Here is a 56,575-nt window from a genome sequence, read left to right on the forward strand (position 1 = left end):
GGCATGCACCGTGTCCCGCCGACCAGCGGGACACGGTGCATGCCCGTAGTCGACACTCAGCCGGCTCGTACGCCGACGTCGTCAAGGCTCTCCTCGTCGCCGGACGAGGGGCCTGGGACGGTGGTTTTGGTAGTCAGGACGTGCTTCCTCGGTCGCCCCTTGGGGCGGCGCGCCGGCGTCTCCGCGCCCAGCCTCGCAAGTTCCTCCGAGCTCCACCCTGCCGTCTCTGCGGCCGCATACGCCCTCCCGTACGGAACCTCGGTTTCGGCCAGCTGATCCTTGAGGGCCTTCCGCTCCGCCATGATGGCCGCGAGCGGCACGATGGCCTTCTCCCGATCGTCCTGGATCTCCCGCATTCGCCTCAGAAACTCGTCTTCCCTCGTCATGCCGCGGATCGTAGAGCCACCGCTCCCAGAGGGTTCGGACCCACTCACGAGAATCCCCCGTGTCGGTGATTTCCTACTGCCGATCCGGCGTATCCACCAGCGGATAATTCGAAACCAAAGCACGGTGGCCCAGTGGGGATTCGCGGCCGGGGACACCTTCGCCCCGTCCGCCCGAACGCCCGGCGGAACCGAGGAGGATCGACGGTGAGTGCCACGGAGGGTACACGGCGACGGGAGCGGCAGATGCAGTCGCCGCGGTCGAACCGCGTGAATCTCGCGTACAACGACGCCGAGCTGACGATCGTGCAGGAGGCCGCGAAACGCGACGGCACGGCGGTGTCCGCATGGGTGGCCCGTAAGGCACTGGCGGTGGCCAAGGACCAGCTCGTGCCGGTGTCCGCGGACGCCCGAGAAGTCCTGGTGGAGCTCATCAGGTCGCGCGGGGAGCTGGTGCGCATCGGCGAGTCGGTGGGGTCGATCAGCACCTGCGGTGCCGAGCCCGGCACGCGTCTCGTCGAGGAAGCCGTCCAGCGAGTCGATCGCGCGACGCTGCAGCTGATGCGGGAGCGGGCGTCGCGCTGGTGATCCCCAAGAGAGCGAAGGGCGGGACCGACACCGCCGGACTGCTGTTCTACCTGTACAGCCCCGGAAAGCGGGACGAGCACGAGGACCCGCACATGGTCGCCGCCCGGGCGCCGTGGGTGCCCGACCCGGCGCGATCGGCACAAACGACGGTCGGGGAACTGGCACTGCTCCTGGACGCTCCGGTGCACGCTTCCCGGGGCGCCGTCCCGGCCGAGACCGTCTACCACGTCGCGGTGCGTGCGGCGCAGCCCGACGCGTCCGCCCGCTTGGAGGAAGCCGGGCGGCGAACCTCCCATGCGATGTGGGCGGACGGGTGCTGGGCCGAGTTGTGCGGCGAGGACCGGGCCATCGTCCGGGCTCGCTCAGTCGTGGATCTCCCAGGCTCTGCCCGGTAGCCGGTGGGAGAGGTCGTCGAGTGCCTCGGTGAGGAAGAACACCGGTCGGGTGAGGAGGCGGTCGCCTTCCCGTTGAACGTTGATCACCATGCCCAGGGAGGTCGAGCAGGGCACGCCCGCGCTCATGCAGGAGAGCTCGTCGGGGCGGGTCCCGGCGCGTTCCCGCATCCACTGCTCCAACGCGGAAGGCGCCCGGCCCACCAGGGCGGTGTCGTCCGCGGTGATCTGCGGTCCGCACAGGGCGTCAATTGCGATGCCGGACAGCCGCCCGTCCTGGTAGTAGAGGTGCAGGCCGAACTCCCGGTACCGGCCCTCCGCAACCCTCCAGGTGTTGTTGTTCCGCCCGCCGGCCCACGTACGGTGCTCGGTGTCCGTGGTGACCCCGGGCAGGGCGTCCGTCACCTCGTCCGCGCTCATGCCGAAGCGCAGCGGTCACACGGCCGCGAACGGCTCCAGCGTCCACCGCTGACGCTCCTCGTCCGGCCGGACGTGCCACCATCCCTTGAACATGATCACCACTCTGCCCGCCGCCACTGACACTCGCCGACGGGGGACGGGGCAAGGGGCCCGGTCCTGCTCCGCCTCGGGGGCGTGGACAGCGCCGGGAATCACCGGACGGTGGGCGCGCCCCGTGGCCGGAGGCACGTTGCGCTTCCCCGCAGAGCATCACCGGGCGGGGACCCGCTCCGCTGTCCTGGTCCTGGCGGCACGGTAGTGCTCTGACCGAGAACGTTCGCCGGTTGGGCCGGGGGTAGCCTGCGCCCGTGAAGGTCTATCCCCTCTGGCACATCAGCCACCAGAACGAAGCCGGGCCCAACGACGAGACGATTCACCTCGACGACGGGGATGTGTTCATCGACGGGCAGGACGGCGACGACGTCAAGCTGCTCGGCATCTACTCCTCCGAGGCCGTGGCCGAAGAGCGGATGCGCCGCGCGCGTCTTCTACCGGGCTTCGCCGACGAGCCGGACTGCTTCCAGATAGGAGAGTACGACATCGATGAGGACCACTGGACCGAGGGTTTCGTCCGCGTGCCGGTCTAGGTCTTCGGGTGAGCGGGCCTGCAGAGGCGGGCCCGCTCACGCCGCTTCGGTGAGCGTCCTTCCTCCCCGGCGAAGGCCCTTTTCGCTGCGGATGCGCGCGTTCCTTGCGCTGGGCGGCCAGGACGTCGGGGTGGCGGGCGTTCGCGTTGCGCCAGCGCGGGTAAGCGTGCAGAGCGCGGGTCTGGACCGTGTGGTTCGGATGGTTCGAGTTGGCGAGCGTGAACTGCCGCAGCGGTCCGAAATGCGCCTCGATCGGGTTCGCCCAGGACGCGTTGGTCGGGGTGAGGAACAGGTGGACGTTGTTGTCCTTTGCCCAGCGCAGGACCTTCTTGCCGTTGTGGGCGGAGAGATTGTCGAGGATCACGTGGACCGGGGCGCCGTCCGAGCGGGCGGCCGCGGATCGAACGGAGTGCGGCGAGGGTGTTCGCGGTGCCCTTGCGGCGGCGGTTGATGCCCCAGAGGGTGTCGTCGCCGACCGAGTAGCAGCCGTGGAAGTACGTCACGCCGTGGGTGCGCTTGTAGGTTGCCGGCAGCCGGTTCGCCCGGCCTCGCTCGGCCCAGCAGTTGCCGGCGGTGGGGCGGATGCCGAGCGGGCCGAACTCGTCGAAGGCGAAGGTGCGGTTCGGGAAGCGGTCCTGGACGTGCTCGATCCGGTCCAGTTTGGCGTCGTAGTCGGGGTCGGTGGACTCCTTCCAGGTCCTGGTGCGCTGGAAGGTGACGCCGCGTCGGGCGAGCAGGCAGCGCAGGACCTCGCGGCCGATCCGGGCCACCCGGCCGTGGACCTCGCGCAGGTAGGCGAGCAGTTTGCGGATGGACCAGCGGGTGAAGGGCTGCCCGAGCCTGGTCGGGCGGGTGGTGGCCGTCTGGACGACGAAGTCCTCGTCGTCAGGACTGAGCAGGCGGGGACGGCCTCCCGCCCACCGAGGGTCCAGGCAGGCCAGGCCGATCTCGTTGAACCGGTGAATCACGTCCCGCACCGTGTCCTCGTCGGCCTGCACCAGCTGGGCGATCACCGGCACCCGGTTCCCGCCGGCCGAGGCCAGCAGCATCATCGCCCGTCGGTAGCGCACCGTGTTGGTGCTGCCCCGGCGCACGATCCGTTGTAACTGCTGGCCCTCCTGGTCGGTCAGCCTCCTGACCTTGACCGGCTCCGCCACCACGCCCCCAACCCGTTGGATGTCCGTCTCATCCAACCGGTTCCGGCCCCACCGCCGGGAATCACCGGACGGTGGGGCGCGCCCCGTGGCCGGAGGCACGTTGCGCTTCCCCGCAGAGCATCACCGGGCGGGGGCCCGCTCCGCTGTCCTGGTCCTGGCGGCGCGGCTAGTTGTATTCGAACCAGGTCAGGATGGCCTTCACCCGGCGGTTGTCCTCGCCGGAGGGCATGCCGAGTTTCAGGAAGACGTTCCCCACGTGTTTGGCCACGGCGGCGCCCGAGAGGAACAGCTCTGTCGCGATCTCCGCGTTGGAGCGGCCTTCGGCCATGAGAGCGAGCACCTCCTGTTCGCGGGCCGTGAGCCGGGCGAGCGGGCCCCGCGGCGGGTCGGCGCGGGTGACGTGGCGGACCACCTCGGGGTCGATCACCACTCCGCCGCCGGAGACCGTCTCGACGGCCCGCAGGAAGTCCGCCACTCTGCCCACCTTCTCCTTGAGCAGGTAGCCGACGGCCCCGTCGGCGCCCGGGCCGTTCAGGAGTTCGCGCACGTACGGGCCCGTGACGTAGGCGGAGAGGACCAGTACCGGCAAGTCCCGGTGCCGCGACCGAATGTCGATCGCGGCCCGGAGTCCGTCGTCGGTGTTCCCGGGCGGCATGCGGACATCCGTGATCACCAGGTCAGGGGCGGCTCCGGCGGCGGTGAGGTCGTCGACGGCGGCGACCAGTTCGTCGGCGTCCTCGCATTCACGGATCACGTCGTGGGCACTGGAAACCAGGATCTCCCGGATTCCGGCGCGTATCAGCAGACTGTCGTCCGCCAGGATGATTCTCACAATCTATTTCCCATCGCTTTTCCCTGTCGAATTCCGTCACCACGGGGGTTGGGCCGGGGCGGATGCCACGACCTCCGTTCCGCCGCCCGGCGGGCTGATGATTTCGAGGTTCCCACCGACGCTTCGCATCCGCTCACGCAGCCCGGAGAGCCCGGATCCGGTGCTGATCCGCGCGCCGCCGGCGCCGTCGTCGCCCACCCGGACGCGGACGCCGCTCTCGGTGCACCGCATCTCGATCCGGGCGCTCCCGACGCCCGCGTGCTTGGCGATGTTCGTCAGGGCCTCGGAGACCGTGAAGTACACGGCCGTGGCGATCGGTGAGGAGAGCCAGGCGTCCGTACCGGTGCTGGTCAGTTCGACCTGCAACGGTGATCTGGCCACCAGTTCGCGGACGGCGGCGACGAGACCGAGATCGCTCAGTTCGCTGGGGTGGATGTCGCGCACCGTCTCCCTCAGCCGTTCGAGCGCGCGCTCCGCCTGGGACTGGGCCTGGCGGGCCAGCTGGACGATCCGTTCCTGGTCGGTGGCCGTCGCTGCGGCTTCCAGGATTCCCAGGCGCATGACGAGGGCGACGAGTTCCTGCTGGGCGCCGTCGTGCAGGTCACGCTCGATGCGCCGGCGCTCGTTCTCGAAGGCCGCCGTCAGTGAGGCCCGGCTGGCGCGGAGTTCCTCCAGTTTCGCGAGCAGGTCGGGGTTCCGGCTCCCCGAGAAGGCCCGCAGGAGCAGGTCGCGGAGCAGGGAGATGCCGGCCAGCGCGCCCACGGTGACCGCACCGAGGGCGATTCCCGCGGGCACTGCCACGAGGGTTTCCCAGAGGGCGGCCGGGGTGAACGGGCCGACTTTCGCGGCAATGCCGAAACCCCAGAAGACGGGGGAGAAAACCAGCGCCAGTGCGCCGACGAATCCGAAGAAGCCCACCAACAGCGAGAGCGCGGACAGGAGCGCGGCGGTGACGAACACGGGGAGGTCGGTCTTCCACACCGACCGTGCCCGCAGCCGACCGGCCACCCACTGCGGCCAGCTGCGGTCGACGGGTCGCAGCGGCATCGTCCGGACTCCGCACCACTGCGCCCTGGAGCGGTCCAGTTCGGCCACCACCGGAACCGAGACCGGCGCAGCGAGAACGGAAATCAGGAGAATCGGAAAGGCGGCCGCTGCGACGAATTCGGTCAGCAGCCTCCGGGCAACACGAATCTGCGCCATGATCAACATTTTCGCACAGTTCGGATCGGTCGGGCGGTAGATCCAAGTCTACCTCCAATAGCAGTGCAGGCACCCGTGCACTCCACTGCCCGGCCTTGCTTTCCTTGATTCATGCCATTCTCCACTACCGCTCCCGTGCCGTGCATTCGTTTGCGCGGCCTTCGGATGGAATTCCCCGTTCCCGGCCGCCGGGGCGAGACGACGCGCGTCCTGCACGACATCGACCTGGAGATTCCCGAAGGCCGGCTGACCGCCGTCGTCGGCCCCTCCGGTTCGGGCAAGTCGACGCTCCTGCTCTGCACGGCCGGGCTGGAGCGGGCGACCGCGGGGTCCGTCGAGATCTTCGGGACGGACGTCCGCTCACTCAGCCCCCGCAGGCAGGCCGCGTTCCGCAGCGAGAACATCGGCTTCGTCTTCCAGGAGTACAACCTCGTCAGCTCGCTGACGGTCGAGGACAACATCGCCCTGCCGGCGCGGCTCGCCGGCCGCCGGGTGCCCAGGGCGCGGGTCGAGGACGCCATGGCGCGGCTCGGCATCGCCAAGCACGCGCGGCGACGCCCCGACCGCCTCTCCGGTGGCGAGCGCCAGCGCGTCGCGGTGGCCCGGGTGGTGGCGAACCAGCCGCGGATCGTCTTCGCCGACGAGCCGACGGGTGCGCTCGACATCAAGTCGGGTCATGTGGTGCTCGACTGGCTGCAGGCGCTTCCCGCGCAGGGGAGCACGGTGCTCATGGTCACCCACGACCCTCATGCGGCCGCGCGGGCCGATCAGGTCGTGGTGATGGGGTCCGGGCGGGTACACGCCGTCATCCCCGGTGGCGACTCCCGCGCGGTGGGCGACGCCGTCCTCGCGGCGCAGTCGGCGGACGAGGCGGGCGGGGAGGAGTCGTGATCCGGCTCGTGCTGTCGGACATCCGCCTGCAGGCGTCGATGTGGTGGTGGACGCTCCTGTGCGCCACGGTCGGCGCGGCGTGCTCGGCGGGCTCGGCCATCGCGATGTTCACCGCCGTCTCGGCGGCGCGGGCGGCGGGTGACGCGCGGATGGTCTCCGCATCGATCGCCCTCGGCGGCAACATCGTCTTCTTCACCGTGCTCGCCGCCGTGGGCATCGTCGCCTCCGCGGTCGGTCTGACGCTGACGACCCAGCGGCGCGAGCACGCCCTGTGGGTGATCCTCGGGATTCCGCGCCACCGGGTCAGGATCATCCTGCGGACGGAGCTGGTGGTGCTGGGCGCGGTGGCCGGCGCGCTGGCCGCACCGCTCGCCCTGCTGGTCGCGGGTGTCACCCTCGCGCAGTGGAAGGGGACGGGTCTCGAACTGCACGGGGCCTCGGTCGGGTTCCGCTTCTGGTACGTCGGCGTGAGCGTGCTGTTCGGACTGGTTCCGTGCCTGCTCGGGGGCTGGGGCGTCACCCGGCGGGCCGCCAGGACGCCGGAGATGCGCGCCTTCCGGGACTTCTCCGATCCCCCGGCCCGGCCGGGCGTGGCCCGCGGTGGCCTCGCCCTGTGCCTGCTCGCCGGTGTGGTCGGGATGTGGGTCCCCGGCCTGGGCCTCGAACTCAAGGGCGGGCTCGCCCAGCGGACGGCCTTCGCGTTCGCCGGGAACCTCTTCCTCGTCTGCCTGCTGCTGCTGATGGGGCCGTGGGTGCTCACCCCGCTGATGAAGCTCTGGACGGCGCTGGTGCCCTCGCGCGGCGTCGCCTGGCACCTTGCCGTGCAGTCGTGCCGGGCCCGCGCGACGAGGAGCGTCACCACGGTGCTGCCCTTCGCGCTCTCCCTGTCGTTCGTCGGCCTCTTCATGGTGATGGGGAAGGTCATGCCCGGAGGCAGCGCCGGGCTGGACAACATCCTGGTCGTGCTGGGCTGGGTCTTCGTCGTGTCCTGGGTCGGGGGCCTCGCCGTGATCGCCCTCGTCGGACGGGAGCGCACCCGTGACTCCGCCGTCGTGACGGTGGCCGGTGCGCGGCCGGGCGTGGTCACCCGGTCGATGGTCTACGAGGGGGCGATCTACGCGGGGACGGCGATCGTCTTCGGCGCGCTGTTCGTCGCCGTGTCGAGTCTCACCATCGCCCTGGGAGCCCGGATCGACGTCGTCCGGGTCCTGGCGGGCCTCCCCTGGGCCACGCTCGGGGCGCTCGCCGCCGGGACGCTGGTCACCACCTGCCTCGCGCTGGTCCTGCAGGCGGCCCGGGTGTCGCGCACGGTCGCGGTCCGGGCGCTGCGCTCGTGAACCGGGGTTCGGGAATCCACACCACCATGTTCGTTGACGAAGGAAGAATTCGATGGAACTGACCACGCGCACGCTTCTCGCCTTCGGCGGAGCCGCACTCCTCGGCCTCGCCGCCACGGCCTGCACCACGGACGGCCCATCGGCCGACGCGACCGTGGAATCGAAGTCCTTCGACTTCGCCGGTGGCAGCCTGACCGTCAGGTCCGGTGCCGCCGACCTCGCGCTGGTGGCCGCCGACGTCGAGGGCGTTCAGGTGGAACGACGGGTCAGCGGCAGGAAGGTCGGCGGGGAGGTGGGGTCCGGCTGGCAGCTCGAAGGGGGGACGCTCACACTCTCGCTGGACTGCACGGGGATCTCGGTGGACTGCAGCGCGAAGTACACCGTGAAGGTGCCGCGCGCCGTCGCAGTCACCGCCGAGAGCGGCAAGGGGCGCATCGAGGCCACCGGCTTCACCGCGGACTTCTCGGCCAGGACCGCCGGCGGCGACGTCCGGTTGTCGGATCTCCACGGAGCCAAGCTGGCCCTGGAAGGCGGCGACGGAAGCATCGAGGGCGACGGGATCTCCGCCCGGTCCGTCAGCGTCACGTCGCGGAACGGCCACGTCGACCTGGGCCTGGCCGTCGTGCCCGACCTGGTCGACGTGCAGAGCAGGGACGGCGACGTCGTGCTGGGCCTGCCGGAATCGAAGTACGCGGTCCGCACGGCCGCGAAGAAGGGCGACGTCACCGTGAACGTCGCGAAGGACGACGCGAGCGGCCATTCCGTGGCCGTCCGGACCCGCAACGGCAGCATCGCCATCGGCACGGGCCGGAAGTCCTAGCCGCCGCGCAGCAGCCGGGCCGGAAGCGTTCGATCGAGCGCGAAAGTCGAACAGGAAAGAACGAATGTCAAGCAACTCCCTCTCCGGAATCAGGGCACCTCGGGTACGACGGCGTGCAGCCCTGGCGCTCGCCGCTTCGATGACGGCTGCCGTGGCGATGACGGCGTGCTCCCACAACTCCACGGACAACTCGGCCTCTCCGGCACCGGGTGCTGCACGGGTAAGCGCCGACCTGCAGAAGCTCATGAGTGCCGCGCCGTGGTCGTCGGGCCAGTGGGGCCTGCAGGTCGCCGATCTGCGGACGGGGAAGGTCGTCCAGTCCAAGGGCGCCGATTCCCAGTTCATGACCGGTTCGACGGCCAAGACCTTCGCGGTCAGTGCCGCGATCGATGTCCTGGGCGACGACCATCGCTTCCGTACGCCCGTGGTGCATTCGGGTACGGTCTCCGCGGACGGGCGGCTCTCGGGCGATCTCATCCTGGTCGGGAGCGGCGATCTGGCACTCGGTGGGCGGACCACCGCGTCAGGCGGACTGGACGTCCCCGACTTCGACCACTACGACGCCAACGCCGTACCCGGCATGGCGACCATCACCGAAGAGGATCCGCTGGCGGGTGTCAACGAGCTGGCTCGACAGGTTGCGGCCAGTGGAGTCCGCCATGTCGACGGCGACGTGGTGATCGACAACCGACTCTGGGATCCGGTGTCGATCGGCGGGGTGCCGGTCACTCCGACCATCGTCAACGACAACCTGATCGACGTGCTCATCACGCCGGGCGCACCCGGCGAGCCGGCCAAGGTCGACTGGCGCCCGAAGACGGCCGCCTTCGGCGTCGACGCGCAGGTGACGACCACGCCCGCCGGAAGCAAGCCGACGGTGACGACCGAAAGCGTGAGTCCTGGTCACATTCGGGTGCGAGGCTCCGTGCCCGCGGACGTGAAGGCTCCCTTCGTGACGACCTACCAGGTTCCCGACCCGGCGGCGTTCGCCCGCACCGTCCTCATCGAGGCACTCGCCAGAAACGGCGTCAGCGTATCCGCCCCCTCGCTGGGAGCGAACCCCGACAGCAAGCTTCCTCCGTCGGCGGAGGTGAGCTCGCTGCCCGTATCGGCGACCTGCACTTCTCCGCCCTTCAAGGAGTACGCAAAGCTGATCAACAAGGTCAGCCACAACCTCGGGGCGAACCTTCTGCCGCCGCTGATGGCAGCACACGAGGGGCAACGAACCTATGCGGACGGCATGAAGATCGAGAAGGAGTTCCTCGCTCGCGCAGGTGTGGATCCGAATTCGGTGAGCCTCGTCGATGCCCAGGGCCTCCCAGGCGACAAGGCGACGCCGACCGCCCAGGTGGCGCTGCTGCGGCACCTGGCACGACAGGACGACTTCGACGTCTTCTACGACTCCATGCCGAGCATGGGCGTCGACGGCTCGCTTGCCGACGTCATCGAGCACACCGATCCCGCCGCAGGACACATCCGTGCGAAGACCGGCACCCTGGTCAGTTCCTACCAGGGCAAGCTGGCTCTCGGCACGAAGGCACTCGCAGGCTATATCGATGCGAAGGACGGCCACCGCTACGCCTTCGCGATCTACGTGAACAACATTCCGGTGCCCAGTGACTCCGTGAGCGATGCCATCGACCTCGCGCTCAAGGCCAACAAGCAACTGGGAGCGATGGCCGCCACCATCTACAAGTCGCCCAAGGCGTGACGGGCAGCCCGAGCAGGTGATCGATTCAGCAGCCGGAGACGGACACTGAAGGCCGGCCGCTTCCATGCCACGCGGCTCGAATCAGGATCGGATGTGGGCCTCGACCGCGCATGACGGTCCGCTGTCGCAGGCGAATCCGAGGGATCGCCGCAACACGTGGTCAGCTGGTCAGGCCGCGCAGTGCAGCCAGGCGCTCGGCCGGGGTCTCCCGGCCGAGCGTCTTGCGTGGGGCGGCTGTTGAGTTCGGCGGCGACCTCGTCCGGCTGCTCGCGGGTGTGCCGGGACAGGTCGGTACCTTTGGGAAAGTACTGGCGGAGCGGGCCGTCGGTGTTCTCGTTGGGGCCTCGTTGCCGTGGGCTGGCCTGGTGGCGGAATAGACCGGGACGCCGGCCGCGGTGGATCTCGGTCGGGGTGGCGGGCATGGTGGTGCCTCCGGCGCGTCAGGTGCCGGCCCCCGGGGCCGCGCACGCCTCCGGGACCCGGCAGCCACTGTGGCCTCTCCCACCTGCGAATTCAACGAATTGTGACGCGAACACCTCCGCGCGCTGCGGGGGCGTTTCGTCTTCGTGTCCACATGCCCTGATCCCTGGTGCCACCTGTCGCTCGCACACAGACTGGCTTCTGCACGGTCGTGCAGCCAACCCTTGGATCGAGGAAGTTCCATCCGCATGCCCAGTTCCCCCAGACCCGGCGCTCCCCAGCCGCACCCGCCGCATCCGGTAGGGAGGTGCCGTCCGTGCTCCGGTACGTGACACGCAGGGCGGCGGGCTGGTTCCTGGTGATCGCCGTGGCCACCAACGCCACGTATTTCCTGGCCAGTTGGTTCCTCGACCCGCGCTCGAACTTCAAGGAGCTGCGCCCGGTCCGCACCGAGGAGCAGATCTCCCGGGCACTGGCCCCCTACAACCTCGACCCGCACGAGCCGCTGCTCCACCGCTGGTGGGACTGGCTGACCGGGGTGGTCCTGCGCTTCGACTGGGGCCGCTCCCCCGTCGGGGTCCGGGTGAACGGGGAGATCGGCTACCGCTCCCTGGTCAGCGCCGAACTGGTGATCGGCGCGACGGTCCTGTCCGTCGTCGTCGGTGTCGCACTCGCGGTCCACACCGCCTCGCGCCAGTACGGCTGGCGGGACCGGGCCGCCCAGGCCCTGTCCATGGCGCTCTTCAACGTCCCGGTGTCCATCGCCGCCCTCGCCCTGGTGCTGCTGACCATCCGGCTGAACGAACAGGCGGGTTGGCACTTCCTGTACGTCGCGGGGGAGAACTCGCCCGACGTGGAGGGGTTCTGGGCGACGATCGGCGACCGGCTGCTGCACCTGATCCTGCCGACGCTGACGCTCACCCTGACGGGGTACGTGGGCTACCACCTCACCCAGCGCTCCCTGCTGCTGGACGTCATCGGCTCCGACTTCGTGCGCACCGCCCGGGCCACCGGGCTCACCCGCGCCCAGGCGATCCGCCGGCACGCCCTGCGCACCGCTCTGATCCCCACCGCCCAGTCCGTGGCCTTCAGCATCCCGGCCGTCTTCACCGGCGCGGTCCTCACGGAGACGATCTTCGGCTGGAACGGCATGGGCCAGTACTTCATCCAGACCATCAGCAAGAACGACGTGCACGGCACCGTGGCGACCGCCGCCTTCGCCGCCGCCCTGACCGCGGTCGGCGCGATCCTCGCGGACATCGCCACCGTTCTTCTCGACCCGAGAGTGCGGGTGAGCTGAGATGGGCACCCCTGTGAGTCCCGACGCGACCGCCGAAGGCGTCCCGGCCACCGCACCCGGGCCGGCCACCGGTCCGCTGCTCACCGAGCAGGACGGGCGAGGCGTGCACGACGGGCGGGACCGGCACGATCGGCACGATCGGCACGACGGTCGCTATCTGGGCCGGCGCCGCCTCTACCTGCGGCGCTTCCTGCGCAACCGGACCGCCGTCGCCGGCGTGGTGATCTTCCTGCTGCTCGTGCTGTTCAGCGCACTCGGCGACCTGTTCACCCCGTACGGCTACGCGGACACCGACTTCTCGGCCCTGACCCAGTCCCCCGGCGCCGAGCACTGGTTCGGCACCAACCAGGGCGGCAACGACGTCTACGCCGCCGCCGTGCACGGCCTCCAGCGCTCGCTGGTGATCGCCGTGACCGTCTCCCTGCTGACCGTCGCCATCGCCGCGGTCGTCGGCGCGGGCGCCGCCTACTTCGGGGGCCGGGTGGAGAAGGCCACCCTCGCCCTCATCCACTTCCTGCTGATCGTGCCCTCCTTCCTGATCCTCGCCCTGGTCTCGCACCGGCTGGCGGGCGACTGGCGGGTCCTCGTCCTCGTCCTGACGGTGTTCGGCTGGATGTCCACCGCCCGCGTGGTCTGGTCGGTGTCGACGTCCCTGCGCGAACGCGACTACGTGCGCGCCGCGGAGTTCATGGGCGTGCGCCCCCTGCGCATCGTGGTGCGCCACATCATCCCCAACCTGGGCTCCCTGCTCATCGTCAACCTCACCCTGGGCGTGGTCTCCACCGTGCTCAGCGAGACCGCGCTGTCCTTCCTCGGCTTCGGCGTCCAGACCCCCGACGTGTCGCTGGGCACGATGCTCGCCGACGGCGCGGGCACCATCACCAGCGCCCCCTGGCTCTTCGCCTTCCCCGCCGGGCTGACCGTACTGCTCACCGTCTCGATGACCTTCGTCGGCGACGGCCTGCGCGACGCCCTCGACCCCACGTCCACCACCGGCGCGGCCGGAGGCCGACGATGACCCTCGCACCCACCCGCCGCACCGGGCCCACGGCCGGACCCACCGGCCTCACCGAACCCACTGGCCTCACCAGCCTCACCGACCCCGCCGGGCCCGCACCCGTCCTGTCCGTACGCGACCTGCGCGTCTCCTTCCCCTCCGAGGCCGGACCGGTGGAGGCCGTGCGCGGCGTCCACTTCGACCTCCTGCCCGGGCGCACTCTGGGCATCGTCGGCGAGTCCGGCTCCGGCAAGTCCGCCACCGCCCTCGCCGTCATGGGCCTGCTGCCGCCCGCCGCGCGGCTCGGCGGCCGGATCCTGCTGGGCGGCCGCGACCTGGCGGCCATGGACGACAAGGAGCTCTCCCGGGTGCGCGGCAAGGACATCGGCATGGTCTTCCAGGACCCGATGTCCGCGCTCACGCCCATCTTCAGCGTCGGCCGGCTGCTCTCCGAGGCCCTGCGCGTGCACCGGGAGCTGTCCAGGAAGGACGCCTGGGAGCAGGCGGTGGAACTGCTCGACCTGGTCGGCATCCCCGACCCGCGCGAACGCGCCAAGGCGTTCCCGCACGAGTTCTCCGGCGGCATGCGCCAACGCGTCGTCATCGCGCTGGCCATCGCCAACAAGCCCTCGGTGCTCGTCGCCGACGAGCCCACCACGGCGCTCGACGTCACGGTCCAGGCCCAGATCCTCGACGTGCTGCGCCTGGCCCAGCGCGAGACCGGTGCCGGTCTCGTCCTGATCACCCACGACCTGGGCGTGGTGGCCGGCCACGCCGACGACGTCGCCGTCATGTACGCCGGACGGATCGTCGAGCACGCGAGCGTCGACGAGCTCTTCCGCCGCCCGACGATGCCCTACACCGCCCGCCTGCTGGCCAGCGTCCCGACCGTGGACGGCGGTGTCCAACGGCCCCTGGTCCCGGTCGGCGGAGAGCCGCCGTCCCTGGTCGGCCTGCCCGGCGGCTGCCCCTTCGCGCCCCGCTGCACGGTGGCCCTGGACGTGTGCCGGACCACCGAACCGGTCCTGACCGCGCCGGACTCGACCATGCCGGTCCTGACCACGCCGGACTCGACCGCACCGGACCTGACCGCGCCGGCCGGGCAGCCCGGGCGCGCCGCCTGCCACCGCGCGCAGGAGATCGCCGACGGAAACCTCGACCCGGTCGGGGCGGCCGCCCCCGTGCCACCGGCCGCGTCCGGGGAGCGGACCGCCGGCGACGTGGTCCTGCGCGTCGAGGACCTGGTCAAGACCTTCCCCGTCACCAAGGGGGCCCTGCTCAAGCGCCGGGTGGGGACCCTGCACGCGGTCAACCACGTCGGCTTCGAACTGCGCGCGGGCGAAACCCTGGGCCTGGTCGGGGAGTCCGGCAGCGGCAAGACCACCACGCTGCGCGAGGTGCTGCGGCTGCGCGCCCCCGAGGGCGGGCGCATCGAAGTGGCCGGCACCGACGTCGCCACGCTGCGGTCGGCCGCCCAGGTGCGCGAGCTGCGGCGCGAGGTCCAGATCGTCCTCCAGGATCCGACGGACGCCCTGGACCCCCGGCTGACCGTCTTCGACCTGCTGGCCGAACCGCTCCAGGCCGCCGGCGCCGACCGGACGGCCATCCGCTCCAGGGTCACCCGGCTCCTCGACCTGGTGGGTCTGGACCGCGCCATGGGCGACCGCTTCCCCGCCGCCCTGTCCGGCGGCCAGCGCCAGCGCGTCGGCATCGCCCGCGCCCTGGCCCGCGAGCCGAGGCTGCTGGTCCTGGACGAGCCGCTGTCCGCCCTGGACGTCTCCGTACAGGCCGAGATCATCAACCTGCTCGCCCGGCTGAAGCGCGAACTGGGCCTGGCCTACCTGGTGGTGGCGCACGACCTGGCCGTGGTGCGCTACTTCTCCGACCGCATCGCGGTGATGTACCTCGGACACGTCGTCGAGTCCGGCGCCACCGAGGAGATCTTCGCCCGGCCCCGGCACCCGTACACGAAGGCCCTGCTGTCGGCGATCCCGGTCCCCGACCCGGAGCGCGAGCGCCACCGCGAGCGCATCGTCCTCGCGGGCGAGCAGCCCAGCGCCGCCCGGCTGCCGCAGGGCTGCGTGTTCGTCGACCGCTGCCCGCTCCACCGGGAGGCCGACGAGAGCGTACGGACGCGCTGCCGCACCGAACGGCCGGCGACCGTCGGCACCCCGGACGGCTCCGACCACCAGTACGCCTGCCACGCGGTCTAACACCCGCGCTGCCCCGTCCCGCCCCACCCCGTCCCGCCCCTTCCCCTTCTCACCGATTCCCACCAAGGACATCCCATGCGTCGCAAGCTCGCCCTGCCCCTCGCGCTCGCCGCGGCCGTCTCGGTCGCCGCCACCGCCTGCTCCTCCTCGTCCTCCTCCGGCGGCTCCTCCAACGGCTCCCCCGGGCAGGACGCCAAGAACACCGCCCAGGTCGCGTCCTCGGTCACCGACTACAACCCCCAGCCGTACGAGAACATCAAGGACGGCGGCACCTACACCACCGCGGGAACCTTCGACGAACAGGGCAACCCCTTCAACGTCAACGGCACCCTGAACGCGCTGCGGATCTGGTCCTGGTACAACGCCGACGCCATCACCTACTCGCCCACCGGCGAGGTCCAGTACAACCCGGACTACTACAGCGACGTGAAGGTCACCGTCGAGGGCGGCGACCAGAAGGTCGTCATCACCCTCAACCCCAAGGCCGTGTTCAACGACGGCACCCCGATCGACTGGCGGGCCATCGAGGCCACCTGGAAGGCCAACAACGGCTCGGACAAGGACTACGCGGCCTCCTCCACCGACGGCTACGACCGCATCACCTCCGTCACCCGGGGCACGGACGACAAGCAGGCGGTCATCGCCTTCAAGGGCGTCAACGCCTCCTGGTCCGCGCTGTTCACCACCTTCCTGCACCCCCAGGCCGCCACCGTCGACAACTTCAACAAGGCGTACGTCAAGACGGCCCACCCCGAATGGGGCACCGGACCGTACACCGTGGGCACCTGGGACGAGCACTCCGGCAACATCACCTTCGTGCGCAACCCCACCTGGTGGGGCCGGACGGGCAAGCTCGACAAGCGCGTCTACGTCAACCTGGAGAGCGCCGCCTCGATCAACGCCTTCAAGAACGGCGAAATCGACTACGCCCCCGTCGGAACTGCCGAGAACCTCAAGCAGGTGAAGACGGTCAAGGACGCCGGGATCCGCAGCGGCGGCAGCCCCTTCGAGTACGCGCTGTACCTCAACACCAAGTCCCCGCTCCTCGGCGACGTCCAGGTCCGCAAGGCGGTGCAGGAGAGCATCGACCGCACGCAGATAGCGAAGATCCGCTTCCAGGGCCTCGACTACACCGAACCGCTGCCCGGCTCGGCAGTGCTCTACAGCTTCCAGCAGGGCTACCAGGACAACGTCGCCACCGTGCTGAAGTACGACCCGGAGGAGGCCCGGAAGACCCTGGACGCGGCCGGCTGGAAGCCCGGGGCCGACGGCATCCGCGCCAAGGACGGCAAGCAGCTCGAACTCGGCTACACCCTGCTCGGCGACGGCCCCATCGAGAAGGCCACCGCCGGAGCGTTCACCGCGATGCTCAAGGCCGTCGGCGTGAAGGTGGACGTCAACAAGGTCTCCGAGAACGACTTCTCCAAGGTGCTCAGCGACCGCCGCTTCGACCTGTTCATCTCCGGCAACCGCTCGACGGACCCCTTCGGCGCGCGGTACCTGTGCGACTTCTACTGCTCGGACCGTGACTCCAACATCACCGGCTCCGGCACCCCCGAGCTGGACAAGGAGATCCGCGCCACCGGAGAGATCGCCGACCTCGGCCAGCAGATCGCCGCCGCCAACAAGGTCGAGCAGAAGGCCCTCCAGCAGTACGCCTTCCTGCCGCTCTACAGCGGCCCCTCCACCTACGGCATCCGCAAGGGCCTCGCCAACGTCGGTGCCACCATCTTCTACAGCCCGCTGCCCGAGACCATCGGCTGGCAGAAGTAGCACCGGCGGAACAGACGTCAGAGGGCTGGTGGCCAGGGGCCGGCGAGCAGTCGTGCGGCCTCGGCGACGATCCTCGCGGCGATGGCCTCCTTTGATTCGGCGACGGCGGGGCTCCAATCCTCGTACTGGATGCCCTCGCTGACGATCGGCTGCAGCGTGTCGGGATGGCCGAGCGGTGACCACACCTCGTGGCCCAGGAGGTCGGCGCCGATGGCCGGGTGCATGCTGCCCTTCACGATCAGGGTGAGCCACCAACGGGCGAGCTCCCAGCGGATCTCGCGTTCCTCCGTTGGGGCGTCCGCCAGCAGATCGAGCTCGTCCATCACCTGGTCGAAAAGCTGGGCCGCCTCCGGCTCCTCGGAACGCCCGAGCCCGGCGAGCAACCGCAGCGAGGGTGTGTCGACATCCAGAACGAGCGCCACCAGGCCGGCCCGGATCAGCTGATCCGCGCTGACGCGGCGTCCCAGGACGCGTTCGAGAGCCAGCATCCGCAGATCGGCGAGCGCCTCCCGCGAGGTGCGGGCACAGGGGTCGTACGGCGTCGTGCAGAGGGCCGGACGCGGGGTGCCGTTGTTCTCCGCGAGGACGTGGGACCAGAAAGGGACAGTGGCGCGGGCGAAGTCCAACTGCCCGGGCAGGCCTGCGAACTCGTGGCGGAGGTAGTCGGTGAGGTCGGCCCCGTACAGGATGATGTCGGTCTGGTGGACCGACAGGACCGGGTGTCCGACCTGCCCGGGAATCCCCGGCAGGTAGCGGTGGCCGAAGACCGGGACGAGCTGGGGGACATCGGCCAGGAAGGACCGCGCGATCCTCACCGCGGCCTCGGCCTCCTGCGGCCGCTCGCCCCACACCGGATGCCAGAAGCCGTTGTGACGGACGTCGAAGAGCGTGCCCTCGACCGGCCGGTCGAGGCGCTCCCGCAGCACGGCCGGATCGCCGTCGCGCCAGTCGGGCCAGCCCTCCCCCAGCGGAAGCCCCGCCCCCAGGAAGACCCGGTGGTCGGCCGCGAACCGAAAGCCGAACCGCGCCTCCACGGCGTCCAGCTCCCGCTCGCCCATGCCGACGGAGATGTCGGCACCGTGCAGGCGGTGGAGGGCCTGCGCGGCTGCGGCCGTGAGAGGACGAGGCGGCTGAAGAGTCACCGACTCAGCCTAATCGGCCCGGGCCCTGGCCCCCGCCGCAGCGCAACGTCCGGGCCGCACCCAGGAAGCCTGCCATCAGGACCTCTCGCCGCCGGCGGCACCGAGCAGGCAATGCTTCGCGCCACAGTGTCACAATTCGGTGACTGGGTGTCATAGGCGTGTTCTAGAGTTCCTGACGAAGAGCCGCAGACGGTGGCGTGGTGCAGAAGGGTGGCCGTGTGGAATCGAGGGGCCTGTCCGTCGCGGACTGCGGACGTCTACCGACCGGTGTCGTCGCCGAGGCCGCAGAGTCGGACTTCGAGGTGCTCGTGCGGACGGCGATCGCCGACGCCACGCGCCCTCCCGTCCGGCGCAGCACCAGAGCGTGGCTGCGGTCGCTGGAGATGCACCTGGACTGGGTGGACGCGCTGTTGTTCGCCGAGGGTGAGCTCCAGATCGCCGTGGAGCGGCTCTCGTACCAGCGGGACCCTCGGGTCGAGGCGAACGAGAACCGGCTGCGATGGGTCCGCCGGGCCCTGGCCGAAGCACGCGGTCTGGCCAACGACTACAGGCTGGAGGTTCACCGCTCCCGCGAGGATGTCCGTGACCACCTCGACGCCGTCCACGTCGCCCAGCGGTGGCTGCGCCGGCACTTCACCGAGGAAGGCGACCTGATCAGGGAGGCCCTCTGCGGAAAGGCCGGAATCGCCGCGCACGTTCCCAAACCGCCGGACGCCAGGGACGGCCTGCACGCAATCGAGATGGCCGCCGCGAGTGGAGCGATCGACGCCCCGCTCACCACCGCGGTCTCCATGCTGATCAAGGCGCCGTGGGAGCCCTTCCGCAGCGCGGTGGCCCGTGACATCAACCAGCAGGATGCCCGCAACACCCTGCTGCGGCACCCCCTTCTGCTGCGCCGCTGGCACCAGGCCCTGCTGGAACTGCTGGAGGAGTGCACGCCCCGGGCCCACGCCGTCTCCGCACGCACGTTGGGCGACCTCAAGATCGATCTGTATGTGCTGGGGCACGCCGAGGCCATGCGGACCCTGAACAACCGACGGTTCTTCGTCGCCGTGCTCCAGCGCCTGGCCGAGTACGAGCGCACCGTCCGGAGGCTGTCCAAGGAAGTGGCCCGATGGGACCTCAAGCGCAAGGAGCCGTGGGCCGGCATCGAGCCCGAGGTCCAGGCCGAACTCGCCCGCCGGCACCCGGGCGAGTACGCCTTCGTCCGCCGTTCCCTCGACCCGTACGGTGAGGAGTTCGGCAGCCGCACCCTCGACCCGACCTGGCGGAACAACCATCAGCGCTGGTCCGAGCTGCGACGCCAGGTGATGGCCGCGCTCGCGGACGGAACGTGGCAGACCGCAGTCCTGCCGAAACAACGCGCGGACTCCGACGTCAAGGACGACGTCGACCGCGCGACTCGCAACGCCGAGCTCAGGCGGAAGGTCCAGGCCGGTCTGCTGACCCCCAAACAAGCCAAACGCAAGCGCGAGCAGGACAACCGGCGACGCCGGACCCTCTGAACTCCGGACGTCCCTTCCCGGAAACGGGCAGCGATCACCGGGACCCCGGGGCACCCCCGTTCCCGCGGCCCCGGCCGGCCGTCACGGCCCGGCACTGCGCACCAGCCCGGCGGCCACGGCCACCGGTAGCGAGAAATGGACCGGGTAGCGAACCCACCGCGAGTGACGCCGCCGACGGGCCCCGGGCCGTCGGCGGCGCGCCGTTGCCCCCGGACTCCGGAACGTCGCCCCGGCCGGGTTCACCGGTCTCGTGCGTGATGCGCCCGACATGGTTCGTGTGATCACTATTGGTCTACTCCAATCTGTCCTGAATACGTCGTCACAGCAGGCCCCGGGCTGCCGTTCACTGTTCCTCCCGAGCAGCCGGGTGCGCTGCCGCAGGACCGGTCGACATGGGAGGCGGGATGCGAAGGGCCGTACGCTGTCTGGTCGTTGGGGTTGCCGCCGTGCTCGGAGCCGGTGCGGTGGTGGCCGTGCACGTCGACGGGCGGACGCCGCTCGTGCCCGCCCTGTACCTGGACGGGCTCCTCGTGGTCGGCTGGCTGTCGCTCCTCGCGCTGGCCGTACCGCGGCGACGGCCCGCGGGCCCGTCGGTGGACGACGGCGACGGGCCGCCGCAGCAGGCCGACCTCCCCCACCGGACGGACGCCGAGCCTCGCGCGACCTCGCACTGGAGGGGTCGCCACGGGCCCTGACCCCGGCCCCGGCCCGACCCCGGCCCCGACCCTGTGGAATCCGGCCGAGGTCGCGTCGCGGTCTTTCCGCCGTGGGCGGCTCCTGCCACCATGACGCGAGGACCCCGGAGCGAGGGAGAGCTGTGGTACCGACGGTGCGCGTGAGTTCGGCGGTCATGACCCACCCGGTACGCCTGGTCCAGGCCCGCGAGCTGGCCGAGCGGCTCGGGCTGGACGGCCTGGCGCTCGATCCGGAGCCGGACGGCCCGCCGTCGGCGCTCCGGACGGCCCTGGTCGCCTGGGCGGCGGCGGACTCCGGGGGGAGCCATCACCTCGTCGTCCAGGACGACGTCTCCGCCCCGGAGAACATGGTGGCGCTCGTCGGCCGCGCGGCCACCCGGTTCCCCGACGAGGCCCTGGTGTTCTACACCAACTGGCACGCGCGCAACGGCGGCGCCGCCCGGCTCGCCGCGCTCGCCGGAGCCTCCTGGGTGCGGGCGGTGCCGGACGAGTTCACGCCGTCCCTCGCCGTCTGTCTGCCGCTCGACACGGTGGAGGACTTCCGCCGGTTCGCCACCGGCAGCGCCGAGCGCCACGACGACGAGCTCTTCTCGGTCTTCTTCCGCGAGCGCGGCCGGATGAGTCTGATCGCCGTGCCCAACGTGGTGGAGCACATCGGCACCAGCAGCATCAACGGCCATGCCACCCAGGGGATCCGGCTCGCCGTCTGCCCCGTGGACGCCGCCGACGCCGCACCGCTGCTGGAGCGGGGCCGCGTCCTGGAGGAGCCGGGGTGGATCCCGTACATGCGGTACGGCGAGGGCTACGTCCGGCTGGTCGGCCAGGAGCACGGCCCGGACGGCGGCCGGGGTCACCACCGCTGGCTCGACGCCCTGCCGGCGATCGGCATCCCGGAGCGGGCCGTGCGCGACGCGGTGGCGGCGGACATGCCGGAGGACCTGGCGTCGGAGGTGGCGCGGCGGTTCGGCCGGAGCTTCGCCGAGGAGCTGTGGATCCACTGCCTCCTGCTCGGCCGGCAGGCGGCCGAGGCCGCCCGCCGGCTGTCCGGCGACCCCGGCCACGCCGGCGACGTCCCGCCGGCCGCCCTCGCCCGGCTGCGGGAAGCGGCGGTCGCCACCGCCGGCCCCGCCGGTCTGCCGCCCGAGCGCCGCCCCGAGGCCGGTCCGGACGAGGTGCGGCTCATGTCCGCCTTCGCCTGGACCGCCGTCAGGGCCGGGGAGCGGCTGCCTACGGCGTGACCACCGGTGTGACCACCGGCGTGACGCCCGACAGGTCCTCCGCCGTGACCGGGTGGGTGATCCACACCCCGGGCTCCCAGTAGGAGCCGAGGTCCCGTGCACGCTCGATCCGCAGCGTGGAGAGGCCTCCCGGGAAGACGTAGTCGCCGTCCTCCGGGAAGGCGAGGCCGGTCCAGCGCTCCCATTCGGCCACCGTCCCGGTGATCCGCGACGACTGTTCCGAGGCTCCGGCGATCGTGCCGCCGGCGCCCACCTGGGTGCGGATCCACGGGTCGAGCGGGGCCCCGTCCGCGCGCCGCCAGCCCGCGTACCGTTCGATCGGCACCAGCGGGTACCGGTCCTTCCAGGTGGGCCGCACCGGTACCAGCACCGTCTCCAGGGCGGCCCGCCGCGCCACTTGGCGCATCGCGTCGAGGAGCACGGTGGAGAACCCCTTGCGCTGGTAGTCCTCCGCGACCTCGATGCCCAGCGCGCACAGGGCGCCGGCGGTCCGGCCCGCCGCGCGGTCCGCGAACGCCCGGGCGATGGAGTCGTCCAGGCCGGGGCCGAGGTCGGCGGCCGTGCCGTCCCAGGTGCGCGGCAGCGAGCGTCCGGCGCCGGCCACCACCTCGCGCACGTCGTCGTACAGGACGAACTGGTAGTCGGGGAACTCCTCGAACAGCCGGTTCCAGTAGGCGTCGTTGACGTCTCCGTGCAGGTTGTACTCGGGCACGATGCCGGCGAACCGTTCCGGCATGCGGTCCCACAGTTCGGGGCGCTCCGCGTGGGTCACCACGACCAGGGCCATCGGACCGTTCTCCTCTCCTCGTGAACCTACGGGCCGCCGGACCTACGCGGGGACTTCGACGTCCCAGACGATGACGATCGGCAGCCCGTCCCAGGCCGCCCGTGCCGCGTCCGCGATGAACTCCTCGTAACCGCCGGGCGCGAGGCGCCCGTTGAAGAGCGGTTCGTGGCAGGCCCGCACCCGCAGCCCCGCTCCGGTGAACGCCTCCAGGTACCGCCCGGGGAGGTGGACGTGGTTGCGGATGAAGGCGAGCCGGTCGGAGCCGTGCACGAAGAGGCACTGCCCCTGCAGGGCGATGACGAAGGGGTGCATGTCCGAGACGAGGATCCGTCCGCCCGGCCGGACCACCCGGGCCAGCTCGGACACTCCCGCCGCGAGGTCCGGCAGGTGGGTCATGGCCAGCGAGCAGACCGCGAGATCGACCGAGTCGTCGTCGAGCGGCAGCTTCTCCAGGTGCCCGAGCCGGTACTCGGCCTCGGGGGCGCGCTCGCGGGCTCTGGCCAGCATCTCGGGCGACTGGTCCACGCCGATGGTGCGGTGCCCGCGGGAGACGAGGGCGCCGGTCTGGCGACCGGTGCCGCAGGCGGCGTCGAGGGCGGTGCCGGTGGGGAGGGTGTCGAGGATCCCGTGCAGCACGGGCTCCTCGACCTCGATGTAGGAGCTGGGCAGCGAGTCGTACACCGCCGACCAGGAGGCGTAGCCCTCGGCGGCGTCGAGTTCGCTGACGTCGGCGCCGCCGTCCGGCAGCCGCCCGTCACCCGACGCGAAGCGCCGGATGTCCTCGACGCGTTCCCGCAGGAACGTCTCGTCCCCGTCCACGGCGTGGCGCAGGAGCGCCAGCCCCTCGATTCCCAGGACGAGTTCCCGTACCCGGAATTCACTGCTCATGAGAGCCCCTTGTCGATGACCGGAGGTGACGGATTTCGCGGTAGCCGGTCGGGTGCGGCTGGATTTCGCCCTACCCCGTTCGGCCGGAAGAACGCGGCCGGCCCGGCCCGCTGTCCGAAAGGCGGCTCCGAATTGACCGGTTCACGGACCCGTTGCCCGGAATTCCCGTACCCCCTACCATGGCTTGCCGAATCGGCCGGAATACCCATTCGAAGGTCGATCGTTCTGCTGGGGAGGCGGAATGATAGAGGGATATGTCGGGCGGGAAAGCGTCGCCTCGGGGGGAGAGCTGACGGTTCACGTCTCCACCGACGCCGCCCGGTTCCGGCTGAGGTTCTACCGGCTGGGCGCGGACCTGGACCTGGTGGCGGAGACCGGCTGGTACCCCGGTTCGCTCCACCTGCCGCCCCCGCACCCCGACGGCGTGCCCGGCCGGGCCTCGCCCGCCCACGGCTGGGGCTGGCCGCCGCTCGCCCTGCCGGTGCCCGCCCACTGGACTCCGGGGATGCACCTGGTCCAGTTCGTCGAGGAGGGCGGCGAGGCCCTGCCGCCGCTGGACGCGGGCAGCATCGAGGGCCCCGCCCGCGAGTTCTTCGTGGTGCGGCCCCGGCGGGCCGGCAGCCGGTCCCGCATCCTCTACAAGAAGTCGACCTTCACCCGGCACGCCTACAACCGCTCCGACCGGCCGGGCGAGGAACGCGCCGTCAGCCTCTACGACCACCCCGTGTACCTGGCGGACGCCGCTCCCCGCGGGCACAAGGTGAGCCTGCACCGGCCCGGCGGAGTCATCGACCTCGCCTACTGGGACGCCCCGTTCATCGCCTGGCTGGAGCGCAACGACTACCCGGTCGAATTCTGTACGGATCTCGACCTCCACGAGGACCCGGAACTTCTCTCCTCGTACGATCTGCTGCTGAGCGTCGGCCATGACGAATACTGGAGCGAGGCGATGCGCGCCCACGCCGAGCGATTCGTCCACGACGGCGGGAACATCGCCTTCCTCAGCGCCAACACGTGCTGGTGGCGCATTCATCCGACCGACGGGAACACCGCCTTCGTCTCCGACACCGACCACCACGTGGGGGACGAGTATCCGCACCTGCCGGCGACCGACCAGTGGTGGCCGGCGCCGCCCGACGGCGCGGGCCGCCCCGAGAACTCCCTCACCGGGGTGAGTTTCCGCAACGGCGGCATGTGGCCGAGCACCGAATGGCCCGGGGACCGTCCGCGCGAGGGGTACACCGTCCAGCACGCCGACCACTGGCTGTTCGCCGGCACCGGGCTGCGCGACGGGTCCGACGGCGGCGAGCCCGACCGGCTCGGCGCGGGCACCGCGCTGATCGGGTACGAGTGCGACGGCGCCGCCTACGCCCGGGACGCCCGGGGCGTGGCCCGGGCGACCGGCGAGGACGGCACTCCCGCCTCCTTCCTCATCCTCGGGATCCACGTCCTCGATCCGGTCCACGAGGACTTCCACCACTTCAAGTGGGGCCACTGGAACGGCCCGGTCCGGGAGCCGGGCCTCTCCGGCCCCCGGGCCGCGACCATGGGCGTGCACACCGCCGGCGGCACCGTGTTCACCGCGGGCACCACCGACTGGCCGGTGGTCTGCGGGAGGGAGCAGGACGCCGGCGTCGTACGGGTCACCCGCAACCTCCTGGACCGGCTGCGGCACCGCACGGCGCGCCCCTGAGCAGGTCCCGCAGTCCGCGGATCCGGGCCGCCCCGGCCGGCAGGGGCGGTTCGGCTCCGCGCACCGCCGGGTCCGGCCGGCACAGGTGGACGGGCCGCATCCCGGCGGCGAGCGGCCCGAGGACGTCGGGCGCCCACATGTCCCCGACGAACAGCACCTCCCCGGCCCGCAGCCCGCACCGCTCCAGCAGGGCCCGGTAGATCAGCGGGTGCGGCTTGCGCGCCCCCGCCCGGGCGGAGCCGACGACCACGTCGACCACCGCGCCGAGGCCGACCTCCTCGACGCAGTCCTCCAGGTTCCAGAACCAGTTGGAGCAGATGCCCACCAGCAGGCCCCGGTCGCGGAGCTCCCCGAGGACGGGGCGGGCGTCCTCGAAGAGCTCCAGCGTGACGGCCTTCATGGCCCGGTCGATCTCCTCGACCAGGTCGTCGAGTTCGCGCTCCGGCACCCCGCAGGACCGAGCCCTGCGCAGCAGCCGGTCCAACTCCCAGCGGTGGTAGGCGGTTTCACCGACCGAGTGGGCCACGTGCTGCTCGCCCTCGCCGGGGCCCACCGCCCACTGGTCGCCCCAGCGGGCGCCCTGGGCGGCGAGGCCCCGGCGTTCGAAGATTCCGCGGTGGTCGGGCGGCAGCGGCTCGACCATCCGCACCAGCGTCCCGTAGAAGTCGAAGACGACGGCACGGACCTGCGGCGGCAACACGTTCGGCACCCGCCCGGCCTCAGTACCGGCCGTACCGGCGCGGGAAGTAGTCCTGGAGTTCGCCGTCCCGCTCGATGTCGACGGTCGCGCAGTGCAGCCCGCCGCCGAACGGCCCGACCGCCCGGAACGGCACCGGGACGATCTCGAAGCCGTACGAGGAGAGTTGCTCCGCCAGCCGGACCTCGTTCTCCTCGATGCACAGGGTGTTCTCGTCGAGGTTCAGCATGTTCCCGGCGAGCCACGGGCTGCAGAACGACAGCTTCGGCGGGTGGTCCCAGCTCGCGGGCTGCACCGCCTCGACGATCTCCCAGTCGTTGAGCCGGAAGAACTCCATCAACTCGGCGTCCGCGAGCCGCTCGCCGCAGTGCAGCACCAGGCCGGGGCGCAGCGGCACCCAGGTGGCGTCGATGTGCAGCGGGTGGGTGTTGGTGGAGGTCACGGCGTGCACCCGGTGGTCGGGGAAGTGGCGCTTGAGCCACTGGTAGCCGCTGCGGTTGGTGACGAAGGACAGCTGGACGAACAGGTCCTTGCCGAAGCGGGCGACGTCGGCGGCGTCGAACAGCGGCTCGGCCTCGGTCAGCACCAGGTCGTAGTCGCGGACCCGGGCCAGCTGTTCCTCGGTGGACAGGTCGTTGTAGGTGTCCCAGAACTCGGTGTGGTACGAGGCGTCGGTGAGCCGCGGCTTCGGGGCGGCCTCCCAGCGCATGCGCTCGTCGGCCTCGAACAGGCCCTGCAGCACGGGCCGGTAGCACAGGTACTCGTGCCAGCGGCTGCGGTAGGACATGGTCGCTTCCAGGACCTCGTTGCCGACGGTCAGCAGCAGGTCCCGGGGCGGCATGCAGCCGAACATGGAGTCCTGGGTCCAGTCGGGGGTGCCGACCTGCTGGGTGAAGTCGACGGGGGTGGGGCGGTCGACGCGGATGCCGCGGCGGCGCAGCAGTTCGGCGAAGTCGTCGAGCTGCTGCTCGGCCTCGGCGACCATGTCGGCGGGCATCGGGCCGTGGGTTCCCAGGGGGAAGCCGTCGTCGGGGTAGTCCCGGCGGACCGCGTGCTCGGGGGCCTGGACCACGGTGCCCTCGGCGCGCCCGACGATCACATGACGCAGGGGGTCCCAGCCGTTCCAGGCGTTGACCCGCACCGGCCGTTCGGTGGTGTCGGGGGTCGCATCGGGCGCGGTCGTCGTCTGCTCGGTCACGTACAAGCCCTTCGATGGGGGTCGCGTGGGTGACGCAGAGGCCCAACCTGCGGGGACCACCCGGGAGGAGTCAAGGCGCTGCGCCCTCTGCGGGACACCGAACGTCATCTTCCGGCCGAATGTCCGCGCCTCCGCGCCGCGGGGTGATCGGACGGGTAGTCAGAAGACCACTCCCATAGCGAACTTGGAGACCCCATGGCCATTCGCGTGCCCTCTCGCCCCTTGGTTCTCACATTGCTCCTGGCCCTGGCCGTGGCCGGGTGCGGTTCCGGATCGGGCGGCGGCTCCGGATCCGGCGGCAAGCTGACGGTCTGGCTGGCCGTGGACGCCCAGGAGAGTTGGCCACAATTGGTCCAGTCCATCAACGACCGTTTCGCCAAGGACCACCCCGGGATCCAGGTCGACGTCCAGTACCAGCAGTGGACGACGAAGAACCAGAAACTGGACGCCGTCCTCGCCGGGAAGAACGTGCCCGACGTGGTGGAGATGGGCAACAGCGAGACCACCAACTACATCGTCAACGGTGCCTTCGCCCCCCTCGAACCGGCCCGCTTCGACCAGTCGGACGCCTGGCTGCCGGCGCTCGCCGACGCCTGCCGCAACAACGGCAGGACGTACTGCGTGCCCTACTACGTCGGGGCCCGGGTCGGTGTCTACCGCACCGACTACTTCGCCCGGGCCGGTGTGCCGGGCGCCCCGGGGACGTACCCCGAACTCCTGTCCGCGTTCGACAGGTTGAAGAGCACCGTCGGCGCCCAGGACCCGAACTTCTCCGCCTTCTACATGCCCGGCCGCTACTGGTACGCGGCGATGGCCTTCGTGAAGGACGCGGGCGGCGAGATCGCGGTGAAGGACGGCGACCGCTGGAAGGCCTCGCTGTCCTCGCCGAAGTCCGTCGCCGGGCTCACCGAGTGGAAGCGGCTGATCGACGCCTACTACGTGGGCGACCGTGCCAAGGACAACGGCGACCAGCCGGCCGTCGTCGGCCAGGGCCACGTGGGCGTCTTCTACGGCAACACCTGGGAGGCCGACGCCGCCGCCGACGAACGCTCCGGCGGGGATCCGAAGCTGAAGGACAAGTTCGCCACCTTCCCCTTCCCCGGCCCGTCCGGGAAGCTCCTGCCGCCGTTCCTCGGCGGCTCCACCCTGGCCGTGCCGGCCAAGTCGACGCGCAAGGACCTGGCCGCCGACTGGATCAAGCTGTTCACCGACCGGGAGTCGCAGAAGACGCTGATCGCCGCGAACACCCTGCCCAACAACACCGTCCAGCTGGCCGAGGTCGCCGGCGGCGGCATCAACGGCCCGGCCGCCCAGGCCGCGGCCACCGGGGGCTGGATGACCCCGTTCGCGCCGGGCTGGACGTCGGTGGAGAAGTCCAACGTCCTGCCCGAGATGCTCGAACGGATCGCCAACGGCAAGGCGTCGGTGCAGGACGCCGCGCGGGAGGCGGACCAGCGGATCGACGAAGTGGTCAATGAGCGCTGACCGGGGCCGGCGGCGGCGTCCGCTGCTGCCGTACCTCCTGATCGGCCCGACCGTCCTCGCGCTCGTCCTGGTGCTCGGCTACCCGCTCGTGGACATGGTCGTCCTCTCCTTCCAGGACATGACCCGCGAGCAGCTGTTCAGCGGCACGTCGCCGCCGTGGGCCGGGCTGGACCAGTTCCGCCGGATCCTCGGTGACGGGTTCTTCTGGACGGTGGTGGCCCGTACGGTGCTCTTCACCGCGGTGTGCGTCGTCCTCACCGTGCTCTGCGGGCTGTTCACGGCCCAGCTGATGCACCGGGTCTCCCCGTGGGTGCGCGCCGTCATCGCCGGGGTGCTGGTGACCGTGTGGGCGATGCCCGTCATGGTCGCCGCGTCGATCTTCCGCTGGCTCTTCGACGCCGATTACGGCGTGGTGAACTGGCTGCTCTCGAACCTGCCCGGGGTCGACCTGGCCCGCCACAACTGGTTCACCGACCCCTGGCAGGGGTTCTCCGTCATCGTCGCCGTCGTGGTGTGGGGCTCGCTGCCGTTCGCCGCGATCACCCTGCGGGCCGCGCTGGCCCAGGTCCCGCCCGAGTTGGAGGAGTCCGCGATGCTCGACGGGGCCCGGCCGTTCCAGGTCTTCCGGCACGTGACCCTGCCGGTGATCAGACCGGTCCTCGTCATGGTCACCACGCTGTCGGCCATCTGGGACTTCGGCGTCTTCAACCAGATCTGGCTGATGCGCGGCGGCCAGCCCGAGCGGGAGTACTACCTGTTGGGCGTCTACTCCTTCATCGAGTCCTTCGCCGTCAACCGGTACAGCACCGGGGCCGCGATCGCGCTGGTGACCGTCGTGCTGCTGCTCGCCGGTTCGGTCGTGTACCTGCGTCAGATGTTCCGGACGGGAGAGGTCGAATGAGGCGGCGGCGGTCGCCGGGCCGCGACCTCCTCGGGCTGCTCGTCGCCGCGGTGATCGGCTTCCCCGTCTACTGGATGGTGCTCACGGCGTTCCGGCCGGCCTCCGAGATCCTGCGCCTGCCGCCGGAGTTCTGGCCGGGCCGGTTCACGCTCGACAACTTCGCCCGGGCGCTGGGCACCGAGACCTTCTGGGCCAACGTCCGCTCCAGCGTGGTCATCGGCCTCGGCACCGTCCTGGTGTCGCTGGTCGTCGGCGCCCTCGCCGCCTTCGCCCTCGCCCGGTTCCGCTTCGCCGGCCGCAGGGCCTTCGTCGTGGTGATCCTGATCGTCCAGATGGTCCCGCTGACGGCCCTGATCATCCCCGTGTACCTGCTGCTGAACGACGTCGGGATGACCGACAGCCTCACCGGCGTGATCCTCACCTACCTGGTGTTCACGCTGCCCTTCACGGTGTGGATGCTGCGCGGCTTCATCGCCGGCGTCCCGGTGGAACTGGAGGAGGCGGCCATGGTCGACGGCTGCGGCCGCCTCGGCGCCTTCCGCCGGGTGGTGCTGCCACTGCTCGCCCCCGGCATCGTCGCCACCTCCGTCTTCGCCCTCGTCCAGGCGTGGAACGAGTACGTCCTCGTCTACGTCCTGCTGTCGAGTCCGAAGAAGCAGACCGTCAGCATCTGGCTGGTCTCCTTCCAGACCAGCTTCGGGACCGACTACGGCGGTCTCATGGCGGGCGCCACGCTGACCGCCCTGCCCGTCGTGGTCTTCTTCCTCGTCGTCCAGCGCAGGATCGCCTCCGGCCTCGCGGCCGGCGCGGTCAAGGGCTGACCGCGAGCGCAGCAGGCCCCGCTCTCCCGGCGGCACCCCGTTCACGTCCACAGGAGGATTCCGTGACGCACGACCGCCTCGATCTCGTGTCCAAGCTGTACCAGCCGTCCGGCTGGCCCCGTGTCCTGGAGGCAGCCTCGGGAGCCGCCTCCGGCGCGCCACTCGTCGTGGACCTCGATCCGACGACCTTCTGCGACCTGGCCTGCCCCGAGTGCATCAGCGGAAAGCTCCTCAACCAGGGCCGCTTCACCCCCGAACGGCTGGCGGCGCTCGCCGAGGAGCTGGTCGCCCTGTCCGTCCGGGGCGTGGTGCTGATCGGGGGCGGCGAGCCGCTCGCCCACCGGGGCACCCGCAAGGTCCTGCGCATCCTCGGTGAGGCGGGCCTGGCCGTCGGGGTCGTCACCAACGGCACCATGATCGACAAGAACCTCACCGAACTCGCCCGCTACGCCACCTGGGTCCGCGTCTCCATGGACGCCGGCACCGCCGGGACGTACGGGCTCTTCCGCCCCGACCGCAAGGGCCGCAGCGTCTTCGACAAGGTCGTCGCGAACATGCGGCTGCTCGCCGAGGCGAAGAGCGGCGCCCTCGGCTACTCCTTCCTCGTCATGACCCGCCGGGAACCGGACGGCCGGACCGTCAGCAACCACACCGAGGTGCTGCGCGCCGCCGAACTCGCCCACGACATCGGCTGCGACTACTTCGAGACCAAGGCGATGTTCGACGAGGAGCACCACGTCATCCAGGTGTCCCAGGACATCCTCGACGCGGTCGACCGCCAGCTCGCCGAGGCGGCCCGGCTGGAGAGCGACACCTTCCAGCTCGTCAACTCCTCCACGCTCACCTCCCTGCGCCGCCACACCGGCCCCGTCCAGCCCAAGGAGTACCACCGCTGCCGGGTCGCCGAACTGCGCACCCTGATCACCCCGTCCGGCGTGTACGTCTGCGCCTACCACCGCGGCAACCCGATGGCCAGGATCGGCGACGCCGTCACCGACAGCCTGGCCGACATCTGGCAGGGCTCCGACCGCGGCATCATCGACCCGAGCCGGGACTGCCGCTTCCACTGCGCGCGGCACCGCTCCAACCTGGAACTGGAGCAGATCGCGGAGGGAACGGGCGTAGTCCCCCTCCAGGAGGACTACGACCCGTTCCTGTGACCGTCGCCGTGACCGTCACACCGCGCTGACGCCGACCCGATCCCCCGCCCGGGCACCGCGGCTCCCCGCCGCCGCCCGGGCGGGGATCACCCGCGCCCCGGGGTACCGGCCGCGCAGCGCGCCGGCCAGGCCCGCCACCACCGCGGGCGCGTCGCCCGCGCGGCACACCCCGACCAGCGAGCCGCCGCCCCCGGCCCCGCTGAGCTTCAGCGGCAGGCCGACGGCGCGCAGCGCCACCGTCCGCAGCTCCTCCAGGAGCGGGGTCGACATGCCCTGGAAGTCGCGCATCGCCGCGTGCGCCCGGGCCATCGCCTCCCCCAGCGCCTCGTGGTCGCGCCCGCGCAGCGCCGTCCACGCGGCGGCCGAGGCCCGGTCGGCCTCGGCCCGGTACGCCGCGAGCGCGGGATCGCCGGCCGCGAGCTGCGCCCGCACCGTACGGATGTGGTCGCCGGTGTTCTTCCGGGTGCCCGAATCCACCACGACCACCCGCCAGTCGTCCGGGAACTCCAGCCGTTCCCTGACGACCGGCAGCCCGTGCTCCCGGCCGTCGATCAGCAGCGCGCCGCCCTCGGCGACGGCGAGGTGGTCCATGCCGCCGCCGTTGAACCGGGCGAACTCGAACTCGTACGCCCACTGGACGATCGACACCTCCGGTACCCGCTCGCCGGCCGGCGCCCCGGCCTCGGCGAAGGCCCGGAACAGCGCCACGATCAGCGCCGTGGACGAGGACAGCCCGCTCGCGGGGGGCGCCTCGCTGCGGACGCGCACCGGCGGCGGGGCGGGGGCCAGCCCGGGGAGCCGGGCGCGCAGGAAGGTCCACACCTCGGCCGGCCAGTCGCCGGCCGTCTCCGCGACGGCCGTCGCCCCCGGCACCACCTCGACCGTGGTCGGCAGGTCGAGGGCGAGGCTGACCGAGCGGCCCGCCCCCAGCCAGTCCAGGTCCTCCCCCGACAGGCACGCCCGGCACGGCACCGCGGCGCGGATCGGATGCTCTTCGCTCATCCGGTGCTCTTCGCTGATCCGGTGCTCTTCGCTCATCCGGCCTGGAACCTCCCCTCGGCGACGAACGCCCGGTACATCGACAGCACCACCGCCGTGGGCGGGTGCAGCGGCCCCGGCGGATCGTCGAGGCGCCGGAACTCCGCCCGGCGCACCTCGTCCGCCCCCGGGGCGAGCTCCCCCGACCAGCGCCGGGCCACGAAGCACAGGGCGAAGCAGTGGGTGACGTCCCCGTTCGGATAGGTCAGGGTGTGCACGGCCGGATCGGACAGCGACCCGAACGCGACCAGGTCCTCCTTCTCCACCCGCAGCCCGGTCTCCTCCGCCACCTCCCGGACGGCCGCGTCGGCGAAGCCCCCGTCCTCCTCGCAGGCGCCCGCCGGCAGCTCCCACACGCCGTTGTCGACCCGCTGCTGGAACAGCCCCCGGCCGGCCGCGTCGAGCAGCAGGACCTGGGCCCCCGGCATCAACAGCTTTCTGCCGCCCACCTTCTGACGCAGTGACCAGGTGTACGACCCGACGTAACCCATGCCCGCACCGCCTCCTTCGCGGCCCGCCCCACGGCGGACGTCCACGGGGCCACAGACTGTCACGCGTTCTCCTCCACCAGCCAGCGCGGCACCGCCTCGGGTGTCGACTCCAGCCACCGCACGTACCGGTCCACGCCCTGCGCCACGTCGATCCGGGCCCGCCAGCGCAGCAGCTCCCGGCACCGCTCCGTGGAGGCGTAGCCCCCGAGCGGATCGCCCTCGGGGCGCGGGGTGACGATCCGGCGCGCCCCCGGGAAGTAGGGGGTGAGCAGGTCCGCGACCTCCCGGACGGACGTCGGGCGGCCCGTCCCCACGTTCACCGTCCGGCCCGCCATCCCCTCCTCCACGAGCGCCAGCGCCGTCGCCTCGGCCACGTCCTCGACGTGGACCAGGTCGCGCACCTGGACGCCGCCCCCGTTCAGGCGCATGGGACGGCCGAGCCGGGCCTGCAGGGACAGCCAGGGGACCATCCAGGAGTGGCTGCCCGGCTTGGGGATCTGCGGCTCCCCGTACACCGAGAAGTACCGGACGATCGCGTGCTCGCACCCCGACGACGCCCCGAGCAGCAGCCTGGTCTGGTGCTCCGCCCACAGCTTGCCGTTCGCGTACACCGACAGCGGGAACAGCGGCTGGTCCTCGTGGAACACGTGCGGGCCGGGCGAGTCGGCGGGGCCGTCGCCGTACACGGACGCGGACGAGACCAGCACCAGGCGGCGGATCCGCGCCCGGGCCGCCTCCTCCAGGACGACCTGGGTGCCCTGCACATTGGCCCGGAAGGCGATGTCGGGATTCCGGGTGCAGGCGGCCACGTCCGCGTAGGCGGCGGCGTGGACCACGAAGTCGGCCTCCCGGACCAGCCCGGCGACCGTGTCGCGGTCGCACACGTCGCCGACGACGAGCCGGGCCCCACTCCCCTCCACCCCGAAGACCGCGTGGCCGGACTCGGGGTAGGCGTCCATCCGGTCCAGGACGGCCACCTCGGCACCGGCCCGGCGCAGCAGGGCGGTGAGCCGACTGCCCACCAGGCCCCCACCCCCCGTCACGACGACGCGGGCGTCGCGCAGTTTCTCCAGCCGGGCCTCGACGCTCTCGCCCCCGTCGGCTCCGGCTTCGTTCGATGGCGCGTGCGATCCAGCGGACATGTGTGTCCCTTTCCGTGGAGACGGCGAACTCGATGCGCGCTCACACACAGCCACAGGCTTCACACGGAAGGTGGCGTGCCAGCCCAGCATCCGTGGATCTCCAACCGCTCCGCCAGTGCGAATTCGGCACTCTTGCCAGCCCTCGGCGCGATCCGTACTGTCCGGAACCGGTGGCACCCGCAGTAGCCGATCGCTCCAGTGGATCCACCAAGTCCCTTACGCCCCAACAGAGACAGGGAAATGAGATGACGCGCCATCAGCTCAGCGGGGTGGTCATGACCCACCCGAAGCGCCGGCGGGCCGCCGAGCGGATGGCCCTGGCGGCGCCCCCGGGCGCGCTGCGCGTCGTCATGGACCCGGACCCCACCGGCACCCCCTCGGTGCTGCGCACGGCGCTCGCCGCCTGGGAGGCCGTCGAGGACGGCGCAACCCACCAACTGGTCGTCCAGGACGACATGCTGTTGTCCGAAACGTTCTTCGAACGGGTCCGCCTCGCCGTCGACGCGATGCCGGACGCGGCACTGGCCCTGTTCGCGCTGTGGGACTCCCGCAACGGGGCCGCGGCCCGCTTCGGCGCCATGGCCGGCGCCCGCTGGATCGGCGCGGTCAACGAGTACTTCCCGTGCGTCGCGATCGTGCTCCCCCGAGCCGTCGCCGAGGGCTTCGTCCGCTACGGCCGCGAGCGCCTCGGCGGCTGGCCCGACGACATCCTGATGCACCGCTACCTCCGGGACGCCGGCGTCCCCCGCTACGTCTCCGTCCCCAACCTCGCCGAGCACCAGGACCGCGGCTCGATCTCGGGCAACGCCTTCCGGGGGCCGCGCCGTTCGGTCTGCTTCCTGCCCGGCGACCGGCCCGGCGACGAGGGGAACCGGCTGACCGGCCTGACGGTCCTGCCGTTCCTCAAGTACGGCGTCGCCCGCTGCGCGGTACGGGTCACCGGGCCGGGGCCCGAACGCTGGCTGCACCTGGACTGCGAGCAGTACCTGCACGGCCTCGGCCTGCCCCGCACGCTGTTCGCGCCGCCCGGGCCGGAGCCGGACGCGCCGGACGTCCGCGGAACCTGGCTCACGGCCCTCGCCATGGGCCACGAGGCCGCCCGCCTCGGCCTGGACGTCGACGGCTCCGCGCCCGCGGTACGGGCCGAGGTGTACGCCGAGGCGATCGCGACGATCGGGCCCGGCGGCATCAGCAACACCAGCACCGAGGAACACCTCGCCGAACGCCGCGAGGCCCTGGCCGCCGTGGCACGACGCGCACTGGCCGCCGGACACGAGGCCGCCGACCGCCCGGCCCCCCGCCGGCCGCGGCGGCCCGCCGGCCTCACCCTGCGCGGCGGCGCCACACCGCTCGGCGAGCACCTCGCACGCAGACTGGCCGACCTCACCGGCGACGCGGCGCCCGACGCCGTCCTCGACCTGACCGGCCTGCGCGCGGGAGCCCCGGCCCGGGAACTGAGGATCCACCTGCCCGACGACCCCCGGCCGTACACCCTGGCCGTGGACGAGGTGTACGGCCCCGGCTGCTCCCGGGACACCCTCATCGGCCGCATGGTGTGGGACGCCCTGCGCAGCCGGCCGGTGGTCGTCCAGGAGGGCCCCGACACCGAGGTGCACCCCGTCTACACGGACGACCTGGCCGACGCCGTGCTGGCCGTACTGCGCACCCGGCCCACCGCCCACGCCCTGACCGTCGCTGGCGAAAAGCCCGCCACGCTCGGCGAGTTGGCGCACGCCGTGCACACCGCCGTCCGCCCGGTGCCGGTCCGGACCGACCCACCGGCGCCCGGAGCCCCCACCCCCCGGCCGGCGTTCCCGGACGGCCCCCGCCCACCCGGCTGGACACCGGCGACCGGACATGCCAAGGGACTGCACGCCTTCGCCCAGTGGCTCGCGTACGAGGGCACGCTGCTCACCGTCGTCTGACCCCGCGGGCGGCGGGCGGCGGCGGGGCAGCCGGGGCGGCTACGAGCGGCTCGACACCCCCGGGCGCGGCGAGGCCGTCACCCCCGGCTCCTTCCGGCCCCGGCCCGTCGGCCCCGACGCCGCTGTCGGGGCCAGCGGCAGGCGCACGGTGAACACCGAGCCCCTGCCGGGGGTACTGGCCACCCGGACGCTGCCGTCGTGGACCTCGGCGAGCTTGCGGACGATGGCGAGGCCGAGACCGCTGCCGCCGGTCCGACGGCTGCGGGACTTCTCCGCCCGCCAGAAGCGCTCGAACACCAGCGGCAGGTCCGCCTCGGCGATGCCGCTGCCGGTGTCGGCGACCTCGATGAGGACGGCGTCGGCGTCGGTGCGGGCCCGCAGGGTGACCGTGCCGCCCGCCGGGGTGTGCCGGACCGCGTTGGCGACCAGGTTGCCGAGGGCCTGGCGCAGGCGCACCGGGTCGGCGAACAGCTCGGCGCCGACCGACGAGCCGTCCGGCGCGCTCCCGGACGACATGTTCCGGGACGACGCGGTCCCGTCCGGCGCGCTCCCGGACGACGCGTCCCGGGAAGGCTCGACGGCCAGCGCCAGGGCCACTCCGGACGCCCGGGCCCGGGCTCCGTGCGCGGTGGCGACCTGCGCCAACAGCTCCTCGACGTCCACGGGTTCGCGGTACAGGGCCAGTTCGCCCGCGTCGGCGGCGGCCAGGTCCTTCAGGTCGTCGATGAGGTGCTGGAGCAACAGGGCCTCTTCGAGCAGCGAGCCCGTCAGCGCCCGGTCCGCGGTGGCGACGCCGTCCTCGACGGCCTCCAGCCAGCCGCGGATGTTGCTCAGCGGGGTGCGCAGCTCGTGCGCGATGTCGCCCACCATCGCCTTGCGCAGGCCCTCCAGTTGCCCGCGCCGTTCCGCCATCGCGTTGAAGGCGGCGGCGAGTCCGGCGATCTCGTCGCGGCCGGTCACGTCGACCCGGGCCGAGAGGTCCCCGTCGGCCATCCGCCGGGCGGCGTGGGTGAGGGCGTGCAACGGCCGGGAGAGCCGCAGGCCGACCGTCACCGTGACCGCCACGGTCACCGACAGCACCAGGGCCGCGACCTCGGCGACCCGTCCGGGGTGGGCGGGGATCGACGCGGAGACCGCCGTGGGGGCCTCGCCCCCGGCTCCGGCACCGGTGCCCTTCGGGGCGGTCACCGGGGTGTCGACGAACAGCAGCACGGGCGGCGCCACGTACTGGACGAGCTGCTGCCGGCGGGCGTTGGTCAGGCAGGCGGACATCGCCCGGTCCTGCGGCGCCGGCCCTGCCGGGATCCCGTCCGGCCCCAGGGACAGGGTGACGGGACCGGCCTGCCGGCGGGCCAGGCAGGCGTTGACCAGCGCGGTGAGGTCGGTGAGCGCGGCGCGCTCGGTGTCGGTCGGGGCCGCCATCACCACGGGGGACGCGCAGCGCACACCGTCGGCGCGGTCGTCGGTGGTCCGCAGCCGCGGCCGCCCGGCGAGGTCGTCGGTGACGGTCGCCTCGATGCCGAGCGCCGACCGCAGGCAGTCCGCCTGCCGCAGCAGGGCGGACCGCAGGGTCGCGTGCTCGGCGGCGGTCGGCCGGAACGGTCCCGCCGCGCGGGCGTCGATCCGGTCGCTCGGTGCGCCGGGCAGCATGGCGATGTCGACGGCGAGCGGGTCCACCGTGGTGGTGGGTGTACGGGGCAGGGCCGTCCGCTCACCGGCCGTCGTCGCGGGACCGCTCTCGGGCCCGTTCACGGAAACGGGAGCGGCACCGGCACCGGCCCCGGACGCCGAGTCCACGACCGGTTCGAAGCGCGGCGTCGCCAGGACGATGCGGCGCCCGGTGGCGTCCGCGAGCCGCCGGACGGTCTCCTGCGCCCCGCTCCAGTCGGCGTGGGTCGCGGCGTAGCCGAGCAGTTCGTCGTAGATCCGGGTGTGGTCCACGAGGACCCGGGTCTGCTCCCGCTCGATCGCGCCGGTGGTCGTGCGGGCGGCCAGCCAGGCGGTCGCGGCGATGGAGCACAGGGAGACCAGGGCGGAGAGCGCGAGCAGCCGGACCGTCAGGCTGCGGCGCAGCGGGGTGTCAGGACGCACCGGGCGGCTCCTCCGCGAGCTTGTAGCCGATGCCGTACACCGTCAGGAGGGCGACGGGGCGGCGCGCATCCGGTTCGATCTTGCGGCGCAGGTTCATCACGTGGGTGTCGACGGTGCGGGTGGTGATGTAGCGGTCGATGCCGTGCAGGTGTTCCAGCAGCTGGGCGCGGGTGAAGACCCGGCCCGGCTGGCCGGCCAGCACTTCCAGCAGCCGGAACTCGGCGGGTGTGCAGCCGATCCGACGGCCGTGGGCGGTGACCTCGTGGCGCAGCGGGTCGACGGTGAGCGGTCCGACCCGCAGGACGGCCTGCGGCCCGGACGCGTCCTGGGCGTCCCGGCCGCCGTGGGTGTCCCGGGCCGGGGCCGGCCGGGAGCCGCGGCGCAGCAGGGCGCGGACCCGGGCGACCAGTTCCCGGGGACTGTAGGGCTTGGTGAGGTAGTCGTCGGCGCCGAGGTCGAGTCCGAGCAGGAGGTCCTCCTCGGCGGTGCGGGCGGTCAGCATCAGCACCGGCAGGGGGGACTCGGCGCGCAGGGCGCGGCACACGTCCAGGCCGTCCAGGACGGGCATCATCACGTCGAGGACGAGGAGTTGCACCGATCCGAGGCGGGCCCGCTCCAGGGCGGCCCGGCCGTCGTGGACGACGTCGACGCGGTGGCCTTCGCGTTCCAGGTACAAGCGGATGAGGTCGGCCTGTTTGGGATCGTCCTCGGCAACCACCACGTGTGCGCACATACGGATGATCGTAAAGCGCCGTCCGATCGCCGTTCCCCGGCCGTGTCCGCCCACGTCACCACCGCTTTCCGACTGCTTCCTGACAACTTCCTGACACTGGGCGGAGAGTGTGGCGGGGTCCGCCGGGGCCGAGTGCCCCGGTCCCCTCCCGAAAGGCCCCTCGTGCAGCCGTTCCTGAAGCCCGCCCCGAAGCCGTCCCCGAAGCCGTCCTCCCGTCTGTTGTCCCTCGCCGCCGGCGTCCTCGGCGTGGCCCTGGTCCTGTCCGCGGTCCCCTCCGCCGCCACGGCGGCCACCCCGGTCCCCTCCGGGCCCGCCACCGCGCCCGCCACCGCGCCGACCGTCTCGGAGGAGGACGTGATGCCGCACCTGCGGGCGCTGCAGCGGATCGCCGATCGCAACGGCGGCAACCGCGCGCACGGCACCCGCGGGTACGCGGAGTCACTGGCGTACGTGCGCCACGCGCTGGACCGGGCCGGCTTCCGCACCGAAGTGCGCCGCTTCTCGCACGACGGCGCGACCGGCTACAACCTGATCGCCGACTGGCCCGGCGGCGACCCGAACCACGTGCTGCTCTCCGGCGCCCACCTGGACAGCGTCAAGCAGGGCCCGGGCATCAACGACAACGGGTCCGGGTCGGCCACGGTGCTGACCACCGCCCTCCAGGTGGCCAAGGCCCGGTTGAAGCCCGCCCGGCACCTGCGGTTCGCCTGGTGGGGGGCCGAGGAAGCCGGGCTGGTCGGTTCCGCCGACTACGTCCGCGGCCTGTCCGACGCCGACCGCAAGGCGGTCGACCTGTACCTCAACTTCGACCAGACCGGCAGCCGGAACACCCAGCAGTGGCTCGTGGTGAAGGACGGTCAGCAGGCCGACAGCGCGGCCGGGCAGGTCTTCGAGTCGTGGTTCGCCGCCCGGGGGCTCGCCACCTTCGACATCGGCGTGGGCGGGTCGGACAACGAGTCGTTCGGCAAGGCCGGCATCCCGTCCTCCGGCTTCAGCACCGGCATCTCCGACTGCATCCACGATGCCTGCGACAACCTCGCCAATGTCGACCCGGCGACGCAGACCACCAGCACCAACGCCCTGATCGGCGTGGTGTGGCAGCTCGCCGCCACCGCCCCCGCCACCGCCCGGCCCTGACCACCCGACACCCCGCAGGAGACAGAGATGCCCGGAACACCGACCACCCGCCGCCGGACCGCCGCCGTGCTGGCGACCGCGACCGCCCTCGGCGTCGCCCTGACGGCCCTGCCCGCCTCGGCGGCCGGCCTCGGGGACCCGTACTTCCCCGACGACGGCGACTCCGGCTACGACGTGGGGCACTACGACGTCCGGATCGCCTACGACCCGGCGCGCACGGACCACCTGGACGGCGACACGACCGTCACCGCCCGGGCCGTCCGGGCGCTGGACCGCTTCAGCCTGGACCTGAAGGGTTTCACGGTCGCCTCGGTCACCGTGAACGGCACGCCCGCGCGGTCGTTCTCGCGCTCCGGCGAGCACAAGCTGGTCGTCGTCCCGGCCCAACGGGTCGCCCGGGGCGCCACGTTCGCCGTCCGGGTGACGTACGCCGGCACGCCCGACGCCGAGGGCTGGCACACCCTGACGAACGGCGGCGCGAACGTGTCGGGCGAACCGCACTCCGCGACCTCGTGGTACCCGTCGAACGACCACCCGTCCGACAAGGCCACCTTCGCCCTCACGGCGACCGTCCCCGACGGCTGGACCGCCATCGGCAACGGCCTGCCGGGGCCGACCACCACCGCCAACGGCACGACGACGTTCCGCTGGCGGGAGGACCGGCCGATGGCGACGTACCTCGGCACGGTCGCCGTCGACCGGTTCACCGTCCACCGGGCGCAGCTGCCCGACGGCAAGCCCGTCATCACGGCGTACAGCCCGGACGTCCCGATCGACGCGGCCACGGAGGCCGCGCAACCGGACGTCCTGGCCTTCCTGGCCTCGAAGTTCGGCCCGTACCCGTTCTCCTCGGCGGGCGCGATCGTGGTCGGCGAGTCCAAGAGCCCCGGACGCGGTGCGGCGGCCCTGGAGACCCAGAGCCGGCCGACGTACATCGGGGCCCTCTACGACGAGGGGGTGGTCCACGAGAGCGCCCACCAGTGGTTCGGCAACAGCGTCTCGTTCACCGACTGGCGCGACGGCTGCATCGCCGAGTGCTTCGCCCAGTACGCCAACCAGCTGTGGGAGGAGCACAACGGCGCCGACCTCGACACCGGCTTCTACCCCCACGTGGTCGCCGAGAACAAGGACAACCCCTCGTTCTGGTCCACGAAGCTGTACGACCCCGGGAAGGGCAAGGAGCTCGCCCCCGCCCTGTACTTCAAGGGCTCCCTGATGCTGCACGCCCTGCGGCGCACCGTCGGCGACGACGCGTTCTTCGCCACCCTGCGCCGCTGGACCGCCGACCACGCCTACGGCAACGCCTCGTTCCCGCAGTTCGAGGCACTGGCCGCGCGGGTGTCGGGCAAGGACCTCAAGGGCTTCTTCGACGCCTGGGCCCACGGGACCACGCTCCCCGCCGAGGAGTACCTCTACCCGGGCCCCCTGGGCAACCGGTAGTCCGCCGCCGGGCCGGTGCGGCTCCGGACCGGAGCCGCACCGGGATCACCCCGGTGGCTTCCGGCCGACGCCGGGCCCGGGGCCTCTCCCGGGACGGGCCCGCGGCCCGGTCCGCGGTGTCGGGATCTGAAGCACCGCATGCCGGGAGCCCGGCTCGGGCAGCAGCGTGCAGGTCGAGCGGCACGGGACGAAGAGCGCCTGGCCGCCCCGCAGTCGGACCGCCAGCGGCACCCGGTGCGCGTCGGCCGAGGCGGTCGAGGCGGTGGAGCCGATCGGACCGGGGATCGTGTCCGTCGAGGCCGTCGAGGCGGTCGGCGCACCGACCAGGATGTCGGTGACGGAGGACAGCTGGAGTACCAGGAGCTCCTCCGAACCGGCCTGTCGCATCTGTGCCGCGTGCGGGTCCGCGGGGTCCTGAGGGAGGGTCCGGACGGTGACGCCCAGCAGTGTGCTCAGCCCGGTGGCGAGGGCTGCCGCAGCCTCCGCCGTGGACGGGCCGCCGGTGACGGGGGGCTCGTAGTCCGTCCACAGGACGGCCGGTCCTCCACCGGACCGGGCCGAGAGGAACGCGGCGAGCTCCCGGAGGTAGCCGCTCTCGTCGACCGGTTCGTTCTCCTGATCGTCCTGCCCCCACTGCACCGTCGTCCTCCGTTCCGGAGCCCCGCGTCGGGAGGCTTCCCTTCGCCGGGCTCCATCATGGATTCCGGTGGTGGCGCCGGGACAGTCACGCGAAGCCGGTCCCGGGCCTCCGGTCCCGGGCTCGCGTGACCCTGCCGCCCGAGTGACCCGGCCACCCCCGTACCCCTGCCTCCCGGGGTGCCGCTACTCGCCCAGCAGCCCGGTACGGGCGGCGGCCACACCCGCCTGGAACCGACTCTCGGCGTCCAACTGCCCCATGATGTCGGCGATGTGACGCCGCGCGGTGCGCAGGGACATCCCGAGGCGGCGGGCGATCGTCTCGTCCTTGAGCCCGGCGGCGAGCAGCCGCAGGATGGTCCGGTCGATCTCCTGGGAGACCTGCTCCAGGCCGTCCTCGGTGGCGGCGGAGAACGGCCTGGCACACGACCAGGACTGTTCGAAGATCTCGCACAGATAGGCGACCAGTGACTCCTGACGGACCGCCACCGCGCCCCAGGAGCCGTCGCTCGCGGGGATGAAGGCGAGTTCGCGGTCGAAGACGATGATGCGGCCGAACAGCTCGTGGACGGTGCGGTACTCGCCGCCGAGCGGCGAGGCCGCTTCCACGTACGCCTGGCTGGGGCCGTTGAAGCGTGCGGTGTGGTGGTAGAGCGTGCGCATCCGCACCCCGCGGGCGAGCAGCGCGCGGTCCCGGCCGAGTGCTTCCTCCATGGCTTCCGGCACGCGGCTTCCGCCACCGGGCTGGCTGGCCAGCACCTCGCTCCGGCAGCTGTCCGAGGCCCGGTCGAGTGCCGCCCGTACCTCCTGCAGGCTGCTGATGACCTCGATCCCCTCACCGGCGCCGGCCGTCCGTCCGCCCCGCTGGTAGTGGGGGAAGAAGCCGACGAGTCGGGCCTGTCCCCTGGCCAGCTCCTCCTGCTCGCGGCGGATCCGGGCCTCGACGGGGGCGGCGAGCCGGGCCATCGCGGCCTCCGGTGCGACGGCGTAGCCCGCCGCCGGGTCCTGCGGGTCCGGGTACACCAGGCGCAGGGCGCTCAGCCGGCGCACCGAGGCGGCGGCCCGGTCCGGGTCCAGTCCCAAGTCTGCGGCGATGGCGGCGGGTTCGAGCCGGTGGTGTTCCAGTACCCAGGAGTAGACCGCCACGTCGACCTGATCGGGTTCCGTTCCGCCCGCCCGATCGTCCGGATCGCCGGAAACGTCCATGTACATCCCCCAGTCACTTTGCTGCCACCCAGCTTGGTGAGGTGGTCGGCCCGTAGGCGCGTGATCATCTCGCCGACATGCTAGATCACAGGCCGGGACCCGCTCGGCGGACCGTTGACGTTCCCTCCAGGAGGACTCCATGAAGCGTTTCATCACCGCCGCCGTACTGCTCGCGGCACTTCTCGGGATCAGCGCCCCCGCCGCGCTCGCCGTCCCGCAGAACCGCGCGACGGCGGCCGGCAAGGTGCACGCGGACGACACCTCGTGGGGCGGCTCGTGCGCGACCCCCTCCTGCCTGCCCGTCTACTGAACGGTCGCCGTGACCACCGCTCCCGTTCGACGTCCCCCCAGCCAGGAGAGTGCCCCGATGTCCCGACCCGCCACCGCCACCCCCACCCTGAGCCGCCGGGAGGTGGAGGTGCTGGAACTGCTGGCCCGAGGAGCCACCTACGACACCATCGCGCGCCGCCTCCAGCTCAGCCCGCACACCGTCGACACCTACCTCCGACGGATCCGCAGCAAGACCGGCGCCACCACCCGCATGCAGCTGGCCCTGTTCGCCTTCACCCACGGCCACGGCCTCCCCGCCTCGTGACGCGGCCCCGGGGCGCGTGCGCGATGTCGGGCCGGACACGGGCCCGCCCCCGCCGGCGGGTCCCGGCAGGGGCGGAGGCAGGGGCGGGGTCGGGCGAGGGGGCGGGGTCGGGCGAGGGGGCGGGGTCGGGCGAGGGACGGTCAGGGCTTGATCGTCCAGCGCTGGTTCCAGTCGTTGGTGCAGGTCCAGACCCCGAGGGCCTTGTTGTCCTCGTCGTAGGTGAGGCAGTCGTCGGTGCTGACGCGGATCTGGTACTCGCCGTCGCCGAACGCGAAGACCTCCCACTTCTGGGCGGCGGAGCCCGTCCAGGGGCGCGCCTCGGCCAGGTAGCTCTTGGTGTTCTCGGTGAGGGCCAGGCCGGTGACGGCGTTGGTGATCCTGTAGAGCCCGCCGGCGTCCTGGGTGAAGACCCAGCCGGTGGACTTGGCGGCGGTGCTGGTGGCGGCGGTGACCGGGGTACCGCTCGCGGAACCGTTGGCGGCGGGTGCCCGGCCGTTCCTGACGCTCGGGTGCAGCGTGCCGCCCAGCTGGGCGGCGCCCGAGTCGGCGACACCGAACCCCATCCGGATGTGGCCGCCGGGGATGCTGCTCCCGGTGTCGCCGGTCTCGTGCGCGGGGATGCCGGGGGTCTCCGGGCTGCTGATGGGGACCGCGGGGACGGTGATGACCTGGCCGCCGATCGGCACCTGGGGCGTCGAGGGGGTTCCGGGCGGAGGGGTGGAACCGCTGGAGGACGCCGGCACCACCCGGGCCGGGAAGTGGATGTGCCGTCCGCCGTGGCCGCTGGTGTCCGAGTCATGGCCGATGAAGGCCCAGTTCATGAAGCCGCCGTCACCGTAGTTGACGAAGTTCGATTCGCCCGCGAAGACCCAGACCTTGAAGTCGTCGTAGCCCTGCGGCCCGCCCTCCTTGTCGTGGTGCTCCAGCCTGACGTCGTCCTCGAACATCACCCCCCGCATGCTCGCCGAGTAGTCGTTCTTGAACCACTTGGTGTCGAAGGCGTCCGTCCCGTCGTACTTGAAGACGAGGACGTTGTAGCCGGGCGCGGCACTGCTCAGCTTCGAGACCAGGGCCTGGGTGAACTGGGCGTTCTCCATCTTCGCCTGCTTGGCCGCACCGAGGACGAACTTGACGGTGTCGGAGACGGCGCCGATCAGGGCGCTGGTGCAGTTGCCACCCCCGACGCCGTCCTTGCCGGCGCAGTCGGCCGCGACGGCCGGGGTCGGGGCCGCGACCAGAGCCGTACCGGCCCCGGCGAGGAGGCTGGCGGCCAGGGCGGTGGCGGTGGCGGACTTCTTCAGGCGGGCGCTAACGGCGCTCATGATGGGCTGCTTTCGGACGAGTTCGGAGGAAGCGTCAGACGGACCGGCACAACGCGGTACGGGTGCGGGCGGCCAGGGGGGCATCACCGCCGCCACCTGTCCGGTCCGCCTTCCTGCCGGCGTTCCGTTCGGTGAGGTAGATCCTGCCGAGCCGCGATGGTGACGGACAGTCACGAAGATCCGGTGCCGGAGCGGCGGTACCTGGATCACGTGACACGCCCCGCGGCCGGAACGGTGACGGAACTGCCGCCGGACGGAGGCCTGACAGCCGCGGGTCCCGCGTGTAGCGTCGCCCCATGACCGACGAGATCACGGCCAGGGCAGGCAGAGAGTTCTACACGTTCGACGGCCGGATCCTGGAGGTCTTCGGCGGCTACCCGAAGCGGTTCCACATCCGGAACATGGACCTGCGGGTCACGGGCCCCGACCGGAAGGGGAGGTGGACCGTCGAGATCGTAGCCGGTCCGCCCGAGGCCCGGGCGACGCAGCACACCTGGCACCTGTCGGCCGAGGAGTGGCAGCGGGCGCAGGGCCTGGAAGCCCTGCTGGAAACGGTACGGGCGGCCATCGCGTCCGCCCGGGAGCACGGAGCCTGAGGGTTTTCGGCGGCTGCGGCCGAGGACGGCCGCAGCCCTGTCAGTGGCTCGGGCACGGGTTCCGGTAGGCGATGTCGGGCGCGTACAGGCGCCATTGGGCGGGGCTGACGGAGCCCCTGCTGTAGGAGCACAGGCGGTCGGCGAGCCTGGCGGGATCGGTGTCGAGCAGCGAGACGGTCCTGTTGGAGGCGACGAGGAGGGTGGGCCCGGTCGCCACGAGCGCGACCGCGCGGATCGTGTCGCCGCTCGGATTGGCGACGGAGGCCACGAGAACGGGGGTGGTGGGGGTGCGGACGTCCCAGAGTTCCAGGGTGCTGCTGTTCCAGATGGCCATGAGCGCGCCGTTCTGGGCGAATTCGACGCCCTTGACACCCTGCACCGTCTGAATGGTCGTCTCGGGACGGGGATGCCCCGGATCGCCGATGTCCCAGAGGGAGACGGCGCTTCCGTTGTTGGCGCCGGCGGCGAGCAGCCGGCCGTCACCGCTGAGGCCCAGGACGTCGTTGAAGGCACCGGGCACGGTGACCCTCGACGTCGGCTCGCCGCCGGCGGTGAAGTGGAACAGTTCCAGGGCCGAGCACTTGCAGGTGATGTCCGGTGTGCTCGTGACGGCCATGACCGTTCCGGCCGGGGTGTCGCGGGAGAGCGCGGAACCCATGTTCAGCGAGTCGGCGGAGCCGCCGGAACCGGAGGAGCCCTCCGGGGGTTTGATCGCCGAGGAGCCGGTGCGACTCGGTTTCGCCGGGTCGCTGACGTCCCACCAGTCGAAACCGGCCTTGCTCGCCAGGTAGGCCGTGCGGCCGTGGTTCAGCAGGCCGGCGTCGTGGCCGTCGGTGTCGGGGGCGGGGATCGAGCCGGCCTCCGTCGCGTCGAGCGAGTCGGTGACCCGCCACAGGTGGAGTGCCCGGCCCCTGATCACCGCGATTCGGTGGCCACCGTCGTCCCAGGTCACCCCGAAGCTGATGATCACGTCACCGACGGCCGACGGGGTGGCGGGGAAGTCGGCGGTGCCGAGGGAGGCGGCCTTGACCGGGTGGTGCGGATCGCTCACGTTCCAGAGCCGGACCTCGCCTTCCCATCCGACGGTCAGCAGCGCGTCCGCGCGGAGGAACGCGGTGCTCCGCACGGAGACCGGCAGGGTCGCGACGAGGGCGGGGCCTGTGGACACGGAGAGGTCCCAGAGCCCGACGGACTGCGTGATCGGGGTCGGCGCCGTCGCGGTGACCTGCTGCGCCGCGGCCATCAGGCGGCCGTCCGGGCTGAACGACCAGGAGGGGAGGCCGCCGGGCAGCCGGGCCTCGTCGATCTGCCGGACCGGTGCACGCCACCGGCGCAGCACGCCGTCGCCGCCCACCGTCAGCAGCCCGCCGGCCACGGTCGTGGCCATGGCGTAGAGGCCGGAGGCCGTCTTCATGCAGCTCGACTTCGCGGACCCCAGGCCCAGGTTGTCCGCGGACAGGGGGACGACGCACAGATCGCCCTTGGGGTCCTTCACGTCCGTCCCGCCGTAGGCGAGCTGGCGGCCGTCCCGGCTGAAGGCCACCGCGCTCACGTTCGCGGAGCCCCCCGTCGAGACTCTGACGGCCTCGGGGTGGGCCGGGTCCCCCAGCCGCCAGAGACCGACCTCCCGCTGGCTGCCGGCGGCCAGCATGCCGCCGTCGGGGCTGAAGACGATCGACTTGTACCCGGTCTCCAGGGTGGCCGGATTGGCCGGGTTGACCGGGTCGGCGATGTCCCACAGCTGGGTCCTGCCGCCGAGAACGGTGGTGGCGAGCAGACTTCCCCGCGGTGCGAAGGCCACGGCGGCGAGGGCCGCGGGTCCCTCCCCGGTCGGGTTGCGCAGCCGGGCGAGCTCCGTGGGGGCGGTGGGCCGGGCGATCGACCACAGGCGGGTGTCGCCGTTTCCCAGGGCCGCTGCCAGCAGCGTGCCGTCCGCGCTGGTGGCCATCGACATGACGCCCGCCCGTTCCCCCGCCGGGTCGGTCGCCAAGGGCAGACGGGCCGCGATCACGGGCTTCCCGGGGTCGGCGAGGCTCCACAGGCACAGGCCTCCCCCGGTGCCGCACGAGGCGGCCAGGTGGGACCCGTCCGGGGTGAGCGCGATGCCCGTCAGGCCGACCTCGACGGTCGAGCGGAGCGCCGGCGCGTCCGGGTCGGCGATGTCCCAGATCCGGACCGCTCCGTCCTGGTTCACCGCGGCGACCAGGGACGCGCGGGCGGAGGTCGCCATGACGAGGGTGTCCTTGCCGGCCTCGCCGACGACGCTGTTCAGCAACGAGCCGCTCAGGTCGTACAGCTGGGCGGCGGCCTCCCGGGTGGGGGACGTCCGGTGGGCGGCGATCGCGAACTGGGCGGCCAGTCCGGGATCGGTGCCGCCGAGGGCCTGCGCGCGGGCGGCCAGATCCTTGGAGTCGACGACCGCGGCCTTCTGGGCGGTGGCCTCCCGCTCCCGGGCGGTGGCGTGGCGTTCCCGCACGGTGAGCACGCCCCCGGTCACGGCGGCCAGCAGCGTCACGCACAGCGCCGCGGCCACCGTGCCCTGCCTCCGCCGGCGCGACCTGCGGTGGACGCGACCGCGTTCCAGGTAGTCCCGTTCGGCCTCGCTCAGATCCCCGGCCCGGCTGTGCAACCAGGGCTCGGCGCCCGCCAGCGTGATCCTCTTCGGCAGCAGATCGCGGTCGCGCCCGCCGCGCTCCCAGCGCTCCCGGTCGTGCCGCAGGACCTCCCTCCAGGCCAGGAACGCGCGGTCCTCCTCGACCCAGGCGCGCAGCTTGTCCCAGGCGTTGATCAGCGCCTCGTGCGCGAGCTCCACCGTGTCCACGCCTTCGGCGCTGCGCCCGACGACCAGCAGCCGCTCGTCGGCGAGCCGCCGGGCGATGCGCCACTCGTCCTCGCCGAGCTCGGTGCGCAGCGCCGTCCGACGGGTGGCGGACAGCGAACCCAGCGGCACCCGGACGAGCTGGGTGAAGAGACGACGGGCGGCCCCCTTCTCCTCCTCGGGCGAAACCTTGTACCGCAGGACGTCGTTGGCGTACGCACCCAGCGCGCCCTTGACGCCGCCGAGCGCCTCGTAGGCCTGGTGGGTCAGCAGACCGCCGTCCTGGCGCCGCCAGAGCAGGTCGAGGGTGAAGCCCAGCAGCGGCAGCGCGCCCGGTTCGGCTCCGGTGTCGTCCAGCAGGCGCTCGGCCAGGTTGGGCGCGTAGCGCACCCCCGCGACGGCGTCGACCGGCGCGGTGACGACCTGGTGCAGCTGCTCGCGGCTCATCGGGCCGAGTGCGTAGACCTGCCGGCCGATCACCGGGCCGAGGAGCGGATGGGCGAGGGCCGCCTCCAGGAAGTCGGCCCGCAGGGTGGTCAGGACGCGGACGGTGTTCGGCAGGGTGTCGGTGAACAGCACTGCGGCCAGTTCGTCGACGGCGGACCGGCCGCGCACCAACAGCTCCTCGAACTGGTCCAGCACCAGGAGCAGTTGGTTCGCGCCGTGGATTTCCAGGAGCCGGGGCACGAGGTCGGCCATGCCCTGCGGCCCGGCCAGCACGGCGGCCAGGACGGGGGCCCGCTCAAGACGCTGCGTCGCCGACAGCGCCGGCTCCAGCAGCGGCAGCAGCGCGGCGGCCAGCGCCGACAGCGGACTGCTGCCGGAGTCCGGCCGCAGGGTCACCGCCAGCGCCCCCGCCGCACGGCGCCGGGGAACCACCCCGGCCATGGCCAGCGACGACTTCCCGGAGCCGGAGGGGCCAACGACGGTGACCCAGCGCTCGCGCGCCGTCAGGACGGCGACCTCCTCGCTCTCGGTGTGCCGGCCGTGGAAGACCGCCGCGTCCGACTCCTGGAACGAGGTCAGGCTGCGGAACGGCGACGGCGGCATCGCGACGGCCCGCAGCCCGGGCCAGGCCGCCGTCAGGCCGTCGGTGGGGGTCAGGTAGCTCACCGGGGGATCGGTCGCCTCGGCGATCGTCACCATGCCGACCACCCCGCCGAGACGGTCGTCCCACACCGGGCTCCCGCTGAACCCCCCGGAGACCCGGTAGCCCCTGGAGGCGAGGTCGACCTGGAGCAGTCCCCCGCCCTGTCGGCCCCGCAGCACGCCCGCGTGCCAGACCCCGTCCGAACGGCCCACCGGGAAGCCGAACACCCGTACGGGATGGTCCCAGACGTTCTCGGCCCTGGTCTCGACGGGCCGGACCGGGCGGGCGCCGGCCAGCGGGGCGGCCAGCCGCAGCACCGCGACGTCCCCGCCGCGCTCCGAGGTCCGCGGCACCCAGTGCTCGACGACCGCCATCACCCCCGCCACGGCCGGCCCGCCCGGCCCGGACGGCACCGGCAGCAGGGGCAGGTCCACGAACACCCAGGACCCGACGCCCGGCTCGACGCCCTGCCCGGCGAGCGCCGCCGAGACCACGTGCGCACAGGTGACGGCCAGGTCGGGTGCGACCAGGAAGCCCGCGCCGACCGGCCTGCTCAGCGCGTCGTGGATCCGCAGCACCGCGGCGTCCAGCGCGTTCGACCCGACGCCCTCCACGGGCCCGGGGACCGGCGCCGTCACGGCGCGGGCTCCTCCGCCGCCGGTTCGACCACCTGGTCCGTCCCGTCGGCCGGTGTCCGTTTCCAGGTCAGCGAGACCTTGAAGTTCGCCTGCGCCGAGGTGCTGGAGATCACCACGTCCGCCTCCGCGGACAGCGACAGCCCGAACTCGATGCCGATCTCGTCCGGTGCGTGGGCCATGCCGCGGAAGCCGTCGACGAAGTCCTGCGCCACCGGCCTCACCCCGGCCAGCATCTCGCCCAGCGACCGTGTGGCACGGGCCACCACCTGGCCGGGCCGGGCCACCTGCACCAGGCCCTCCGAGGCCTGCTCGATCTCGATCCTCACGACGTCCGGGATACCGCCCCCCGGACCGACCGGCAGTTCAACGAGGTACGCCATCTCTCCCCCTCGGAGCCTCACCGGCCCCATGCATGCGTGGTGACCCTGTCCCTGTCCCTGTCCCCGTATCGCTCCCGCCGACGCGGCCGACGCGAACCCGTGGGAACCCGCCTGCCGGGCAGGGGGAATCACCGTACAAGCCCGCACCGGGGAGTGCCTCGGGAACGGACGGAACTGGCGACAACTCGTATATGAGTGCTAAGACTTGTGGATCTCAGCGGTGGGCGGATGCCACCATCCACCGGCCGGCCGGTAGGCGCGGGGGCCCAGAAGTCGGGCCCCGGCTTCCGGCCGTGGTTGGCCTTCTTCTTGCGGGCGTGCTCCTCCTCGCGGTCCGCGGGGTGCCGGCGGTTCAGGCGGCCCGGCCGGCCAGCTGGTCGGCGAGCCTGGCCAGGCGCTTCAGCGAACGCTCCTCCTGGGCGGCCGGCGCCACGGGCGCGACGGCATCGCCGTCGAAGTAGGCGCCGTTGGCCACGACCGTCCCCGGCAGGCAGAGCCGCACCACGGCCGCCGCCCCCTCCGCCGCCGGCGCGCCGGTGCGCCCGTACAGCGGCAGCAGCGCGGTGGCGCACTGGCCCGGGTCGAGGCTGACGGCGGTGATGCCGGAACCGGCCGGGGCCATCCCGGCGGTCGCCATGGTGAGCGCCAGCTGCGACTGCGCGTACGCGGCGACCCGCGAGTACCTCTTCGTCCGGTGCGGGTCCGACCAGTTCATCGAGGCGGTGCGGTGCAACGAGGAGGAGACGTTGACGATCCGGGCGTCGCCGGCCGCCGAGAGCGGGGCGCGCAGCAGCCTCGCCAGCAGGTGCGCGGCCAGGAAGTTGACCTGGAGCGAGACCTCGTTGCCGTCGCCGGTCAGGGTGCAGCGCTCGGGCGCCATCGCGGCGGCGTTGTTCACCAGCAGGTCGAGCGCCGGGTAGTGCTCGACGACCGTGCCGGCCAGCACCGCGACCTCGGCGAGGTGGGTGAAGTCGGCGGCCAACTCGACGAGTTGGTCCCGTCGGGCGCCCGCGGCGACCAGCCGCTCGACGGCGTCCGCCGCCTCGGCGGCGGTCCGGGCGTGCACGAGCACGGTCGCACCGTGCCCGGCGAGCAGCCGGGCGGTCTCCCAACCGATCCCGGAGGAGGCACCGGTGACGAGGGCAGTGCGGGCGGACAGCACAGTGTCGGACATGACCCATCCAAGGGTGTAAGGCAACGGCGGGGTAGGGGAGTTGAGCGGCACGAGGCCGCTCGCTCCCGGGGCCGCCGGTGCGGGAGAGGTTTGGTGCGATGAGAGGACGCCGCCCGTCCCCCGCCCCTCGGAGCCGGTCGGGGCCGAGGGACGGGCGGCGGTGATCGGCACGAAACCGGTGGAGGACACCGAAACCCGTGCCCCGCGGCCGGCGGAGAGCGGGAAGCGGCTCGGTCCTACCGGACGGCGGTGGCGACCGCGACAGCGACGATCCGCGGCCGACTATGCGGCGGGCGGTCGTGATGGCGTGTCGAGCGGTGCATGTGCTCCATCAAAGCCCGCCCGCAGGCCCGGGGCAAGCACGTTCACCCTCCCTGACGAACCCCTGACGAACCCCTGACGCCCACCGACGCGCCGCTGACGCATCGTTGACGCGCACACCCGAACGGGGTGCCCACGGCGACCGGTGTCCCGGAACACGGCGGCACGGGTGCGGTCGGCTCCTGCGGTGCCACCACGCCAACTCCGCGTCCGCCGTCGGCTCGTGGTGCGTTCGCCGGAGGAGCACCGTGTCCAGCCGATCGACCTGCACCCGGAGTTCGCCGGCGGCCCTCGGCGGAAGCTTGAACAGAGCGTCCCGCAACGTGTCCCGGGCCCACCCCTCGCCGCAACACGGGTAGGTGTACTCGGCCTCGCACGGCCTCCAGCGGCGCTTGGTGCCGCGTGAACACGCACGGACCACACACTCAGCGCCACTGCCACGATGCCCGGGGACAACCGCTCCCGTTCGAGCACGCGAACGGCGGCGTTCGCCGCTCCCGACAGACCTGGGACATCGCGATACCGCGCCCAGGGCCTTCCCCGGCCGCGCGCCGACGGGAGAGCTCTTGTTCACGGCCCTCGCGCCGACGACCCCGGCCCGGCTTCCGGTGCGTCAGCCGGTTGCCGGCCCCGGCCGGTGGGACAGGCGGATCACCGTCGTGGAGTCGACGGTGCGGGCGCCGGCCATGGTGCCGCACCCGGTGCTGATGCTGGTGCCCGCGCCGCTCAGCGTGTCACCGGCGAAGCGCGCGCTGTCGGAGGTGACCCTGCCGGCGGCGACCAGCGAGGCGGTCCCGTAGGCCTTGACGACGTCGACGCGGTCGAACCCGAGCGTGGAGACGGCGCCGTCCGCCCAGGTGACGCGGGTGGCCGAGGTGTCGCCGTGCTCGTCGCCGGTGCATTCGGTGCGCGGCAGGGTGACGGTGTGGTCGACGGTCCCGGTGGCAACGGGCCGGCCTGCCGGGTCGACGCACTTCACGGTGCCGGTCATGTGCAGGGTGTCGGCCTGGGGCGCGTTGCCGCCGCCCGGGCCGACGGGGGTGTCGAAGGTGCCGTGGAGGGTGCGCACGCAGGTGGCGTCGACCTCGGGATCGGCGGAGGCGGCGCCGGCCGGAATGGCCGCTTCGAGGAGTGCCACGGCGGTCAGTGCGGCGCCGACGAGTACGGGTTTCATGAGCTGGATCTTCTCCTGTTGAATTCGGGTTCGATCAACGAATTTCCTGGGCCACGGCTTCGGCGCCGCGCACGGGAGCCAGGGCCGTGGCCAACCGGTCCACCCGCGAGAGATATTCCGACCGGGAAACGATCTGATCGTTATCCGAATCAAACATTGAGAAGATACGACGTTTTACTTCATCACACACAGCAGTCCCCTCCGGTATTCGTCTGCGGTTTTCCGGAACCGCACAATACCGACGGAGACGCCGGTTCCCAGGAGGCGCGCGATCCGGGGAGGCGCCCGATCCACCCGCCACCGGCGGGCCGCGACCACCGCCGGTGCACCGCTCCTCCTGGTTCCCGCGCTCAGTGAAGGACGTCGAGGGCGTTGTCCGCGTCGTTGACGAAGTAGACGGCGTCCCGGTCGAGGTCCAGCGCGAGACCGAAGAGCGCGCCGGCGCCGGGCGGGGTGCCCTCGTTGTTGATCTGCTTGCTCGCCACCTGCCGCCCCTCGGGAGTCGTCTCGACGATGTTGCCGTCCCCGCCGTTGACCGTGAGGATGTCACCCCGGGGTGCGATCGCCAGCCCCAGCGGGGCGTTGAGGCCGCCGCCCTCGGTGACGACCCGGCCGATGCCCGCGCTGTCCGTGCGGGCGACCGCGTGCGGGATCGCGGTGATCCGGCTCAGCACCGCGTCGGCGACGAACAGCGTGCCGTCATGGCCGAGTCCGACCCCGGTCGGGCCGACCACCAGGGCCGCCGGGTCCGTCCGCTCGGGGAACCCGGAACCGATCTCGGTGGTGGCCACCCGCTGCGGCGGCTGGTCGTCCTCGGTGCACAGGGTGATCCGCAGGACGGTGCCCCGGTCGACCTCCGCGCCGCCGCCGGCGACCGTCCCGTTGAGCACGTTGGTGACGAACAGCTCGCTGCGTTTGCCGGTGCTGACGGCGGTCATGTCCCACGGACCGTTGATGCCGTCACCCGCGATGGTCTCCCGGACGACTCCGTGCCGGTCGAGCACCAGCAGGCAGCCGGCCTGGGCGGTGTCGGACGTGCCGTCCGCGGTGGGCAGGCTGCCGACCACGACCCAGCCGCCGGGCAGGACGGTCAGCGCCGTGGTGAGGCCGACCCCGCCGGGGCAGGGGCCGGGCAGGTTGTTCGGGTCGATCGTGGCGAACGTCGTCCTGCTGCCGCCCGGGGTCACCTGGACCAGGGTGGTGCCGGTGCCCTGGAGGTTGGCCGAGTTGTTGAAGTTGCTGATCAGGACGTTGCCCCGGTGCAGGTCACCGACGCTCTCCTGGATGGTGAACGTGCCGTACGGGTTGACGTCGCCGTTCTCGGGGACAGTGGACGCGACGGCGGACACGGTGTGCAGCCGGTCCAGGAACGGCGGCGGGTCCGCCGCGCCGGCCGGGGACGCGGCAGCGGCCAGACCGAGGGTCAGCGCGGTGGTCGCCAGCGCGTTCGAACATGCCCGAAGCTTCATGTGCACATGCCTTCTGGAGGGCGGACCGGACCTCCGGTTCCCGGACGGCCCGACCCGCGGAAGTACTCGGATCGCCCCCGGAACGCCACGCTAGGCGCAAGCCGCCGCACCCCGCCTCGCGACGTCCGCCAAACGCTGATCACACTGAGTGACGACAGTGCGCCGATGCTCGGCGGGGCGCTGGACCTCGTCGGCATCGCCCTGCCCGAGACGGGAGCAACACCCGTACGCGGGCGCCGCTCCGCCTTCCGGGGCCTTCCGGGGCCGTCCGGGTCCTGACGGTTCGTTCCCAATCGGATCCCGCCCGAACGCTCGCCATCGACGCGCCCCGGGCGCAGGCTGCTTCCGTGACCGTGTCCGTACGGACGCGGTGCGAGCGGAAGGACGACACATGACGAGCACACGCGGCCGCATCGCCGCCCTGGCGGGCGCCTTCGCGGTGGTCGCCGGCACCACCCTGGCGACCCCCGCTCTCGCCTCCACCGGAGCCGGAGCCTTGGCCGGGGCCGGGGCCGGGGCCGGGGCCGGGGCCGGGGCCGGGGCCGGGGCCGGAGCATTAGCCGAAGCCTCGGCCGACGGCGAAGCCCTGGCCGGCGGCGGGGTCACCGGGCAGGCACCCTGCCCGGACGCGCCCAAGTTCACCTGCGGGACCCTCACCGTCCCGCTCGACCACAGCGGCGCCACCCCCGGCAACCTCGACCTCGCGGTCGCCGTCACCGGCAACACCAAGGCCCCCAAGGGCGACCTGCTGTTCCTCACCGGCGGTCCCGGCCAGCCCGGCGTTCCGCTGATGAAGCGGATCGCGGGCAAGCTGGAGCCCGTCCTCAAGGACTACCGCCTGGTCATGTACGACCAGCGCGGCACCAGCCGGAACGCGCTCCAATGCCCGGGCCTCCAGGAGGACATGGGCTCCTCCGACCTCGCCCTGCCGCGCAAGCAGTCCGTCGCCGACTGCGCCGCCGCCCTCGGTACCGAAGCCCGCCACTACAGCACCGCCGACACCGTCGCCGACATCGACCTGCTGCGCCGCGCCCTCGGCGACCGGCGCCTCACCCTGGACGGCGTCTCCTACGGCACCATCGTCGCGAAGCGGTACGCGCTCGCCCACCCGGCGCACGTGGCCCGGCTGGTGCTCGACTCGGTGGCGCCGCCACAGGGTTTCGACCCCCTCGACCTGGCCGCGCCGCCCGCGAGCGCCCGGATCCTGCGGGCCGCCTGCCGGGCCACCGGCTGCACCACCGACCCGGCCGCCGACCTCGCCGCCACCGTTCGGCGGTACGGCAACGGAGCGCAGATCCTGAGTGCGCTCACCGGCTACGAGTTCATCGACCCGGACTACGGCGGGGTCCCGGAAATCCTGCACGAGGCCGCCGCCGGGCAGCCCGCGAAGCTCCAGGACTTCTTCGAACTCGTCCACCGGGAGGTCGACGCCGCCCCGGCCGAAGAGCTCAGCCAGGGGCTGCACTCCGCCACCCTGTGCGCCGACTCGCGGTTCCCGTGGGGCACCACCGACACCCCGGTCGAGGGCCGGGCGGCCGCGCTGGAGCGCACCCGGCAGCGGCTGACCACCGAGCAGACCTGGCCGTTCGACCCGGCGACCGCGACCGGGCTCGGCAGCCTCCTGGTCTGCCTGGACTGGCCGCGCGAGCCCGTCCCGCCGATCCCGCCGGCGCACAGCAAGCTGCCCGACGTGCCGGTGCTGCTGCTCGGCGGCGACCGGGACCTGGCCACGCCTTATGAACTGCTCTTCCAACAGGCCGAGTTCGCGCACCATCCGCAGATCGTGATCGTCCCGGGCGCGGCGCACTCGGTGCAGAACCGGGCGGCGAACCCGGCCGGCCGACAGGCGGTGTACGACTTCCTGCTGAAGTAGCGGGAGGCGTCAC

General features: G+C 72.3%; 48 protein-coding genes and 2 pseudogenes. 26 read left to right on the top strand and 24 right to left on the bottom strand.

Going from position 1 to position 56,575, the window contains the following annotated elements; genetic code table 11:
- Window positions 1-56 precede the first annotated feature (56 nt).
- Window positions 57-386 (bottom strand): hypothetical protein, encoded by a 330-nt coding sequence (locus ACFWJ4_RS08345; RefSeq protein WP_380540719.1) that lies wholly within the window; start codon window positions 384-386, stop codon window positions 57-59.
- A gap of 243 nt (window positions 387-629) precedes the next feature.
- Here ACFWJ4_RS08345 and ACFWJ4_RS08350 point away from each other — a divergent pair, with 243 nt between their 5' ends.
- On the top strand, window positions 630-971 hold the full coding sequence (locus ACFWJ4_RS08350; RefSeq protein ID WP_380540722.1) for a hypothetical protein: 342 nt from the start codon (window positions 630-632) through the stop codon (window positions 969-971).
- The gene (locus ACFWJ4_RS08355; protein ID WP_380540724.1) at window positions 968-1,366 is read left to right on the top strand and encodes a hypothetical protein; all 399 of its coding nucleotides are present in this window, start codon (window positions 968-970) and stop codon (window positions 1,364-1,366) included. The genes ACFWJ4_RS08350 and ACFWJ4_RS08355 overlap by 4 nt, the downstream gene beginning before the upstream one ends.
- Here the strand turns inward: ACFWJ4_RS08355 and ACFWJ4_RS08360 are convergent.
- Window positions 1,334-1,783, bottom strand: a complete 450-nt coding sequence (locus tag ACFWJ4_RS08360; RefSeq protein WP_380540727.1) for a hypothetical protein — start codon at window positions 1,781-1,783, stop codon at window positions 1,334-1,336. The genes ACFWJ4_RS08355 and ACFWJ4_RS08360 overlap by 33 nt on opposite strands.
- A 347-nt stretch (window positions 1,784-2,130) precedes the next feature.
- Between ACFWJ4_RS08360 and ACFWJ4_RS08365 the strand changes: the two genes are divergently transcribed.
- Window positions 2,131-2,409 (top strand): hypothetical protein, encoded by a 279-nt coding sequence (locus ACFWJ4_RS08365; protein WP_380540730.1) that lies wholly within the window; start codon window positions 2,131-2,133, stop codon window positions 2,407-2,409.
- Between the two features lie 36 nt (window positions 2,410-2,445).
- Here ACFWJ4_RS08365 and ACFWJ4_RS08370 read toward each other — a convergent pair.
- The 3 genes and pseudogenes from ACFWJ4_RS08370 to ACFWJ4_RS08380 form a co-directional block, all read right to left on the bottom strand.
- Window positions 2,446-3,566 (bottom strand): annotated as a pseudogene (locus ACFWJ4_RS08370) (IS630 family transposase).
- Window positions 3,567-3,732: 166 nt separating this feature from the next.
- Window positions 3,733-4,401, bottom strand: a complete 669-nt coding sequence (locus ACFWJ4_RS08375; protein WP_380352068.1) for a response regulator — start codon at window positions 4,399-4,401, stop codon at window positions 3,733-3,735.
- Window positions 4,402-4,434: 33 nt separating this feature from the next.
- Complete coding sequence (locus ACFWJ4_RS08380) at window positions 4,435-5,445, bottom strand: sensor histidine kinase (RefSeq protein WP_380540733.1); 1,011 nt, start codon at window positions 5,443-5,445, stop codon at window positions 4,435-4,437.
- A 321-nt stretch (window positions 5,446-5,766) separates the two neighbouring features.
- On the opposite strand from ACFWJ4_RS08380, the gene ACFWJ4_RS08385 reads away from it, so the two are divergent.
- From ACFWJ4_RS08385 to dacB, 4 genes are all read left to right on the top strand, one after another.
- On the top strand, window positions 5,767-6,492 hold the full coding sequence (locus ACFWJ4_RS08385; RefSeq protein WP_380540736.1) for an ABC transporter ATP-binding protein: 726 nt from the start codon (window positions 5,767-5,769) through the stop codon (window positions 6,490-6,492).
- Window positions 6,489-7,829, top strand: coding sequence for an ABC transporter permease (locus ACFWJ4_RS08390; RefSeq protein ID WP_359904688.1), 1,341 nt, complete (start codon window positions 6,489-6,491; stop codon window positions 7,827-7,829). The genes ACFWJ4_RS08385 and ACFWJ4_RS08390 overlap by 4 nt, the downstream gene beginning before the upstream one ends.
- A gap of 52 nt (window positions 7,830-7,881) precedes the next feature.
- Window positions 7,882-8,649: a DUF4097 family beta strand repeat-containing protein gene (locus ACFWJ4_RS08395; protein WP_380540738.1), complete on the top strand. Its 768-nt coding sequence runs from the start codon at window positions 7,882-7,884 to the stop codon at window positions 8,647-8,649.
- 64 nt (window positions 8,650-8,713) lie between these two features.
- The gene (dacB, locus tag ACFWJ4_RS08400) at window positions 8,714-10,360 is read left to right on the top strand and encodes a D-alanyl-D-alanine carboxypeptidase/D-alanyl-D-alanine-endopeptidase (protein WP_380540741.1); all 1,647 of its coding nucleotides are present in this window, start codon (window positions 8,714-8,716) and stop codon (window positions 10,358-10,360) included.
- 160 nt (window positions 10,361-10,520) lie between these two features.
- On the opposite strand, the pseudogene ACFWJ4_RS08405 reads toward dacB, so the two are convergent.
- Window positions 10,521-10,734, bottom strand: a pseudogene (locus tag ACFWJ4_RS08405) (IS30 family transposase); the annotation flags it as partial.
- A gap of 362 nt (window positions 10,735-11,096) precedes the next feature.
- Here ACFWJ4_RS08405 and ACFWJ4_RS08410 point away from each other — a divergent pair.
- The 4 genes from ACFWJ4_RS08410 (at window position 11,097) to ACFWJ4_RS08425 (ending at window position 17,063) form a co-directional block, all read left to right on the top strand.
- Complete coding sequence (locus tag ACFWJ4_RS08410) at window positions 11,097-12,080, top strand: ABC transporter permease (RefSeq protein WP_380540744.1); 984 nt, start codon at window positions 11,097-11,099, stop codon at window positions 12,078-12,080.
- Between the two features lies 1 nt (window position 12,081).
- Window positions 12,082-13,098 (top strand): ABC transporter permease, encoded by a 1,017-nt coding sequence (locus tag ACFWJ4_RS08415; RefSeq protein ID WP_380540747.1) that lies wholly within the window; start codon window positions 12,082-12,084, stop codon window positions 13,096-13,098.
- Window positions 13,095-15,290 (top strand): dipeptide ABC transporter ATP-binding protein, encoded by a 2,196-nt coding sequence (locus ACFWJ4_RS08420; RefSeq protein ID WP_380540750.1) that lies wholly within the window; start codon window positions 13,095-13,097, stop codon window positions 15,288-15,290. The genes ACFWJ4_RS08415 and ACFWJ4_RS08420 overlap by 4 nt, the downstream gene beginning before the upstream one ends.
- A 75-nt stretch (window positions 15,291-15,365) precedes the next feature.
- Window positions 15,366-17,063 (top strand): ABC transporter family substrate-binding protein, encoded by a 1,698-nt coding sequence (locus tag ACFWJ4_RS08425; RefSeq protein WP_380540753.1) that lies wholly within the window; start codon window positions 15,366-15,368, stop codon window positions 17,061-17,063.
- 17 nt (window positions 17,064-17,080) lie between these two features.
- On the opposite strand, the gene ACFWJ4_RS08430 is transcribed toward ACFWJ4_RS08425, so the two are convergent.
- Window positions 17,081-18,205 (bottom strand): hypothetical protein, encoded by a 1,125-nt coding sequence (locus ACFWJ4_RS08430; protein ID WP_380540755.1) that lies wholly within the window; start codon window positions 18,203-18,205, stop codon window positions 17,081-17,083.
- Between the two features lie 218 nt (window positions 18,206-18,423).
- On the opposite strand from ACFWJ4_RS08430, the gene ACFWJ4_RS08435 reads away from it, so the two are divergent.
- From ACFWJ4_RS08435 to ACFWJ4_RS08445, 3 genes are all read left to right on the top strand, one after another.
- Window positions 18,424-19,710: a hypothetical protein gene (locus ACFWJ4_RS08435; RefSeq protein WP_380540758.1), complete on the top strand. Its 1,287-nt coding sequence runs from the start codon at window positions 18,424-18,426 to the stop codon at window positions 19,708-19,710.
- Between the two features lie 446 nt (window positions 19,711-20,156).
- Window positions 20,157-20,405 (top strand): hypothetical protein, encoded by a 249-nt coding sequence (locus tag ACFWJ4_RS08440; RefSeq protein WP_380540761.1) that lies wholly within the window; start codon window positions 20,157-20,159, stop codon window positions 20,403-20,405.
- A gap of 140 nt (window positions 20,406-20,545) precedes the next feature.
- Entirely contained in the window at window positions 20,546-21,643 is a 1,098-nt protein-coding gene (locus ACFWJ4_RS08445; protein WP_380540763.1) for a hypothetical protein, read from the top strand.
- Here the strand turns inward: ACFWJ4_RS08445 and ACFWJ4_RS08450 are convergent.
- A complete protein-coding gene (locus ACFWJ4_RS08450; RefSeq protein ID WP_380540765.1) occupies window positions 21,633-22,430 on the bottom strand; it encodes an N-acetyltransferase in 798 nt (265 codons plus the stop codon). The genes ACFWJ4_RS08445 and ACFWJ4_RS08450 overlap by 11 nt on opposite strands.
- Window positions 22,431-22,472: 42 nt before the next feature.
- Window positions 22,473-23,318 carry a class I SAM-dependent methyltransferase gene (locus ACFWJ4_RS08455; protein ID WP_380540768.1) on the bottom strand — a complete coding sequence of 282 codons (846 nt, stop codon included), beginning with the start codon at window positions 23,316-23,318 and terminating at the stop codon, window positions 22,473-22,475.
- Between the two features lie 241 nt (window positions 23,319-23,559).
- On the opposite strand from ACFWJ4_RS08455, the gene ACFWJ4_RS08460 reads away from it, so the two are divergent.
- On the top strand, window positions 23,560-25,011 hold the full coding sequence (locus tag ACFWJ4_RS08460; RefSeq protein WP_380540771.1) for a N,N-dimethylformamidase beta subunit family domain-containing protein: 1,452 nt from the start codon (window positions 23,560-23,562) through the stop codon (window positions 25,009-25,011).
- Here the strand turns inward: ACFWJ4_RS08460 and ACFWJ4_RS08465 are convergent.
- Window positions 24,962-25,720 (bottom strand): HAD family hydrolase, encoded by a 759-nt coding sequence (locus tag ACFWJ4_RS08465; protein WP_380540774.1) that lies wholly within the window; start codon window positions 25,718-25,720, stop codon window positions 24,962-24,964. The two genes, ACFWJ4_RS08460 and ACFWJ4_RS08465, sit on opposite strands and share 50 nt — an antisense overlap.
- A gap of 10 nt (window positions 25,721-25,730) precedes the next feature.
- A complete protein-coding gene (locus ACFWJ4_RS08470; protein WP_380540777.1) occupies window positions 25,731-26,906 on the bottom strand; it encodes a serine/threonine protein kinase in 1,176 nt (391 codons plus the stop codon).
- Between the two features lie 222 nt (window positions 26,907-27,128).
- Between ACFWJ4_RS08470 and ACFWJ4_RS08475 the strand changes: the two genes are divergently transcribed.
- From ACFWJ4_RS08475 to ACFWJ4_RS08490, 4 genes are all read left to right on the top strand, one after another.
- Window positions 27,129-28,391, top strand: a complete 1,263-nt coding sequence (locus tag ACFWJ4_RS08475) for an extracellular solute-binding protein (RefSeq protein WP_380540780.1) — start codon at window positions 27,129-27,131, stop codon at window positions 28,389-28,391.
- Complete coding sequence (locus tag ACFWJ4_RS08480; protein WP_380540783.1) at window positions 28,381-29,292, top strand: carbohydrate ABC transporter permease; 912 nt, start codon at window positions 28,381-28,383, stop codon at window positions 29,290-29,292. The genes ACFWJ4_RS08475 and ACFWJ4_RS08480 overlap by 11 nt, the downstream gene beginning before the upstream one ends.
- Window positions 29,289-30,113, top strand: coding sequence for a carbohydrate ABC transporter permease (locus ACFWJ4_RS08485; RefSeq protein WP_380540786.1), 825 nt, complete (start codon window positions 29,289-29,291; stop codon window positions 30,111-30,113). The genes ACFWJ4_RS08480 and ACFWJ4_RS08485 overlap by 4 nt, the downstream gene beginning before the upstream one ends.
- A gap of 62 nt (window positions 30,114-30,175) precedes the next feature.
- Window positions 30,176-31,273: a radical SAM protein gene (locus ACFWJ4_RS08490; RefSeq protein WP_380540789.1), complete on the top strand. Its 1,098-nt coding sequence runs from the start codon at window positions 30,176-30,178 to the stop codon at window positions 31,271-31,273.
- A gap of 15 nt (window positions 31,274-31,288) precedes the next feature.
- Here the strand turns inward: ACFWJ4_RS08490 and ACFWJ4_RS08495 are convergent, their stop codons facing one another.
- The 3 genes from ACFWJ4_RS08495 to ACFWJ4_RS08505 are packed head-to-tail and all read right to left on the bottom strand — an operon-like array spanning window position 31,289 to window position 33,944.
- Window positions 31,289-32,275: a galactokinase gene (locus ACFWJ4_RS08495; protein ID WP_380540792.1), complete on the bottom strand. Its 987-nt coding sequence runs from the start codon at window positions 32,273-32,275 to the stop codon at window positions 31,289-31,291.
- A gap of 32 nt (window positions 32,276-32,307) precedes the next feature.
- On the bottom strand, window positions 32,308-32,802 hold the full coding sequence (locus ACFWJ4_RS08500) for an NUDIX domain-containing protein (protein WP_359904633.1): 495 nt from the start codon (window positions 32,800-32,802) through the stop codon (window positions 32,308-32,310).
- A gap of 59 nt (window positions 32,803-32,861) precedes the next feature.
- Window positions 32,862-33,944, bottom strand: coding sequence for an NAD-dependent epimerase/dehydratase family protein (locus ACFWJ4_RS08505; protein WP_380540795.1), 1,083 nt, complete (start codon window positions 33,942-33,944; stop codon window positions 32,862-32,864).
- Between the two features lie 245 nt (window positions 33,945-34,189).
- On the opposite strand from ACFWJ4_RS08505, the gene ACFWJ4_RS08510 reads away from it, so the two are divergent.
- Window positions 34,190-35,869, top strand: a complete 1,680-nt coding sequence (locus tag ACFWJ4_RS08510; protein WP_380540798.1) for a hypothetical protein — start codon at window positions 34,190-34,192, stop codon at window positions 35,867-35,869.
- Between the two features lie 39 nt (window positions 35,870-35,908).
- Here the strand turns inward: ACFWJ4_RS08510 and ACFWJ4_RS08515 are convergent, their stop codons facing one another.
- A complete protein-coding gene (locus ACFWJ4_RS08515) occupies window positions 35,909-37,960 on the bottom strand; it encodes a sensor histidine kinase (protein WP_380540801.1) in 2,052 nt (683 codons plus the stop codon).
- A complete protein-coding gene (locus ACFWJ4_RS08520; protein ID WP_380540804.1) occupies window positions 37,950-38,693 on the bottom strand; it encodes a response regulator transcription factor in 744 nt (247 codons plus the stop codon). Before ACFWJ4_RS08520 ends, ACFWJ4_RS08515 begins: the two co-directional genes overlap by 11 nt.
- A gap of 219 nt (window positions 38,694-38,912) precedes the next feature.
- On the opposite strand from ACFWJ4_RS08520, the gene ACFWJ4_RS08525 reads away from it, so the two are divergent.
- Together ACFWJ4_RS08525 and ACFWJ4_RS08530 are read left to right on the top strand one after the other, a co-directional pair.
- Window positions 38,913-39,830, top strand: a complete 918-nt coding sequence (locus tag ACFWJ4_RS08525) for a M28 family peptidase (protein ID WP_380540806.1) — start codon at window positions 38,913-38,915, stop codon at window positions 39,828-39,830.
- 27 nt (window positions 39,831-39,857) lie between these two features.
- Window positions 39,858-41,270 carry a M1 family metallopeptidase gene (locus ACFWJ4_RS08530; protein WP_380540809.1) on the top strand — a complete coding sequence of 471 codons (1,413 nt, stop codon included), beginning with the start codon at window positions 39,858-39,860 and terminating at the stop codon, window positions 41,268-41,270.
- A gap of 45 nt (window positions 41,271-41,315) precedes the next feature.
- Here ACFWJ4_RS08530 and ACFWJ4_RS08535 read toward each other — a convergent pair whose 3' ends face one another.
- Together ACFWJ4_RS08535 and ACFWJ4_RS08540 are read right to left on the bottom strand one after the other, a co-directional pair.
- Window positions 41,316-41,909, bottom strand: a complete 594-nt coding sequence (locus ACFWJ4_RS08535) for a hypothetical protein (protein ID WP_380540812.1) — start codon at window positions 41,907-41,909, stop codon at window positions 41,316-41,318.
- Window positions 41,910-42,092: 183 nt separating this feature from the next.
- On the bottom strand, window positions 42,093-43,118 hold the full coding sequence (locus ACFWJ4_RS08540) for a LuxR C-terminal-related transcriptional regulator (RefSeq protein WP_380540815.1): 1,026 nt from the start codon (window positions 43,116-43,118) through the stop codon (window positions 42,093-42,095).
- A gap of 133 nt (window positions 43,119-43,251) precedes the next feature.
- Here ACFWJ4_RS08540 and ACFWJ4_RS08545 point away from each other — a divergent pair, with 133 nt between their 5' ends.
- Both ACFWJ4_RS08545 and ACFWJ4_RS08550 read left to right on the top strand, forming a co-directional pair.
- Window positions 43,252-43,422 carry a hypothetical protein gene (locus ACFWJ4_RS08545; protein WP_380540818.1) on the top strand — a complete coding sequence of 57 codons (171 nt, stop codon included), beginning with the start codon at window positions 43,252-43,254 and terminating at the stop codon, window positions 43,420-43,422.
- Between the two features lie 57 nt (window positions 43,423-43,479).
- On the top strand, window positions 43,480-43,707 hold the full coding sequence (locus ACFWJ4_RS08550) for a response regulator transcription factor (RefSeq protein ID WP_380540821.1): 228 nt from the start codon (window positions 43,480-43,482) through the stop codon (window positions 43,705-43,707).
- Window positions 43,708-43,847: 140 nt separating this feature from the next.
- On the opposite strand, the gene ACFWJ4_RS08555 is transcribed toward ACFWJ4_RS08550, so the two are convergent.
- On the bottom strand, window positions 43,848-45,029 hold the full coding sequence (locus ACFWJ4_RS08555; RefSeq protein ID WP_380540824.1) for an RICIN domain-containing protein: 1,182 nt from the start codon (window positions 45,027-45,029) through the stop codon (window positions 43,848-43,850).
- 296 nt (window positions 45,030-45,325) lie between these two features.
- Between ACFWJ4_RS08555 and ACFWJ4_RS08560 the strand changes: the two genes are divergently transcribed.
- A complete protein-coding gene (locus tag ACFWJ4_RS08560) occupies window positions 45,326-45,625 on the top strand; it encodes a hypothetical protein (RefSeq protein ID WP_380540827.1) in 300 nt (99 codons plus the stop codon).
- A gap of 40 nt (window positions 45,626-45,665) precedes the next feature.
- Here the strand turns inward: ACFWJ4_RS08560 and ACFWJ4_RS08565 are convergent, their stop codons facing one another.
- The 5 genes from ACFWJ4_RS08565 to ACFWJ4_RS08585 all read right to left on the bottom strand — a co-directional run bounded on the left by ACFWJ4_RS08565 (window position 45,666) and on the right by ACFWJ4_RS08585 (window position 54,689).
- Complete coding sequence (locus ACFWJ4_RS08565) at window positions 45,666-50,171, bottom strand: trypsin-like peptidase domain-containing protein (protein ID WP_380540830.1); 4,506 nt, start codon at window positions 50,169-50,171, stop codon at window positions 45,666-45,668.
- Window positions 50,168-50,497, bottom strand: coding sequence for a CU044_2847 family protein (locus ACFWJ4_RS08570; protein ID WP_380540833.1), 330 nt, complete (start codon window positions 50,495-50,497; stop codon window positions 50,168-50,170). Before ACFWJ4_RS08570 ends, ACFWJ4_RS08565 begins: the two co-directional genes overlap by 4 nt.
- Before the next feature lie 406 nt (window positions 50,498-50,903).
- Entirely contained in the window at window positions 50,904-51,725 is an 822-nt protein-coding gene (locus ACFWJ4_RS08575; protein WP_380540836.1) for an SDR family NAD(P)-dependent oxidoreductase, read from the bottom strand.
- A gap of 934 nt (window positions 51,726-52,659) precedes the next feature.
- Window positions 52,660-53,220: a hypothetical protein gene (locus ACFWJ4_RS08580; protein ID WP_380540839.1), complete on the bottom strand. Its 561-nt coding sequence runs from the start codon at window positions 53,218-53,220 to the stop codon at window positions 52,660-52,662.
- Between the two features lie 350 nt (window positions 53,221-53,570).
- Window positions 53,571-54,689 (bottom strand): hypothetical protein, encoded by a 1,119-nt coding sequence (locus ACFWJ4_RS08585; protein ID WP_380540842.1) that lies wholly within the window; start codon window positions 54,687-54,689, stop codon window positions 53,571-53,573.
- A 391-nt stretch (window positions 54,690-55,080) separates the two neighbouring features.
- Here ACFWJ4_RS08585 and ACFWJ4_RS08590 point away from each other — a divergent pair, with 391 nt between their 5' ends.
- The gene (locus ACFWJ4_RS08590; protein WP_380540845.1) at window positions 55,081-56,562 is read left to right on the top strand and encodes an alpha/beta hydrolase; all 1,482 of its coding nucleotides are present in this window, start codon (window positions 55,081-55,083) and stop codon (window positions 56,560-56,562) included.
- The last annotated feature ends 13 nt before the right edge of the window (window positions 56,563-56,575 follow it).

Origin of the sequence: Kitasatospora sp. NPDC127067, assembly GCF_042724755.1 — a bacterium.
GTDB lineage: Bacteria > Actinomycetota > Actinomycetes > Streptomycetales > Streptomycetaceae > Kitasatospora > Kitasatospora lactacystinica.

Bases quoted from the DNA above. Each gene is read 5' to 3' on its own strand.
- ACFWJ4_RS08460 (WP_380540771.1), top strand. From the start codon at position 23,560: ATGATAGAGGGATATGTCGGGCGGGAAAGCGTCGCCTCGGGGGGAGAG.
- ACFWJ4_RS08500 (WP_359904633.1), bottom strand. From the start codon at position 32,802: ATGGGTTACGTCGGGTCGTACACCTGGTCACTGCGTCAGAAGGTGGGC.
- ACFWJ4_RS08530 (WP_380540809.1), top strand. From the start codon at position 39,858: ATGCCCGGAACACCGACCACCCGCCGCCGGACCGCCGCCGTGCTGGCG.
- ACFWJ4_RS08585 (WP_380540842.1), bottom strand. From the start codon at position 54,689: ATGAAGCTTCGGGCATGTTCGAACGCGCTGGCGACCACCGCGCTGACC.
- ACFWJ4_RS08545 (WP_380540818.1), top strand. From the start codon at position 43,252: ATGAAGCGTTTCATCACCGCCGCCGTACTGCTCGCGGCACTTCTCGGG.
- ACFWJ4_RS08380 (WP_380540733.1), bottom strand. From the start codon at position 5,445: ATGCCGCTGCGACCCGTCGACCGCAGCTGGCCGCAGTGGGTGGCCGGT.
- ACFWJ4_RS08495 (WP_380540792.1), bottom strand. From the start codon at position 32,275: ATGAGCGAAGAGCATCCGATCCGCGCCGCGGTGCCGTGCCGGGCGTGC.
- ACFWJ4_RS08395 (WP_380540738.1), top strand. From the start codon at position 7,882: ATGGAACTGACCACGCGCACGCTTCTCGCCTTCGGCGGAGCCGCACTC.
- ACFWJ4_RS08415 (WP_380540747.1), top strand. From the start codon at position 12,082: ATGGGCACCCCTGTGAGTCCCGACGCGACCGCCGAAGGCGTCCCGGCC.
- ACFWJ4_RS08580 (WP_380540839.1), bottom strand. From the start codon at position 53,220: ATGAAACCCGTACTCGTCGGCGCCGCACTGACCGCCGTGGCACTCCTC.
- ACFWJ4_RS08560 (WP_380540827.1), top strand. From the start codon at position 45,326: ATGACCGACGAGATCACGGCCAGGGCAGGCAGAGAGTTCTACACGTTC.
- ACFWJ4_RS08485 (WP_380540786.1), top strand. From the start codon at position 29,289: ATGAGGCGGCGGCGGTCGCCGGGCCGCGACCTCCTCGGGCTGCTCGTC.
- ACFWJ4_RS08420 (WP_380540750.1), top strand. From the start codon at position 13,095: ATGACCCTCGCACCCACCCGCCGCACCGGGCCCACGGCCGGACCCACC.
- ACFWJ4_RS08590 (WP_380540845.1), top strand. From the start codon at position 55,081: ATGACGAGCACACGCGGCCGCATCGCCGCCCTGGCGGGCGCCTTCGCG.
- ACFWJ4_RS08510 (WP_380540798.1), top strand. From the start codon at position 34,190: ATGACGCGCCATCAGCTCAGCGGGGTGGTCATGACCCACCCGAAGCGC.
- ACFWJ4_RS08455 (WP_380540768.1), bottom strand. From the start codon at position 23,318: ATGAGCAGTGAATTCCGGGTACGGGAACTCGTCCTGGGAATCGAGGGG.
- ACFWJ4_RS08555 (WP_380540824.1), bottom strand. From the start codon at position 45,029: ATGAGCGCCGTTAGCGCCCGCCTGAAGAAGTCCGCCACCGCCACCGCC.
- dacB (WP_380540741.1), top strand. From the start codon at position 8,714: ATGTCAAGCAACTCCCTCTCCGGAATCAGGGCACCTCGGGTACGACGG.
- ACFWJ4_RS08385 (WP_380540736.1), top strand. From the start codon at position 5,767: ATGGAATTCCCCGTTCCCGGCCGCCGGGGCGAGACGACGCGCGTCCTG.
- ACFWJ4_RS08350 (WP_380540722.1), top strand. From the start codon at position 630: ATGCAGTCGCCGCGGTCGAACCGCGTGAATCTCGCGTACAACGACGCC.
- ACFWJ4_RS08540 (WP_380540815.1), bottom strand. From the start codon at position 43,118: ATGTACATGGACGTTTCCGGCGATCCGGACGATCGGGCGGGCGGAACG.
- ACFWJ4_RS08575 (WP_380540836.1), bottom strand. From the start codon at position 51,725: ATGTCCGACACTGTGCTGTCCGCCCGCACTGCCCTCGTCACCGGTGCC.
- ACFWJ4_RS08345 (WP_380540719.1), bottom strand. From the start codon at position 386: ATGACGAGGGAAGACGAGTTTCTGAGGCGAATGCGGGAGATCCAGGAC.
- ACFWJ4_RS08480 (WP_380540783.1), top strand. From the start codon at position 28,381: ATGAGCGCTGACCGGGGCCGGCGGCGGCGTCCGCTGCTGCCGTACCTC.
- ACFWJ4_RS08505 (WP_380540795.1), bottom strand. From the start codon at position 33,944: ATGTCCGCTGGATCGCACGCGCCATCGAACGAAGCCGGAGCCGACGGG.
- ACFWJ4_RS08520 (WP_380540804.1), bottom strand. From the start codon at position 38,693: ATGTGCGCACACGTGGTGGTTGCCGAGGACGATCCCAAACAGGCCGAC.
- ACFWJ4_RS08360 (WP_380540727.1), bottom strand. From the start codon at position 1,783: ATGAGCGCGGACGAGGTGACGGACGCCCTGCCCGGGGTCACCACGGAC.
- ACFWJ4_RS08425 (WP_380540753.1), top strand. From the start codon at position 15,366: ATGCGTCGCAAGCTCGCCCTGCCCCTCGCGCTCGCCGCGGCCGTCTCG.
- ACFWJ4_RS08550 (WP_380540821.1), top strand. From the start codon at position 43,480: ATGTCCCGACCCGCCACCGCCACCCCCACCCTGAGCCGCCGGGAGGTG.
- ACFWJ4_RS08450 (WP_380540765.1), bottom strand. From the start codon at position 22,430: ATGGCCCTGGTCGTGGTGACCCACGCGGAGCGCCCCGAACTGTGGGAC.